This is a genomic window from Mesorhizobium sp. WSM3859 (assembly GCF_002295065.1).
Lineage (GTDB): Bacteria > Pseudomonadota > Alphaproteobacteria > Rhizobiales > Rhizobiaceae > Mesorhizobium.
The window spans coordinates 1-53,857 of record NZ_NSGG01000026.1; the positions used below are offsets into that span (position 1 = coordinate 1).

The window sequence follows — 53,857 nt, forward strand, 5'->3', positions numbered from 1 at the left end:
GTCTTGCCATGATCGACGTGGCCGATCGTGCCAATGTTCACATGCGGCTTGGTGCGCTCGAATTTACCTTTTGCCATAGTCTCTTTCCTTGGACGGCCTTGACCTTCAGTTCAGTCGAATGCGGGGCGATTAGCGACAACGGCCGAAAAACACAAGTGCCTTGTGGCTGAGCGGATTCCCGCTCGACCCGAACCAATGGTCGATTTCAGGGGGATGTGGGCGGATATAGGGCTGCCGCGCGTAAAATCAAAGGCGCCGGGCTGGCCCATTGCCGCCGCGACGACGCTCTGATCTTGTCCGCCGCATGCAGTTCATTCCATCCAATATCCGCGGTCCGCTGTTCATGGTCGTCTCGACGGGGTCATACCTGGTCAACGACACGATGATGAAGCTCGCGACCACGGGTCTGCCGCCCTATGAAGTGCTCCTGCTGCGGGGCGCTGCCGCAACGCTGTGGGGCGTGCCGCTGCTCCTGATGCTGGGTTATGCCCGGCAGATCCCGCTGCTCTTCGACCGCAAGGTGCTGCGCCGCAACCTGTTCGAGCTCTTGGCGATCCTCTGCTATGTCGTCGCCCTGGCCAACATGCAGATCGCGGATTCCACCGCGCTCGGGCAGGTCACGCCGCTCATCGTGCTGGTCGGCTCCTCGATGCTGTTCGGTGAAAAGATCGGCGCCACGCGCATGGCGCTGATCGGCCTTGGCTTTGTCGGGGCCCTCATGGTGGCGCAGCCGACCATGCAGGGTATTTCGGTCTATGCGCTGCTAGCGCTCGGCAATGCGGCCTTCGCGGCGGTGCGCGATATAGCCGGCCGCAAGGTGGGCGCCGAGGTGCCCGGCATGATCGTCGCCATCTCCGCGGTCCTGGTGGTGCTGGTCGGCTCAGGCGCGGCGCATCTCGTCTCCGAGCAATGGGTGATGCCCGAAGGACGCCATCTGCTGCTGATTGCGGGTGCCGGCCTGTTCCTGATCTTCGGCCATTTCTTCATCTTCATGGCCTACCGCGTCGGGCCGACAAGCGCGGTCGCGCCCTTTTATTACTGCTTCACCGTCTGGGCAGTCATTTCGGGCCTGCTGGTGTTCGGGCAGTTTCCCAACGCGCTCGCCGTCTGCGGCATCCTACTGGTCATGGCCAGCGGCCTGGCCATCGTCTCGCTGGACGAAAGAAAGCGTCGCCTGGCGATGGTCGCCTGAAAACGTGAATCCAGCGCGGGCCGACCGAATGAGGTCGACCATCGGCAGCCCGGCCGGCTGCGACCTTCCTTACAGTGTGCGCTTGCCCGAAATCTGGTGATAGGCCCAGAGCACCACGACCGAACCGATAACGGCAACGATCAGGCTCCAGATGTTGAGGCCGGTGACGCCGGCCGACCCAAAGGCGCTGAAGATCACACCGCCGACGACAGCGCCGACAATGCCGAGCACGATATCCATGATCATGCCCTGACCGGTCTTGTTGACGATCTTGCTGCCGATGAAACCGGCGATGAGGCCCAGGATAATCCAGCTGATGATGCCCATAATTCCCTCCAAATCCCCCCGCCACCCATCATGTTCATATGATTGTCAAAAGCTCAAGACAGCTTGAAATTCCGTCCGTTTGCGCCATGCTGGAGCCGGCGGACTTGGCTGAACAAGGAGATCCACGATGGGCCTTTTCGACAATGCCGTTCCGGGCGGCAACATCACCAAACCCCTTATGATCGCGCTCGGCGCGCTTTTGGTCGGCAAGATGCTGAGCGGCAGAAGCGAGGAACCGGCCGCGCCGCAAGCGCCTGCGCCGTCTCCTGCCAACACCGGCGCTTCGGCCGATGGCGGCCTGCTCGGCGGTCTCGGCGGCCTGCTCGGCAAGCTCAGGGACGCCGGCCATGGCAATGTCGCCGACTCCTGGGTCGGCACCGGCCAGAACCAGCCGATCAATCCGGGTGATCTCGGCTCGGCGCTCGGTCCGGCGGTAATCCGTGAGATCGCCCAGCGCACAGGCATGAACGAGCAGGAGTTGCTGCAGCAACTCTCCACGGCGCTGCCCGGCATCGTCGACAAGCTGACGCCGAACGGCCAGATCCCGCAGAACCATCAGGTCGCCTCGGCCTTCAACAGCTGATCGGCAGCCAATTCGAACACGCCGCGCGACGGTGCGCGGCGTTTTGAATACGATCTAGTCAGGCTTTGAAACCCTCAACGTCGATCAATTCGATGACATTCTGAGGATCAGCACGTAGCGCCTTGATAACCGCCAACCAAATATTGTGGGCTGTTTCGTACCATCTACGAGTGGCTTCGAAGTCCAGCGACTCTAATCTGGCATGGCCGAGGCCATCGGGTGATACGCCGAAGTGTCGACAGGCGTTGTAGATATCAATGAACTTGTCGAATTCGTCGGCACTGACATCTGTCACGCCATATTGCGCAACAAAACGCTTCCAGATGATTTTAGGGCTGGCAACCTGCGCTGTCAGCGGCGCCGGATCATTCTGACCGAGCAACTGAGATACGCTTAGCCCCAAGGTCGCAACGATGAAAACGCATCGTTCAACCAGATCCTCAGTAGCTTCTTTATCCTGCAGATAATTTGCCGTGAGTTCATTCCAATACCGGCGGGCCTGGCGCAGAGCGTACAGCTGTAGGTTGGTGCTGGCGGTACCGTCTGTGTTTATTGAATAATACGGTCTCATCGTTCAGCGATCCCTCAGTCAGCGGTGCCGAATAGGGCAAGCGGGACGGCATCTCCGACCGGTAACTTTCGGGGATTCAGAGGCCTGATTGGAGCGGGTAGCGGGAATCGAACCCGCATATTCAGCTTGGAAGGCTGCTGCTCTACCACTGAGCTATACCCGCGCCTTGCACTGAGGTACCGGATTCACCCAAAAAGCGCCATGCACTTTTCGGTCCGAGACTTTTCGTTTCAGGGCTTCCGGGCCGGCAGTGGTGGAGAGGGTTGGATTCGAACCAACGTAGGCTAAGCCAACGGATTTACAGTCCGTCCCCTTTAACCACTCGGGCACCTCTCCAGTCTGCCGCCGGAGCCATGCAACGAGGCATTTTCGCCGATCCGGAGCCCGAGTAGTTCTTCTCCGAAATCAGCGAAGCGCCTTATGGCGGCAAGGCCGGTGGGTGTCAACCGGCGCGGCCAGGGTTTTTCGAGGATGTTTCGCATCAATTGTCGCGGCCCATATCCTTAGCCGGACGGGGCGGCTATAGAAGCCCGCATGAGCGACGATAAAAGCAACAAGCCGGGCACGCGCAAGGACTCCCATTACGCCAAGCTGCGGCGCGCGCATCGCGACCAGAAGGCGGGCGGCGCGCCAACGTTCCGGCCGCGCCAGCCAGTGCCAGCGGGCGAAGGGCCTGGCGACGGGCTGGTGCGGCTTTATGGCCTGCATACGGTGCGGGCCGCGCTCGACAATCCTCGCCGCAAGATCAAAAAGATGCTGGTGACCCGCAACGCCGCCGAGAGGCTTTCGATCGGCGAGCTTGCCGCCCTGCCCTTCAAGGCCGAGCTGGTCGAGCCGAAGGACATCGACAGGATCACCGGGTCGGACGCCGTGCATCAGGGCGTGCTGGTCGAGGCCGAGCCGCTCAAGCCGAAGCGTCTCGACGCGCTCGGCGACGCAAGGCTGGTGCTGGTGCTCGACCAGGTGACCGACCCGCACAATGTCGGCGCGATCCTGCGCTCGGCGGTCGCCTTCGGCGCCGGCGCGCTGATCACCACGGCCCGCCACAGCCCGCAGGAATCCGGCGTGCTGGCGAAGTCGGCGTCGGGCGCGCTGGAGCATATCGACCAGATCGAGGTGAAGAACCTCGCCGAAGCGCTTGGGCAGTTGCACGAGGCCGGCTTCCAGACCATCGGGCTCGATTCCGAAGGGCCGGCCGAGCTGGAGAAGACCTTCGGCGGCGAGAAAATCGCGCTGGTGCTGGGCGCGGAAGGCAAGGGCCTGCGCCAGAAGACCCGCGAGACGGTAACCGCGCTTGCCCGCCTCGACATGCCGGGCGCCATCCATTCGCTCAACGTGTCGAATGCGGCGGCGGTCAGCCTCTACGCGGCGAGGAAATTCTTAGCGAATAGCGAATAGCGAATAGCGAATAGCGAATAGCGGAACACGGCGCCGGCAGGCCTGCAACCCCCATTCGCTACTCCCTATTCGCTATTCGCTGCTAGCCACTTCGTGTCCCGCCATCCGTTCCAGCGCCCTCACCAGCGCCGAATGATCCTCCTTCGCGCCGCCATTGGCGACGCAGGAATTGAACAGCTGCTGCGTCGTCGAGGTGTTGGGCAGCGAGACGCCAAGCGCCTTAGCGCCTTCAAGCGCCAGGTTAAGATCCTTCTGGTGCAATTCGATGCGGAAGCCCGGCGCGAAGGTGCGCTTGATCATGCGCTCGCCATGCACTTCGAGGATGCGCGAGGCGGCAAGCCCGCCCATCAGCGCCTGCCTGACTTTTGCGGGATCAGCGCCGGCCTTCGAGGCAAAGACGAGGGCTTCGCCGACGGCTTCAATGGTCAGCGCGACCACGATCTGGTTGGCGACCTTGGTGGTCTGGCCGACGCCGTTCGGGCCGACCAAAGTGATGTTCTTGCCCACCTTCTCGAAGACCGGCCGGGCGCGCTCGAAGGCTTTTTCCTCGCCGCCGACCATGATCGTCAGCGACGCCGCCTTGGCGCCGACCTCGCCGCCCGACACCGGCGCGTCGAGATAGTCGCAGCCGAGATCGTTGATCTTTTTGGCGAATTCCTTGGTGGCGATCGGCGAGATCGAGCTCATGTCGATGACGAGCTTGCCCTTGGTCAGGCCCGAGGCGATGCCGTTCTCGCCGAACAGGACATCGGCAACCTGCGGCGTGTCCGGCACCATGGTGATGATGATGTCGGCAGCCTTGGCCACCGCATTGTGGCCAGTGACTGACTTCAGCCCCTTGGCGGTAAGATCGGCCGGCGGCTTGGAGCGGTGGTCGCTGGCGACGACCTTGTAGCCGGCGTCGAGGAGGTGCCCCGCCATCGGCGCGCCCATGATGCCGAGGCCGATGAAACCGATGGTTTCCATTGTTCTGCTCCCTAGACGTCTTTCTTCAAATACATCGAAAGGTTGGCGCCGCCCCTCATCCGCCTGCCGGCACCTTCTCCCCGTAAAGTGACGGGGAGAAGGGAAGCGCTCCAGCGCCAGCGCCCCCTCTCCCCGTTCTTCACGGGGAGAGGGCAAGGGTGAGGGGCAAACGCCGAGGCTTCACAATTCCTGGCACCTAAGCCGCCGCGCTCCCCTGCCCGGCGAATTGCCTGAACCAGCCGAGCCCTGCTTCCGTGCCGGCTTTCGGCTTGTATTCGGCCCCCACCCAGCCCGCATAACCAATCCGGTCTATGTGGTTGTACAGGAAGGGATAATTGATCTCGCCCGTCCCCGGCTCGTAACGGCCGGGATTGTCCGCAAGCTGGATATGCGCGATGCGGCCGAGGTTCGCCTCAATCGTACGGGCGAGATCCCCCTCCATGATCTGCATGTGGTAGATGTCATATTGCAAATAGAGGTTCTTGGAGCCGATGCGGTCGATCAGCGCCAGCGCCTGGTCGGAATAGTTCAGGAAGAAGCTCGGTATGTCGCGGGTGTTGATCGGCTCGATCAGCAGCCTGATCCCGGCCTGCTCCAGCTTCTCGGCCGCGAAGGCGAGGTTTTCGGCAAAGACGTTTTCCAGCACAGTGCGATCGGCGCCCCGCGGCGCGATGCCGGCTAGGCAGTTGACCTGCTCGCAACCTAGCGCATGGGCATAGGTGATCGCCTTGGCGACGCCCTGGCGGAATTCCGGCACCCGGTCCGGCAGCACGGCGATGCCGCGCTCGCCCTTCGCCCAATCGCCGGCCGGCAGGTTGAAGAGAACCTGCGTCAGGCCGTTCTTCTTCAAACGCGCCGCGACGACATCCGGCGCGTGATCATAGGGACCGATATATTCAACGCCCTTGAAGCGCGCGCGGGCGGCGGCATCGAAGCGGTCGAGGAAATCATGCTCGCTGAAGAGCATGGAAAGATTGGCTGAAAAACGCGGCATTCTTTTTCTCCTTCTCTCCGCAGACTCTTAGTCGAGCATCACGATGGCCGTCGGCGCATCCTTATGGCTCTCGGCAAGGTCCTCGAATTCAGTGATCTTGTCGATTTCCGTGCCCATGGAGATGTTGGTGACGCGCTCGAGGATAAATTCGAGAACGACCGGAACCTGGTGCTCCTTCATCAGCCGCTGCGCCTCCTTGAAGGCGCCGGCGAACTCTTCCGGCTTGCGCACGCGGACCGCCTTGCAGCCCATCGCCTCGGCGACCGCGACATGGTCGACGCCGTAGCCGGCGTCCGGATCGCCTGCGCGGTTGACGTTCTCGAAGGCCAGGCTCACCTCGTAGTCCATAGAAAAACCGCGTTGCGCCTGGCGGATCAGGCCGAGATAGGCGTTGTTCACGACGACGTGGATGTAGGGCAGCTTATGCTGCGCGCCGACCGCCAGCTCCTCGATCATGAACTGGAAGTCGTAGTCGCCGGAGAGCGCGACGATGTCGCGATCCGGATCGGCTGCGCGCACGCCGAGCGCCGCCGGCAGCGTCCAGCCAAGCGGGCCGGCCTGGCCGCAATTGATCCAGTTGCGCGGCTTGTAGACATGCAGGAACTGCGCGCCGGCGATCTGCGACAGGCCGATGGTGGTGACATAGGTGGTGTCGCGGCCAAAGGCCTTGTTCATCTCCTCATAGACGCGCTGCGGCTTCAGCGGCACCTGCTCGAAATGCGTCTTGCGCTTCATCGTCTTCTTGCGCTGCTGGCATTCCTTGGCCCAGCCCGACCAGTCGCGCAGCTTGCCGGCCGTGCGCCATTCCGTGGCGACGTCGAGCAGGATCTTCAGCGCGGCAGCAGCATCCGAGACGATGCCGAGATCCGGCGCGAAGACGCGACCGATCTGAGTGGGCTCGATGTCGACATGGATGAATTTCTTGCCCTTGGTATAGACGTCGACGGAACCGGTGTGGCGATTGGCCCAGCGGTTGCCGATGCCGAAGACGAAGTCGGCTTCCAGCATCGTCGCGTTCCCGTAGCGGTGCGAGGTCTGCAGGCCGCACATGCCGGCCATCAGCCGGTGGTCGTCGGGGATCGACCCCCAGCCCATCAGCGTCGGGATGACGGGCACGCCGGTGACCTCGGCAAACTCGATCAGCAAGTCGGAAGCGTCGGCGTTGATGATGCCGCCGCCGGCGACGATCAGCGGCTTTTCCGCTTGGTTGAGCATCGAAAGCGCCTTCTCGGCCTGGGCGCGCGTCATCGCCGGCTTGAACGGAGCGAGCGGCTCATAGGCGTCAATGTCGAACTCGATCTCGGCGAGCTGGACGTCGAGCGGCAGGTCGATCAGCACAGGACCGGGGCGCGAGGAGCGCATCAAGAGGAACGCCTTCTGCAGCGCCATCGGCACCAGGTAAGGCTCCATGACGGTGACCGCCCATTTGGCAACCGGTGCTGCGATCGAAGCGATGTCGACGGCCTGGAAATCCTCCTTGTTCAGCCGGGCGCGCGGCGCCTGGCCGGTGATGCAGAGGATCGGGATGGAGTCCGCCGAGGCCGAATAAAGGCCGGTGATCATGTCGGTGCCGGCCGGACCGGATGTGCCGATGCAGAGGCCGATATTTCCGGCCTTGGCGCGCGTATAGCCTTCGGCCATATGCGAGGCGCCCTCGACATGGCGGGCAAGCACATGGCGGATGGTGCCGCGCGCCTTCAGCGCCGAATAGAGCGGGTTGATCGCCGCGCCCGGCACGCCGAAGGCATTGGTGATGCCTTCCCTTTCGAGAACGAGAACCGCCGCATCGACAGCGCGCATTCTGGCCATGACAAGCCTCCATTTCTTTGGTTGGCTTGATAGTGACAGCACGTCTTCTATTTTTCAATTTTTTCAGAATATTTTTTCATTTCTAGAAAGCGGCTTTTAACCGTTGAATTTACGTCATTTTCGGTTTTCCAGAAATTCACGTTGCCAAATCGATGAAAAACTTTTTCATTGCACCTCGCGCGAATTCAGCGACAATGCCGCCTATGGAAACGACGGAAAAACGCCAGCGCGGCCGGCCCCGCGCCTTCAATGGCCCTTCCGAAGCGGCGTCGGTGCAGTCGCTCGACCGCGCGCTCCGGATCCTCGCGATCGTCGCCGAGGCGAGCGGCTTGTCGCTCAGCGAAATCGCCGCGCAAAGCGGCATTGCCGCCTCCACCGCCTATCGCATGCTGACGACGCTGGAGAACCACGGCATGGTCGAGTTCGACACGACCGACCAGCTGTGGTCGGTCGGCGTCGAGACCTACCGCATGGGCGCCGCCTTCCTGCGCCGGCGCAAGCTCGTCGACCGCGCCCGCATCGTCATGCAGGAACTGATGGAGAAGACCGGCGAGACCGCCAATCTGGGTGTCGCCGAGGACGATTGCGTGGTCTTCGTCAGCCAGGTCGAGACGCATCAGGCGATCCGCGCCTTCTTCCGGCCGGGCACGCGCAGCCCCTTCCATGCCTCCGGCATCGGCAAGGCGGTGCTGGCGCATCTCGAGCCGGAGCGGGTCGCCGCCATCCTTCGCAAAGCGGGTTTGCAGCGCTACACCGACAAGACGCTTTCCGACATCTCGGCGCTTGCCCACGACCTCGCCACCATCAAGCATCGCGGCTGGTCGGTGGACGACGAGGAGCGCCATCCGGGCATGCGCTGCGTGGCGGCCGCCATCTTCAACGAATATGGCGAGCCGATCGGCGGCGTTTCGGTCTCCGGGCCGACGGTGCGGGTCACGCCCGAGCGGCTGGCCGAGATCGGCCCGCTGGTGCGCGACGCCGCAGTCGAGGTGACGAAGATGATCGGCGGCGTGAAAGCGTATTAGGACGCCCCCGGCAAGGCGCTCTTGGCCGCTACCTCGAAGAAATCGAGCAGGATCGCCAGCCCGACGCCACAGGCCGCCAAGATGAGGCCGGCGATGAATATCCGACTGGCGCGGTCATGGATGCTTCGCTGCAGGGATTTGATATCGAGCAGGATGGCAAGCGCCCGGATCTGCAGCGCGATGCCGACCAGGATCGGCAGGACGGCAAGCAAATGGTAGGTCTGCCATGGGATCGGGTTGGCCGCCCAATGCGTGATGAAGCCTAGCGAAAACGCAAGCAGGATGCCGACGATGGTGATGGTGCCGTTGCGGAAAACCGGTTCGACCCGTTCTTCCTTGGAATCCTGCTCGTTCATGCCACCCTTCCCTCGATTAGCGTGAAAGCCAGATTAAACGCTCGCAAAATCGCTGTACATCGCTGGTTGCCTGGCAGGAGCCGACCGGGGATTGGCCAGGCCGGAGGCGGACTTGACCGTCTTGCCGGGGCGTCGGGGTGCATGCGAAAGGGCACGGATGCGGAAAACAGTTTTCCTTCTATCCGTCGCTTCCCTTTGCGGATGCGTGGCGACAGCACCGCCGCCCCCGCTCGGCGGCAACCCGAGCAGCGACCCGCTGGTCGATCCCGTTCCGATCTCGTTGGCCCTGGAGGAGATCATCACGGCCGGCGTCCGCCAGCATTTGAAAAACCCCATCGCCGCAAAGTTTGGAGCGATGCGCGCCGGCGAGCGCAGCTTGAACGGCCGCCACGAGATCGTGGTGTGCGGCTATGTCGACGACAAGGGCTCTGCCGGTGGCAATGAGCCTTTCATCGGCAAGATCCATCCCGATGCCGGAAACAGCTTCGAGCTCGTCGCGATAAACGACGCCTCGGTCAGCGGCGCCTGCAAGGCAGCCGGATTGGCGATGCCGGAACTGAAGCCCAATTCCTAAATCGGTCGGGGCAGGAAAGTTGTCGGCTTCAAATCAAGCCAATCAGGCCGGTGGCACCGCACAGGGAGTTTGCAAGGTTGCCGTTTGTCGACAGGCACGATTCTCACCGTTCCTTTCCGTGAAACCAGTGCAAACGCCGGGGATTGGCCGAAGCCTTCCAACCTCGTCATCCCTGGGCGGAGCAAGGAGCGGAAGCGGCGTCGCGGAGACCCTGGAATCCATTCCGCGACCGTGGTCGAAGAGTGCAGCGGAGCAGATTTTGCACCGTAGCAGCGCTTATACGTCACGGAATGGATCCTCGGGTCTGCGCGCGTCGCTTCGCTCCTTGCTCCGCCCGTGGATGACGACTGGGTGAGGCGTTTCGGCCAGTCTCCAAGGCGTGCCACCTGCCCAACACAAACATAGCCGACCAGTCAAAATCCCTGTGCTGGGGAACGCTCAAAGGAAAGAAAAGGGGGCCGCGTGCAGCCCCTCTTTCCTGGTCAGCCTTCTCTTACAGATGGCAATAGTGCGGGTAACCGTCGTAGCCGATATAGGTGTTCGTATCCGGGTCATAGCTGCCGTAGCGGGCCATGCAGCGGCGGACATGCCAGGAACCTTCGTAGCCGCCTTCCTCGACATAGACGGTGCGGGGCTGCTGCTGGGCAAGCAGGCTGCCGAGGACGAAGCCGCCGACGCCGGCGGCGATGCCGATGCCGAGCTCGCGGCGATGATGATGATGGTCGTGGGCGGCCGAAGGCTGGACGGTGCCGACGAGCGAGCCGGCGGCGACGGTGGTGGCGATGAGGCCGGAAACGATGGTGCGCTTGAACATGACGATCTCCTGGTTTCGTTGGAGAGGCGAACCATCCGCCTCTTGACCATGGGTCGCGGCGGCGCCGAAAAAGGTTCGAAGATTTTTTGAGATTTTTTTCGCCAGCCGTTCTGTCGGGCGGTGGCACCGACCAGTTCATTCTTTTGGAATGCAAAAAAGGGCGGCCGGTGGACCGCCCTTCGAAGGCAGTTTGTCTCTCGCTAAAGATTGAGTGAGTAGTGGGTAGTCAAGCAAGGCAGCCGTCCCGAACGGGCACCCTCTACTCACTACTGCCTACTGCCTACTGCCTACGCCTACTGCCTACTCACTCTTTTCACCCCATCCCCGTGATGTGCCTCAGCCAAAACGCGAGCACGATGAAGCCGACGAAGGTGGCGACGCCGGTCCAGTCGATATTGGCTTTCTTCAGGTCGCTGATGACCTTCACCAGGAGAAGCCAGGTCACGACGATGAGCGGCAGGATGATGACGAATCTGATCATGCGGCACCCCGTTCGATGCGATTGCGCCTGACAAGGATGTAGGAAGCAGCGCACCGGTTTTCAGCATGCCGGCCAAGCTACGCGGTCCATTAGCAACCCAAAACGGAGTTTTGTCTTTACTGGCGCCCGAAATATGCTACCGGAGCGCCGTGCCCTTGTAGCTCAGCTGGTAGAGCAGCGGTGTGTAATTCACTGGGTCAACCGCTAAGTCGTTGTTTTTCAACGATCCGGCCTCTCAGGGGGAATGCAGGGGGGAAATTTTCCCCGATAGATGCCGCGTTAGCTCAGTTGGTAGAGCATCCGCCTTGTAAGCGGGAGGTCGGGGGTTCAAGTCCCTCACGCGGCACCAGCGCCTGTCCCTTGCCATCTTGTTCGCACGCCTAGCGTGACGCATTCTCTCATTTTTGCTGAGGGGACAAAACAATGCGCTGGCTTTGGGTGTTCATGGGGCTGGTCCTCGCCGGTTGCAACAGCACGTCGTCCGATCAATGGCGGCCGGTCACATCTACCTCATATGAAGGGCGATTTGAGCAAGCCAAGGCGATCTGTAATGGGCGTGCTGCACAGACGGCAGTGGCTGCCGGAAGGGCCTGGATTGCTGGCGCTATCGCCTCCAACAGCGTGTTTCGAGCCTGCATGGCTGAACAGGGCTTTGCCCCAAAGACCTCCTAGGACATCAGAAGGCCGCGGGCATCTAGTACAAGTATTCTGCCGTTGATGGTCTGATTTATCCGCTTGAGGGCTGGGATATGGGCGACGACGACTACGACGAAAGAGCGCGGTTCTTTAATCGCAGAACGGACAAGACAATAGTTGACAAGGAGTTCGTAGATGGACTGACTCGCCGGAAAATGCGCATAGCTTCCCATGTGCTGGAGGGCTCAACAGGACTGGCCGAAGCGACTGTTGTTGGGGAAACCGTGCTTAGGGAAACCCGGGCCGCGCGGCAGGAAATAAAGGCCACGTTCTACGTGGATGATCGTTCCGTTCAAACATTGACCATCCAGCGCTTCAACAGGTCGGGGCCATCCGAAAAGCAACGGTTCTCGTTCGTCGGGTCAGAGATAAACACACTGCTAGAGTTCATTGCTGGCATCCGCACGGCTTCGCTGGATGGCGGCGGCACGGTCCATTTGTCCGACGAAGAAGTCCGCAACATCATCTTGAACCAGGGCCAGGCACATCAACTTTTTAGGAGAAATCCAGCCCTCTTTCTGGAACTGGCAGAGCAAGATGAGGCCGTAACGCGTGACCTCCATGCCCTTGGCTATCGGCGGAAGGAGTTGCGCCAGTTCGAAAGGTTGCTGCATGACGGGAATTATTTCGCGAGCGAGCAAAGCCGTCTGAACTGCCGGCCGGAGGATGTGTGGCAGAAGTTCTTTGAGGCCAACACTTGGATTTTTGGCTACGGCTTGTCCTACCAGTTTCTGTCGAAACTCGATGAGCGGAAACTAGAGCAGGTAGTGCTTGGAAACAGTGTAGTCGGACCAGGCAAACGCGTGGACGGACTGATGAAAACGCGCGGCCGCATCAATTCACTGTGCTTTGTGGAGATCAAGCGCCATGACACTCCATTGCTAGGGCAAGCAATGTACCGCCCAGGCGCCTTCGCGCCGTCGTCAGAAGTCTCGGGCGGTGTTGCGCAGGTGCAAGCGACGGTGCACGCAGCGATACATAACCTGGGCGAGAAGTTCGCCACCGCCGATGCAAGCGGCGACCCTACCGGCGAGACGCTATTCAACATTCAGCCGCGCTCCTGTCTTGTCGTCGGAACGCTTGCTGAGTTCGAGACGCAATACGGCATCAATGAGCAAAAATTCCGATCGTTCGAGCTTTACCGGCGCAATATCTGGCGCCCGGAAATCGTGACCTTCGACGAGCTTCTAGAACGGGCGCGGTTTATAGTCGAACCTGCATAGCGTACGCGGCTACGGCGAAACCTCCGACCGTATGATCGGATTGCTTCGGCCCTTTTTCCCGACCTTTATGACGTCCTTGGCGAATAGGCGCTGTGAGCGCTCGCCGCCAGCGGGAGCTGCGCAAGCCACCAACGACAGTCGCCGAGGTAGATCAGGCGGTGGTGACACGACATTCATAGCGGGTTGTGTCTAAAACATTGATAGCGGGTTGTGTCTAAAACATTGATAGCGGGTTGTGTCCAAAAATTGAGTGCTATCAGCGTGACACCCGGCTTCTCGCAGCATAGAGTATGGAGCCTTTATGTGGAGGAGGAGCCTTTCCATGCGTCGAATGATGCTTGCTGCATTCACACTATCGTGCGCAATCTCGATTGCCCACGCTGCGAATTGTCCCCCATATCCGAAGATAGGCGGCGACTGGATATGTACAGACCACTGCTCTCCCATTGGTGGTATCGCAAAGATCACGCAAAATGGCGGCAAGCTGGCCCTCATTAACGAGCACAACGAAGGCGGAGATGGTTTTTTTGAGAATTGTACTACTATTCGTGTAACGAATTGGCAGGGCGGTCTTCGAGGAAATCTTAGTGAAGACAAGAACGTTATTGGGTGGGCCAATGGAACAGTTTGGCGTAGGCAAGAATAGGTGCTTGTGGTTCGTCTCCCATGCGCAGTATGGATAGTTAACGCTGGCAGGAGCAAAGAAGTGCCGCCATGGGTGATGCGGCCCGCCCACCGTTGCCGATGAGCGGACCGGGATCGAGCAACCCGAGCCTGCCCGACCTGGGAACGCTGTTCAAGCCGCCGCAGCGGCACTAGGCCCGTTTAAACGGCGTCACGTTGTGTCCTGGTAGTCATAGAGGTCATAGATAGCCCGCAGTCCGCCCCTAAAGCCGCCCTTGTGATTGAGATGGTTTCCGCGACCTCCAGCTTGATGCCGAGCCTTGCCAGCCCGCTTGTGAAGGTGCGCCGCAGATCGTGCAACGTCCACTCGGGCAGCGGCGGCTCCCCGACGTGCTTGTCCAGCGCTTTCTTGCCATTGGAGAAGCCGCTGAACGGCGTTGTCGCCGTAGTGGTGAAAACGTACTCGGATGGCCGTAACCGTCAGCGCCGTTCTCGTAGATCCATGTCGTGATCCGAGAATCATTGATGGCCTTCGGAACGACCTTCTTGCCCTCGGCATACCTGACGGGTGAAGTCGCAATGCTCGACCCGGTTCCCGCCCGCAACGGCCATTCGTCAATCGACGAAAGCTCTTAGACTAGTACGCGAAAGGAATGGCTCCCTGCGCGGAGGACGTATCAGTGAGGACCAGCGTTGCCTACTCCTGACATCCTCACACCCCGATCGCCGCCACCAGCACCCGGTTCTGCCGTCGTATCGCCGCCCTTAGCTCCGGTATCCTCGCCTCATCTTGCTTCACGAACTCGATGAACATCATGTTCATGTTGTTGAAGATCAGCTCGCCCACCGCTGGCCCGTCTATGTCCGGACGCACAAGGCCGATCTGCTGCAGGCGCGTGATCAGCGCGCTGATCTGCCTGGTCAGTTCCCGGTCCAGCGCGGTGTAGGCCTGGCCGAAGGGGCTGTCGGGCAATTGCGTCGAGATCGCCATCGCCTGGCGCCACATTTCCTTGCTCAGATAATTCAGCGAGTGCTCGATATAGATGCCGATCAGCGTGTCGAGCGCGTCGCCGACATTGGCCGGCGGGCTGGCGACTACCCCTCGCCCGGCATTCAGCACCTCATTGACCTCCATCGACACGATGGCGCCGAGGATGTCGCCCTTGTTCTGGTAGTAATTGTAGATGGTGCCGATCGAGACTTCGGCCTGCGCGGCGATCGCCTCGATCTTGGCGCCTTCGTAGCCGGCCTCGCGAAACAGCGCGGTGGCCGCATCGATGATGCGGCGGTGCCGGTCCGCCTTCTGCCGTTCGCGCAATCCGCTCATATCGGCCTCTCTGCCACAAAATCATAATTGACTCAATTTTAGAATTGGTTCAACTTTTCTTCCAACAAGCCAGCAAGGCAGGGAGAACACTCGATGACCGTCAATGCCCGGACTCCGCTTTCCACCCTGAAGTCCCATCTCGCAGCCGCCTGCGCGGCTACCGCGTTGCTCGTCGCGGCGAGCGGCGCCCAGGCAGCCGATCTCAACGCGCTGATCTGGTGCGACCATTCCGATCCGGCGCTGCTCGAGCCATTCGAGAAGGCCAACGACGTCAAGGTCAACGTCAAGGAATTCGAGGGCACCGGCGCGGGGCTGGCCATCGTCGACCAGTCGCAGCCAGGCGACTGGGACGTGATGGTGATCGATTCCATCGATGTGCCGCGCGGCGTCGAAAAGGGCCTGTTCGAGCCGCTGCCCGAGGACAAACTGCCCTTCGCCGATCTCTTCCCCGAAGTGAAGATGGACAAGTCGACCATCGTCGACGGCAAGCGCTACGGCATCACCGAAAAGTTCGGCTACAACACGATCGGTTTCAACAAGACCAAGATCGACCCGGCCGACATGCAGTCGCTGGCCTCGCTCACCAGCGACAAATACAAGGGCAAGGTCGCGATCTACGATTACTACCTGCCTGTGATCGGCATGGCCGCTCTCGCCATCGGCAAGAAGACCGCCGATCTCACCGAGGCCGACCTGCCGGCGCTGAAGGCCGAACTGCTCAAGATGAAGGCCAATGCCAAGCTGGTCGGCGAGGTTACCGCCAGCCAGACGGCTCTCGCCACCGGCGAGGTCGACATCCTGGTCGGCGGTGGCGAGTGGGTGACGGCCGGCCTTGCCAAGGAGAACCCGGCGCTCGACTTCTCGATCCCGAAGGAGGGCGCTGTGCTGTGGTCGCAGTCGCTCGCCATGTTCAAGGATTCCAAGAACAAGGACATGGCGCTGAAATTCATCCAGTACATCATGAGCCCGGAGGGCCAGGCACGCCTTGCCACCTCCTCCTGCTACTGGGGCATGCCGGCGAACAAGACCGCGGCGCTGACCGACGAGCAGAAGAAGATCCTGCGCTTCGACGAGCAGCCCGGCTTCCTCGCCCGCGCCCAGGCCTATCCGGCGCCGAATGCCGATCTCGACAAGAAGATGCAGGACATGTGGACCGAAATGCTGCAGGCGCAGTAAATCGGCCGATGAGCGTTTGTGGACGCAACTCGCGTGCCCTGCCCTGGGCGCTGGTCACGCCGGCGCTGGTGTGGACGCTTCTGTTCTTCGTGCTGCCCTTCATCGCCATGGGGCTTTCCAGCCTCACGGCGCATGAAGGCGGCGGCTTCACTCTAGCCAATTACAGCCAGTTCTTCACCGATCCGTCCTATTGGTGGGCGATGGTGAACTCGCTGGAGGTGACGGCGATCGTCACCGTGATCTCGATCCTGCTCGCCTACCCCTTCGCCTGGATCCTCGCCGAGATGGTTCCGGAACGCCGGCAGCGGCTGGCGCTGATGCTGGCCGTGCTGCCGTTCTGGACATCCTATGTCGTGCGCTCCTATTCCTGGCTGCTGGTGCTGGCGCAGAACGGCGTCATCAACCGGACGCTCACAGGTATCGGCCTCATCGGCGAACCGCTGCAGCTTGCCAACACGCGCTTCGCCACCGTCACCGGCTTCGTGCACTTCTTCGTCATGCTTTTGACGCTGACGATCTTCGCCAATCTCAAGCAGCTCAGCCCGAGCTACCGCAAGGCTGCCGCCGATCTCGGCGCCGGGCCGGTCCGCACCTTCCTGCATGTCGTGCTGCCGCTGACCTTGCCCGGCATCATGGTCGGCGCCTTCCTCACCTTCGTGCTCTGCATCGGCGACTACATCACGCCGCAGATCCTCGGCGGCAACAACGAGCTGGTCATGCCGCAACTGGTCATGATGCAGATCGGCCGGCGCGGCGATTTCCCGCTCGCCTCGGCGCTGTCGATCATCCTGATGGCGGTGGTGACCATCGCCTATCTCGCCTGCGCGCGCTGGCTGAAGATCGAGCGGGCCTGACGATGCGCGCCGCCGTCCGCCTCGCTGCCTGGGTCTACGCGATCGCCGTCTACGGCTTCATCTTCCTTCCCGTGGTCGTGCTGGTGCTGTTTTCGCTGCAGGCGACCTCCTTCCCGATCCCGCCCTTCACCGGCCCGTCGCTGCGCTGGTACCAGGCGGTGCTGTCCGATGCGCGGCTGACCTCGGCGCTGGTCAATTCGCTGCTGGTGGCGGTGCTTTCTTCGCTTGCCTCGATCGCGCTTGGCTTCCTGTCGGCCTGGGGTTTCGCGCGCTTCGTGCTGCCGGGCTCGGCCTTGCTGCGCGGGCTGATCACGCTGCCGCTCACCGTCAGCTATCTCATCATCGGCATGGGGCTTTTGGTGCTGTTCAACTGGGCCGGCGTGCCGAAATCGCTTCTAGCCGCCGGCATCGGCCATGTGGTGATCAACCTGCCGCTCTGCTTCGCCATCATCTACAGCCAGATGGGCGACCACCAGATCAACATCGAGCGCGCCGCGCGCGACCTCGGCGCCGCCGAATGGAAGGTGCTCTTGATGATCACCGTGCCGGTGATGGCGCCGGCGATCTTCGCCGGCTTCTTCCTGTCGATGACGTTTTCCTGGGACGAGTTCGTCATCTCCTTCCTGCTCACCCGTTTCGAGACGACGCTGCCGGTGGAAATCTGGAATCTCCTGCGCTCCGGCCTCAATCCCAAGACCAATGCCGTCGGCTCGCTGGTCTTTGCGGTCTCCATTGTGCTGGTTGTGTTTTTCGAACTGACGCTGTTGCGGAGAAAGCCGGCATGAGCGCGCCCCTGGTGGACATCCGCAACGTCTCGCACCGCTTCGGCCAGCTTGCCGTGCTGAAGGACGTCTCGCTCGCCATCGAGCCCGGCAGCTACACGATCCTGCTCGGGCCGTCGGGCTCCGGCAAAACGACGCTGCTTTCGATCCTTGGCGGCTTCGTCACGCCGAGCGAAGGCAAGGTCTTCATTCGTGGCCAGGATTGCACCGCCGTGCCGCCGGCCAGGCGCCCGACGACCACCGTGTTCCAGGACTATGCGCTGTTTCCGCATATGAGCGTCGGCTCCAATGTCGGCTTCGGGCTGCGCATGCAGGGCGTTGACGGTGCGACCCGGGCGGCGAAGGCGCGCGATGCGCTGGCGCTTGTCGGGCTGGCGGCTGCCTTCGACAAAAAGCCGCATCAGCTCTCCGGCGGCCAGCGGCAGCGCGTGGCGCTGGCCCGCGCGCTGGTCATCGAGCCGGCGGTGCTGCTGCTCGACGAGCCGCTCGGCGCGCTGGATCTCAAGCTGCGCCGGCAGATGCAGGACGAACTGAAGGCGATCCAGAAGCGCGTCGGCACCGCCTTTGTCCATGTCACGCATGACCAGGAAGAAGCGATGGCGCTGGCGGACCATTGCGTGGTGATGAATGACGGCCGCATCGAGGATGAAGGCCCGCCCGAGCGCGTCTATGCGCGGCCGAAAACACGCTTCTCCGCCACCTTCATGGGCGAAAGCACCATCCTTGCCGGCACCGTGACCGAGGCGAGGAACGGGATCGTCACGGTCTCGACGGCGGTCGGGCCGATTTCGGTGCACGGCACGTCGCCTGCCGGCGGCAAGATCGCGCTCGCGATCCGGCCCGAGCACCTGGTTCTCGACGAGGCGAAAGGCGATATCGCGCTGGGCAAGGCGAAGGTCGGTGACGTCGTCTTCCAGGGCAGCTTCAAGCGCGTGCTGGCCGCCTCGGCGCAGGATCCCGCTCTGCAATTCATCGCCAAGGCGCCCGCTTCGGCTGCCGTTCAGGCAGGCGACACGATCGCGGTTTCATGCAACGCTCAGGACATCATCCTGCTGGCGGACTGAGCCATGAGCATGCTTCCGGTCATCGAGGCTCCCGACTGGTACGAAACCATCCGCATGGGCGACGACATCACGCTCATCCATGAGCCGTGGATAAAGCCGTTCTTCCGCTGCAACATCTGGCATGTGCGCGGGCGCGACCGCGACCTGTTGTTCGACACCGGCCTTGGCCATTTCAGCCTGAGCAGCCATGTGCCGCTGGTGAGCGAACGCAAGCTTACCTGCGTCGCCAGCCACACGCATTTCGACCATATCGGCTGCCACCACGAGTTCCCGGACCGCTGCGTGCATGCGGCGGAAGCGGCAATCCTCGCCGATCCGCGCAACGAATGGACGGTCGCGGACCGTTACGCCAATGAAGAGATGTTCGATCGCCAGCCGCAAGGCTGGGACACGGCGGGCTATCGCATCCCGCCCGCTCCCGCCGGCAGGCTGCTCGGACATGGCGACGTCATCGACCTAGGCGACCGCGCCTTCGAGGTCATCCACACGCCTGGACATTCGCCTGGCGGCATCGCGCTCTACGAAAAGAAAACCGGCATCCTGCTGTCGGGCGACATCGTCTATGATGGGCCGCTGATCGACGACGTCTATCACTCAGATATTGAGGACTATGTCGGGACGCTGCTCGCCATGCGCGATCTCGAGGTGTCGATCGTCCATGGCGGCCATTTCCCAAGCTTCGGCAAGGTGCGCTACCGGCAACTCATCGATGAATATGTCGCGGGCAAACGCAAAGCCGGCTGCCACCTGCGGGGCGGCTGAGCGATAAGGCGAAGCGAAGCCTACAGCGCTCGTTGCGGGCAAGGCGTTCCCGTGGCGTCACCGCAACGGGAAACTGTCGGCTGCGGCCGCTGGCTCATCTCTTCCGAGTGGCGCACGAGTTCTGCGAACATCAGCGCGAAACTTCCCATCATCAGGAAGACTATGATCAAACGCGTTACCGGCAATAGACAGGTCTCTCGACTGGCCAGCCCCCGCCAACCCATCCACTGTCGGCTAACATGATCGATATGGCTTTACGAGTGTTTAAGCTTCCTCTTAACCATTGTGGCCATCACATTCATGTCGCTCCTGTCACGAAGCGCGATTGCCCGGTGTGATCCGCCGGCCAGTGCTGCACCCTTCACAGATATGGGCCACGCATGCTACGCCGTCGCCGGCGCGGCCCCGCAGACGGTCGCCCTCCGGGAGCCATGAGCAAAGCCGCCAGCCGTTTCGCCTTCGTCTCGTCCGACACCGACGACGCCCTCGCCGCGCGGGAAAGTCTGTCGGCGCGCTATGGGCAGGTGCCTGTCGCCGAGGCGGAGATCATCATCGCGCTCGGCGGCGACGGTTTTCTTCTGCAGACGCTGCGCGAGACGATGAGCACAGGCAAGAAGGTCTACGGCATGAACCGTGGCACCATCGGCTTCCTGATGAACGAATATCGCGCCGGCGGTCTTGAGGAACGCATCGCCAACGCCGTTGCCGAGACGATCCGGCCGCTGGAAATGGTCGCCGTGACGCATGACGGCGAATCCGTTTCGGCGCCGGCCATCAACGAGGTGGCGCTGTGGCGCCAATCCTACCAGACGGCGAAGATCCGCATCACCATCGACGGCCAGGTGCGGCTGGAAGAACTGAATTGCGACGGCGTCATGATCGCCACCCCCGCCGGCTCCACGGCCTATAATCTGTCGGCGCACGGGCCGATCCTGCCGCTCGACGCACCGCTCCTGGCATTGACGCCGGTCAGCCCTTTCCGGCCGCGCCGCTGGCGCGGGGCGCTGCTGTCCAACAAGGCGACCGTGCGTTTCGACATACTGGAAGCCGAAAAGCGCCCAGTGAATGCCGCCGCGGACCATACCGAGGTCAAGGCGGTTGCCTCCGTCACCGTGCGGGAATCGCCGACGGCGACGGCAACTTTGCTGTTCGATCCGAACCATTCCTGGAACGAACGCATCCTTGCCGAGCAGTTCCGCTACTGAGCCGGCGCGGCGATATTGTTTCGATTAAGCATCGCGATTAAGGTTACGTCTTCACAATCACCGGGATTTCCGGCTGTTTCTGTTGACAAATCGCGGACTTGCGCCTAACTGCAACCGCGATCTTGCAAGCGCGCGGCGCCTGCCGCAACACGTGTTGCGATTTTCCCGAACCAGCCAAAGACATCAAAAACTTGTCCTCAGACACCACGACCGCTCAAGAAGCGTTGACCTTTTCGGACCTTGGCCTTTCGCCGAAGGTCCTCTCCGCAGTCTCAGATGCCGGCTACACCAAGCCGACTCCGATCCAGGGCGGCGCCATCCCGCATGCGCTGCTCGGCAAGGACGTGCTGGGCATCGCCCAGACCGGCACCGGCAAGACCGCTTCCTTCGTGCTGCCGATGCTGACGCGATTGGAAAAGGGCCGGGCGCGCGCCCGCATGCCGCGCACGCTGATCCTCGAGCCGACGCGCGAGCTCGCCGCGCAGGTCGAGGAAAACTTCATCAAATACGGCAAGAACCACAAGCTCAACATCGCGCTTCTGATCGGCGGCGTCTCCTTCGACGAGCAGGACAAGAAGCTCGAACGCGGCGCCGATGTGCTGATCGCGACACCGGGCCGCCTGCTCGATCACCGCGAGCGCGGCAAGCTTCTGCTCAATGGCGTCGAGATCCTTGTCATCGACGAAGCCGACCGCATGCTCGACATGGGTTTCATTCCCGATATCGAGCGCATCTGCGAGATGATCCCGTTCACGCGCCAGACACTGTTCTTCTCGGCCACGATGCCGCCGGAGATCACCAAGCTGACCGAGAAATTCCTGCACGCCCCGGTTCGCGTCGAGGTCTCCAAGGCCGCCTCCACCGCAACCAGCATCACGCAGCGCCTGGTGAAGTCCGGCAACAAGCCCTGGGAAAAGCGCGAGACGCTGCGCAATCTGATCAAGGCCGAAGACGCCGACCTGAAGAACGCCATCATCTTCTGCAACCGCAAGGTCGAGGTGTCGGAGCTGTTCCGCTCGCTGTTGAAGCATGATTTCGACGCCGGCGCCCTGCATGGCGACATGGACCAGCGCGCCCGCATGCAGATGCTTGCCAATTTCCGCGACGGCAAGCTGCGCTATCTCGTTGCCTCGGACGTCGCCGCGCGCGGCCTCGACATTCCCGATGTCAGCCACGTCTTCAACTACGACGTGCCGATCCATGCCGAGGACTATGTCCATCGCATCGGCCGCACCGGCCGCGCCGGACGCGCGGGCAAGTCCTTCACCATCGCCACGCGCTCCGACACCAAATATGTCGACGCCATCGAGAGGCTGATCGGCACCAAGATCGAATGGCATGACGGCGACCTGTCGACCGTGACCGAGAGCGAAGGCGAAGAGCAGCCGCGCCGTGGCCGTGGCGCCCCACGCCGGGCCGGCCGCAAGGACGAGGACCGCAAGGACCGCGGCGAGCGCAAGAAGGACCGTCACGCCAAGCGCGACGAAGCGCCCGAGGTCGCGCGCGAGGAACAGCCCATCGCCGAAGTGGCCGACATCGCCGAACGCCGCGCTCGCAAGGACGCGATCCGTTCCGAGAACGAGCGCAAGGGTTCGGGCAACCGTCACGAGCAGCGCAGCGACGCTCGTCCGCAGCGCGACCGCCCTGGCCGCCATCGCGAGGAAGACGACGCGACCGTCGGCTTCGGCGACGACGTGCCGGCCTTCATGCGGATCGTCGCCAAAGTCTGAGCCTCCACCTGTAGAAGCAGACGTGAAAACGGCCCGGTTCGGGCCGTTTCTTTTTTTGCGCTGTTTTGCTCGCCCTGCCCTACATCGGTCCAGGCATCATCTTGGTCGGCTTCTCCAGCATCGGGAACTCGGCCCTGGTGCATTTCACGTTCGGGTTCGTCGGCGTGAACATGCCGTTCGGATTGTCCCTGAACAGCCAGGCATGCAGGTCGTAGTGAACGAACTCCCTCGGGATGAGCGGGTAGTGTCCTTCCATCGGCCCCATGAATTTCTGGCCGAACAGCTTTGGAGCTTCCTTCACGTCCGGCGTCAAAGGCACCAGCCATTCCACGCCGACCAGTTTAAGACCTTTCCTGGTCGGCTCGTAGATCAGGACGTTGGGCTTCATCGGATCGAGCGGCTTGCCGATGCTCGGGACGTTGACGAAATGGACGCCCATGGCGCCCTTGGGATAGTACATCGCGCCGTCTATCTTTTCTCCGTTGTAGTAGACGCAGCCTTCGGTCGACAGATAGAGGTCGCGGATGGCGGCCGTGTAATCCTCATACTTGGCCAGGGATTTCTTCAGGGCTTCGATATCGGCCTTATTGGCATCCTCTGCCCGAGCCGTGGCGGCTCCGAGCCATGCGCCCAAAAGGCCAGTCAAAACGAGGGCGCCGCAGCGCCCGAGGCGAGTTGTTCTTGTCATGCATTCCTCCCAGATTCCCTTGATCTGGCCGTGCAAGACCGGGGCGGCAGTGGTGGTTGCGCGGCCGGTTTGACCGCCCCATCCCCTCTGGAACAGCCAAATGGTAGTCCTTTCCCTGGATTTGGAAAGTATCAATTAGAACAAGCTAATGTCCTAAGACCTTCGCCCCATCTTCGGACAGAGCCAACGAAAAACGGCCCCACTCGGGGCCGTTCTGCTTGGTGGCAATTCGCTTCTGGCGCGTTTTCTCAGGTGAGCGGCGACAGCTGGATTTCGACGCGCCGGTTCTGCTCGCGGCCGGCGGCCGTCGCATTGGATGCGATCGGGCGCGTCTTGCCGAAGCCGGTGACGGCGAAGCGGCGCTCATCGACGCCCTGGCCGGCCAGGTAATTGCCGACGGCGAGCGCGCGGCGCTGCGACAGGTCGAAATTGTGCTGGTCGCCGCCGGTCGAATCGGTGTGGCCGAAAACGTCCACCGTGGTCTGGCGGAATTTTTTCAGCACCAGCGCGACCGAATTCAGCACCGGATAGAAGCCCGGCTTCACCGCGTCCTGGTCGACGTTGAAGGTGATGTCGGACGGCATGTTGAGGATGATCTGGTCGCCGCTGCGGGTGACGCTGACGCCAGTGCCCTGCAGCTGGCGGCGAAGCTCGGCCTCGTTCTGGTCCATGGTCGCGCCGATCGCGCCGCCGGCGAGCGCGCCGATGCCGGCGCCGATCAACGCGTTGCGGCGGTCATTGCCGCCGGCGAGCAGACCAAGGCTGGCGCCTGCCAGCGCGCCAAGGCCGGCTCCGGCCGCCGTGTTGGAAATCTTCTGGTCGCCGGTATACGGATCGGTGGTGGTGCAGGCGCTCACCAGCACAGCCGTCGCCACGACGACGAGCACGGTCTTCTTCATGAGATTGGTCCCTCTCCAATTCGCGGCCCTTGCGGCCACGCCAAATCAGCCCTTCCGCAGCCTTGTAGCATGAAATGCGGCGAAAAACGGAACGGGAATGCGGCCGCAAACCGGCTGGCCGCTCCCGCTTCGCCTCTACCACAGATTCTTGCCGTCGATGACCACCACCTCGACCTTGTCCAGGTCGAAATCGTCAAACAGGCGCGAATTGACACTGATCTTCGGATTGTCGAAATCCGGCTTCCCGGTCGACCAGTCCGGCGTCTCGGTGAAGGTGCCGCAACCGCAAATGGCGCAGAAACCATGCTTCACGGTCTTCGAGCCCCAGCGATAGAAAGCGACGTTCTCCGGTGGGCTCGTAAGCTTGAATTGCGATGGCACATAGTAGGCCCATAGCGACCCGCGCTTCGAGCAGAACGAGCATGTGCATTGCGTCACCGTCTGCGGCGCCTCGGCAACCTCGAAGGTTGTCGCCTTGCAGTGGCAGCCGCCTTTGATGGTCATGAACTCACCTCTCCGTTGTCCGCCGCGCCCATATTGCACGCAATTCCGAACCGAAAACCGCTACGCAATTTTCCTGGAATTGCTCGGTGGCAAGGCAGCATAAAGAAGCAGTCCTGACAACCGTCTGTCGGCAGCTTCGGCAGAGATGCTGGCGTGCTCGAAGGCTAATAAGAGGGCGGCGGCACGAACAGGCAGATGGTCTTGCCGGCGTCGAGCCCGGCCTGATGCGCGCACCAGTGATATTCGCCGTCGGGCGAATTCTTGACCCGCTTGTCGCTATAGGCCACCACCTCGCCCGTGCCTTCTATGACATAGCCTTCGGGCCGCTCGCTGATCGATGACTGCGGCACTTCCTTGCAATCGAAGTTGGCACAACAGGCAAAGGGGTATTTCCAGCCTTGCGGCGTGGCCGCCGTCGGCTGGGCGTCGTGCGCGATAGCCGGCGGCGCCAGCACCGAGATGGCCCCAACTGCGAACAGCGAGCACAAAAGTCGGCCAGCCGGTCGAACGGCTTGGGCCGATCTTGATATGGCAGCAGACATCGAAGCGTTCCTTTCGAGCATCAAGCGTTGTCGCTTGCCCGTTCCCGGAACGTATCTTCCCAGTGGCCGGATCGTCGGTCGCAGATATGCCGCAGCCGGCCATAAATGCTTTTAACCCCAGCACAGAAGCTGGGCTGATTCCTCGACTGACGCAAGCAACCGGCGATGCGGCGTTTTGCACCAGCCTCTGCCATCCAGAACCGTGTGCCGGCCTGGCTAACGACCAGTTAGCCGCACGGTACCAGTGCCCGACAACGGGAAACGGCTCAAGCTGGTTCCGGACGTTCAGCCGGGAACATGCCCATCATACTGCGGCAAGTCGTCGGCGATTGTGAACCACTTCGCCTTGGAGCCGACAAAGATGTGCGCGGTCGGCCGTATGCTCGGATCGTCGACCAAGGTTCCCATAGCGACGTGGACATAGGCACCGCCGCGGACCAGCGAATAGAGCAGCGAGCCGCATCTGCCGCAATGCGCGTCATGGCCGCTCTCGTCGCCGAAAATCAGCAGCCTGTCGTCGCCCGCGGTGAGACGGAACTTGCCACGTTCGATGCCGGCGAAGGGCTTGAACGCCGACCCCGTCGTGCGCCGGCAGTTGGAGCAGTGGCAGTTCGCGGCATAGACGAATTCGTCCGCCACTTCATAGTGAACGGCGCCGCAGAAGCATTTCCCGGTAAGTTTGCGCGTCACCGGATCTTCCTTTGTGCAACGGCGGATATGCCCAGGTCCATGTCAGGCTGACCCGAGAATGGCAGTTTCCGAGAGCCGGAGCGGAGCGTACTTAAAGTACGTGAGCAGCGGAAGCGCAGGAAACCGTCATTCGCAGGCCGGCCTCACCTGGATATGGGCATATCCTAATCCAGGTCCGCCACCGCTTCGCCCGCACCGCCCTCGATGCGATGCGAGAGCGAGGCTTCCATGAACTCGTCGAGGTCGCCGTCGAGCACGCTCGACGGCGAGGTGCTTTCGACGCCGGTGCGCAGATCCTTCACGAGCTGATAGGGCTGCAGCACGTAGGAGCGGATCTGGTGGCCCCAGCCGATGTCGCTCTTCGAGGCTTCCGTGGCGTTGGCGACCGCCTCGCGCTTCTTCAGCTCTTCCTCGTAGAGGCGCGAGCGCAGCATTTCCCAGGCCTTGGCGCGGTTCTTGTGCTGCGAGCGCTCGGCCTGACAGGCAACCGCGATGCCGGTCGCGAGATGGGTGATGCGGACCGCCGAGTCGGTGGTGTTGACGTGCTGGCCGCCGGAACCGGAGGAGCGATAAGTATCGATGCGCACGTCAGATTCCGAGACATCGATCTCTATCTTGTCGTCGACGACAGGATAGACCCAGACACTAGAGAAGGAGGTGTGGCGCCGCGCATTGCTGTCGTAGGGCGAGATGCGTACCAGGCGGTGGACGCCGGATTCCGTCTTCAGCCAGCCATAAGCGTTGTGGCCCTTGATCAGCACTGTGGCAGACTTGATGCCCGCCTCTTCGCCGTCATGGACTTCCAGCACCTCGACCTTGAAACGGCGGCGCTCAGCCCAGCGCGTGTACATGCGCAGCAGCATCGAGGCCCAGTCCTGGCTTTCGGTACCGCCCGCGCCGGCATGGATTTCAAGATAGGTGTCGTTGGCGTCGGCTTCGCCGGAAAGCAGCGTCTCGACCTGCCGGGCCTTCGCCTCGCCCTGCATCGAGCGCAGCGCAGCCTCCGCTTCCGCGATGATGCCGTCGTCGCCCTCTTCCTCGCCGAGCTCGATCAGGCCGATATTGTCGTCCAGCGCCTGTGTCATTCCCTTGACGGCGGCAATGCCGTCCTCCAGCTCCTGGCGCTCCCGCATCAGCTTCTGCGCTTCGATCGGATCATTCCAGAGGCTGGAATCCTCGGCGCGCGAATTCAGGTATTCAAGCCGCTTTACAGCCTGATCCCAGTCAAAGATGCCTCCTCAGCAGGGTTATCGCCTGCCTGATCTCGTCGACAATGTTGAGCGTTTCCGCGCGCATGGCTCTTCGTTCGGTCCTGTTCTTTCGGTCTTTTCGGAATAGGCGCGATACATAGGCACGGCATCGCCGCCTGTAAAGCGAAATGGGCCGGCGGTCCCGCCAGCCCATTCGAGAACTATCGAGACGTCAGTAGAGCCCGCCGCCGCCGTCCTGGATGGCCTGGTTGGCTTGTGGCGACAGCGCGCCACCCGAACCGTTGGAGCCATCCGCGCCCATGCCGATCACCCAGTAGCTGTCGGCCGGGCCGGTGCCTGGCTTGAACGCCTCGACGATGGTGTTGGGATCGCCTTCGGCGGCGCGCATGCCGGTCTTGCGGTTGATGGCGATGAGCTTCATGCCGTCCGGAACCTGGAAGTCGGTGTTCGGCTTGCCGTCGAGCGCCACGCGCATGAAGTCCTTGAAGATCGGCGCGGCGAGACCGCCGCCCGTGGCACCCTTGCCGAGCCCGCGCGGCGTGTCGTAGCCCATGTAGAGACCGACGACGAGGTTTGGCGTGAAGCCGATGAACCAGGCGTCCTTTTCGTCATTGGTGGTGCCGGTCTTGCCGGCGATGTGGCGGCCGAGCTCGCCGATGGTGGCGCCGGTGCCGCGCTGCACGACACCTTCCATCATCGAGGTGATCTGGTAGGCCGTCATCGGGTCGAGCACCTGCTCGGAATTGTCGACCAGCTCCGGCTCGGGCTGGTTCTTCCATTCGGTGGCGTTGCAGCCCTCGCAGCCGCGCTCGTCCTGCTTGAACACCGTCTTGCCGTAGCGGTCCTGGATGCGGTCGATGAGCGAGGGTTTGATCGATTTGCCGCCATTGGCCATGATCGAATAGGCCGAGACCATGCGCATGACGGTCGTCTCGCCGGAGCCCAGCGCCATCGGCAGATAGGGCGCCAGGTGGTCGTAGACGCCGAAGCGCTCGGCATATTCCACGACCAGCTTCATGCCCATGTCGTTGGCAAGCCGCACCGTCATCAGGTTGCGCGACTTCTCGATGCCGGAGCGCAAGGTGGCCGGGCCGGCGACCGTGCCGTCATAGTTCTTCGGCGTCCAGGTGGTGTTGCCGCTCTGGATGGTGATCGGGCCGTCCATGATCACGGAGGCAGGCGTGTAGCCATTGTCGAGCGCGGCCGAATAGACAATCGGCTTGAACGAGGAGCCGGGCTGGCGCATCGCCTGGGTCGCGCGGTTGAACTCGGACTGCGCGTAGGAGAATCCGCCGACCATGGCGAGCACGCGGCCGGTATGCGGATCCATGGCGACGAGACCGCCCTCGACCTCGGGCACCTGGCGCAGCATATAGGTGTTGTCGGAGCCTTCGTTCTTCTGCACGAAGACGACGTCGCCGGGCTCCAGCACTTCCGCCGGAGACTTCGCCCTGACGGACTTGCCGTTGACGACGTGACGCATGGCGAAGCCCATATCGTCCTTGCTGACGGTGCCCTCGACGCGGTCCTTGACCAGCTCGCCGGAGACCTGGCGCGTCGGCTGGATGCCGATGGTCAGGCCGTCCGCCGAACTATCGAGCACAACGGCAAGCTTCCATTCCGGCACGTCCTCTAGGCCCTTCGCGTTACCCAGCGGCACGCCCCAGTCGCCGGAAATGTCGATATGCGTGACCGGACCGCGGTAACCGCGCAGCATGTCGTATTTGAGCAGGCCGTTCTGCAGCGACTTGCGGGCGATAAGCTGGATGTTCGGATCAAGCGTGGTGCGCACCGACAGGCCGCCTTCATAGAGCGCGTTCTCGCCGTAGCGGGCGATGATCTGGCGGCGAACTTCCTCCGTGAAATACTCGCCGGCAAACAGATAGGAGCCGTTGCGGCGCGGCGTCACGCCAAGCGGCTCTGCCTTGGCCTTGGCGCCCTCCTCTCGGGTGACGTAGCCATTCTCGACCATCTGGTCGATGACCCAGTTGCGGCGCTCGATCGCGCGGTCCGCGTGCTTGAAGGGATGATAATTGTTCGGGCCCTTGGGCAGCGAGGCGAGATAGGCGGCTTCCGCGACCGTCAGTTCGTTGACCGACTTGTCGAAATAGGTGAGCGCCGCACCCGCGACGCCATAAGCGCCGAAGCCGAAGAAGATTTCATTGAGGTAGAGTTCAAGGATGCGGTCCTTGGAATAGGCCTGCTCGATGCGGAAGGCCAGGATCATCTCCTTGATCTTGCGCTCGTAGGTCTGATCCGAGGTGAGCAGGAAGTTTTTCGCCACCTGCTGGGTGATGGTCGAAGCGCCGACCTGGCGCCGGCCCGAGCCGAGGTTCTGCAGGTTGACGATGATGGCGCGGCCGAGGCCGGTGACGTCGATGCCGGGGTGGTTGTAGAAATTCTTGTCCTCGGCCGACATGAAGGCGGCCTTGACGCGGTCCGGGATGGCCTGGATCGGCAGATAGAGCCGCCGCTCGCGCGCATATTCCGCCATGAGCGAGCCGTCGGAGGCATGAATGCGCGTCGTCACCGGCGGTTCGTATTTGGCCAGAACCTCGTAGTCGGGCAGATCCTTCGCGACATGGCTGATATAGATGGCAAGGCCGGCTGCCACCAGCAACGCCAGCGTCGTGCCGATGCCAAAGAAATAGCCGATGAGACGAATCATACCCGCTCCAGTCCGAGGTTCGGGAATTTCCTAAACGAAGCCGACAGTCGCGCAAGCTTCCCGGGGCGGTCCCAATCCGCAATCAAAAACCCATGTCGCCACCATGTGGACAAAATACGGCAGCGCGAAATTTGAGGACTCGGCCACTCAATAATAACGCCGGGTGTTGTCGTCATGCAACGGCTGCTTGTGGTTGTAGACGCCCGGTGATTGTGAGCGGGCCGGCCGGTCAACCGCCCGTCGCCGTTCCGGCCTTGGCTGCGGCAAACAGGGCGACCGCGTTGGTTATGCTTTGCGCCGCCTTGCCGCGCCAGTCGGCGTTGAGCAGCTGCGCCTCGTCCTTGCTGTTGGACAGGTAGCCAAGCTCGACCAGAACGGACGGCACGTCCGGAGCCTTGAGCACCTTGAAGCCGGCCGAGCGTTGCGGATTGTTGATGAGGCCGACACTGGTCGACAATTGGCCGACCAGCGTATGGGCGAAGCTCATCGAGAAGCCATGCGTTTCCCGGCGGATCAGGTCGATGAGGATGTCGGTGACTTCCTTGTTGTCGTCCTCGATCTTCATTCCCGCGAACTGATCGGACAGGTTCTCGCGATCGGCAAGCGCCTGGGCCTCGGGATCGGAGGCTTTGTCCGAGAGCGTGTAGACCGTGGCGCCGCGAAGACCTTTAACGGCGATCGTATCGGCGTGGATCGAGATCAAGAGGTCCGCCTCATGCTGGCGTGCGATGCGCACACGCTCGTCAAGCGCCAGATAGACGTCGTCGTCGCGTGTCATGAAGACATCGTATTTGCCGACCGCGGCCAGCTTGTCGCGCAATTCCTTGGCAAAAGCGAGCGTGACGTCCTTCTCGACCGTGCCGGCTGAGCTTTCGGCGCCGCCGTCGACGCCGCCATGGCCGGGGTCGATCACCACCGTGAAGCGATGACCGGGCGCCGAGACCGGCCCGGTGCCGACCCGCTCGCCTTTTTCGGTGGAGACCGTCGAACCGGTGGTCAGCGACTGGTTGGCGAGGGCCTCGTCGAACTCCCGTTCGGAGGCGGCCGACATATCGATGGCGATGCGGTAGCCGGTGCCGTCGTCATTCTTGAGCACGTCGAGCTTGTCGACGGCGAAAGGACCCTTGCCGGTCAGGATCAGTCGCGAACCATGTCCCTGATCGCCGTAGCGGACGGCCCGCACAAGGCCACGCGGCTTCACATCCTTGGCGTCGAGAGCGAATCGCGTGCGCGGGAGGTCGACGACCAGGCGATTGGGGCCGCGCAGCAGGAACCATTTGACGTCCGGCTCGCGATCGAAATTAACGACGATGCGCATCTTGGTGGCGTCGCCGGCCATCTTATAGCCGGTCGCGCCAAGCACAGCGTCGGCGTGCGCGGCGGCCGCGAAACAAAGCAGCAGCGCCAGCAGCAGGGCGGCCCGGGCCATGCGCGTGAAATGCGCCGCGGCCCCACCCCTCTTGTCCGCGCTGCCCGCCAGTCCCATCTCTTATCCGTCGCTCCCGGTTTGACGCATTGCGCCCGATCTTCTCGCAGAGTGCCAGTCAGGCCGCCAATTCGATTAACGATTGGTATTCAGAGAAGGTTAACCAAGCCTTTCAGAGGTGAGACGTACGGCGCCTTCCCTAACGGAAGCGCTTTTTGCCGGCATCCGAAATCGGGGTTGCCTTCCACCTCGCCAAATCATAAAAGCGACGTTGGATCACTGCAATCCTGGAACCGCTCGCCTCAGCAGTTTCCCGCCGAAGGTCGGATGCAAAGGCGGCTCCGTTATCCTTCCAGGCTCAGGTGGTCGCGACGATTTTCGCAGGCGTGCTCCCGTGGCGGGGGAATCGCTTGCGTGAGGAAAACGGCCGGGTTTGCCCCGCGCCGGCTCTTCGTGAGCAAACAAGCTGGTCCGGCTCAGCCCGGGCTTTGGTTCAAAAGGTCTGCTGGGTGCCGATGGCTTCAAGCGCAATCATGGAAAGGTCCGCATCAAACCGCGCCATAGTGGCTGCGGGCGGCACCGCCATTGCGCTCAAGCGGCGGCTAGCGGACATTCAATTATCCGGCATGCACACAGATACAGGCGCACAGCGGCGGGCATTGCCACGCCAGCTGCGGCCGTCGGCTGCCGGCAGGAAACAAGATAATGCCCAACAAGATGCTGATAGACGCCTCCCACCCGGAGGAAACACGCGTTGTCGTCGTTCGCGGTAACCGCATCGAAGAATTCGACTTTGAATCCCAGGACAAAAAGCAGCTCAAAGGAAACATCTACCTCGCCCGCGTAACCCGCGTCGAACCTTCCCTCCAGGCAGCCTTTGTCGAGTATGGCGGCAACCGTCACGGTTTCCTCGCCTTCAGTGAAATTCATCCCGACTATTACCAGATCCCGGTCGCCGACCGTCAGGCTCTGCTGCGCGCCGAAGCGCAGGAGGCCGAGGACGAAGACGACGAGGAAGCGGAGAACGGCGAAGAGCAGCAGGCTCGCGATCGCGGCGGCCGGCGCAACCGCCGGCGCGGCGGCAAGAACCGCGACCGCGGCGAGCACAGACACGCTTCCTCGGAAAGCGAGGAAAGCCCGGCTGAGGCCGTAGCGGCTGATGAAACCGTCGAGGCTTCTGCCGAGAATCTCGAAACCTCCGCTGAGACCGTCGAAGTCGAAGCGGTGTCGGAGACGGCCGAGCAATCCGATACGGAGGCTGGCGACGCCGCCACGGGCGAAGAGGACGGCAAGCCGTCCGAAGGTGGCCCGACCTCGATTGCCGCGAGCGTCGAGGCCGACGTGATTTCCGAGGCGGTCCCGCAGGCGGATCAGCCCGAGCAGGCTCCCCCCGAACAGGTCGGCGAAGCCGCCGCCAGCGACGATGATCGCGGCATGCTGGAAGAAGTCTCGTCCGCGCATTCGGACGAGCATGAAGTGGAATCGGTCGGCGCCGAGGATGCGCTCGAGGAAATCCGCAACCGCCGCAAGCCGGTGCGCCGCCAGTACAAGATCCAGGAAGTCATCAAGCGCCGCCAGATCCTTTTGGTGCAGGTTGTCAAGGAAGAGCGCGGCAACAAGGGCGCGGCGCTCACCACCTATCTTTCGCTTGCCGGCCGCTATTCGGTGCTGATGCCGAATACCGCGCGCGGCGGCGGCATCTCGCGCAAGATCACCAACGCCCAGGACCGCAAGCGCCTGAAGGAGGTGGTTGCCGACCTCGAAGTGCCGCAGGGCATGGGCGTCATCCTGCGCACCGCCGGCGAAAGCCGCACCAAGGCCGAAATCAAGCGCGACTACGAATATCTGATGCGGCTTTGGGAAAACGTCCGCAACCTGACGCTGCAGTCGTCGGCCCCTGCCCTCGTCTATGAGGAAGGCAGCCTGATCAAGCGCTCGGTGCGCGACCTCTACAACAAGGATATCGACGAGATCCTGGTCTCCGGCGAGGATGGTTACCGCGAGGCCAAGGACTTCATGCGCATGCTGATGCCCAGCCATGCCAAGGTGGTTCAGCCGTACCGCGACACTACGCCGATCTTCGTGCGCAACGGCATCGAGGCGCAGCTCGACCGCATGCTGCAGCCGCAGGTGACGCTGAAGAGCGGCGGCTACATCATCATCAACCAGACCGAGGCGCTGGTCTCGATCGACGTCAACTCCGGCCGCTCCACCAAGGAGCATTCGATCGAGGAGACCGCGCTCCACACCAATCTGGAAGCGGCCGAGGAGGTCGCGCGCCAGTTGAGACTGCGCGACCTTGCCGGTCTCATCGTCATCGACTTCATCGACATGGAGGAGAACCGCAACAACCGGTCCGTCGAGAAGCGGCTGAAGGATCACCTCAAGAACGACCGCGCTCGCATCCAGGTCGGCCGCATCTCGCATTTCGGCCTGATGGAAATGTCGCGCCAGCGCATCCGCGCCAGCGTGCTGGAATCGACGATGAAGCCCTGCCCGCATTGCGGCGGCACCGGCCATGTGCGCTCCGATTCTTCCGTCGCGCTGATGGTGGTGCGGGCGATCGAGGAATTCCTGCTCAAGGATTCGCGCAGCCACATCATCGTGCGTACGCCGGCCGCGACGGCGCTTTATGTGCTGAACCACAAACGCGCCAACCTGGTTGAGCTCGAGGCCCGTTTCGGCCTGACGATCACGATCGAGGCCGATGAAACGCTTGGCACCCAGCATTACGCGATCTTCCGCGGCGCCATCGCCGAGAAGCCGGAAGGCTTCGTCGAGGTGCGCAGCCTGCCGGCCTATGTCGAGCCGGAAGAGCCCGAGGACGAGATCGTCATCGAGGAAGAAGAAGAGGTCGCGGTGCAGGCCGAACAGCCGCGCCACCCGCAGCCGCAGGGCCAGCACCAGCAGCGGTCCGAGGACGGCGAAGGCCGTGATCGCAAGCGTCGCAAGCGCCGGCGGCGGCGTGGAGGCAGGGACCGCGACCGCGAGCATAATGGGGATGCCCAGGCTGCGCCGGCGGAAGCTGGCGAAACCAGCGACGATGCCGCGGATGCACCGGAGGAAGCAGCCCAGGAGGCGACCGCCGGTGGCGAGGCCGTGGCGGCCGCAGCCGAGGATGCTTCCGGCAAGAAGCGCCGGCGCGGCAAGCGCGGCGGCAAGCGCAACCGCCGTGACGACGAGGCTTCGGAGGCCGTCGCCGGCGACGTCGAGGTCGAAGCGGCGGAAGATGAAGACGCCGCAGCCGAGCCGGCGGTAGCAGCCGCGCCCGAGCAGCCTGCTGCTCCCACGGCGGCCAATGACGATGCCGAGGCGGTCGAAAAGCCGAAGAAGCCCCGCCGTTCGCGCGCGAAGAAAGCGGCCGAGGAAGCCGTGGCCGAGACGGTGTCCGAACCTGTGGCGGAAGCTCAGGTCGCGCCCGTGGCGGTCGAGCCGGAGCCGGCCCCTGCCGCTCCTGAGCCGGCACCCGCGGCGGCCGAGGCGGAGCCCGCCGCCAATGCCCATCCGACGCGGCGCAAGCCGCAGTCGACCGACGCGCCGGTTGTTCCCGTCGTCTCCTCGAACGTCTCCGAAGAGGCCAAGGCCGAGGACAAGCCGAAGCGCGCCGGCTGGTGGCAGCGCAAGGGTTTTTTCTAAACCTTTCAGGTCGTTAGACTGATCTTTTGAGAGAATCCCGCGCCGAACCTGGCGCGGGATTTTTCATTTCCGCGAACGGGCATCGTTTTAAGGCGCGAAAATCGACCAGTTCATCATCCGGGCGAGCTTCTCCAGCGCGATGGAGCCGAGCTTGGAGTTGCCGTTCTCGTTAAGGCCGGGCGACCACACCGCCAGCGAAGCCACCCCGGGCACGATGCCGAGAATACCGCCGCCGACGCCGCTTTTGCCGGGAATGCCGACATGGAAGGCGAAATCGCCGGACCCGTCATAATGGCCGCAGGTCAGCATCAGCGCGCCGATGCGGCGCGCCCGCTCGGCCGACACGACCGAATGCCCGGTCGCCGGATTCCTGCCGCCATTAGCCAGAAAGCGCCCCGCCATGGCGAGCTGACGGCAGCTCATGGCAATGGCGCAATGGTGGAAATAGACACCCAGCGCCAGCTCCGGCTCATGATGGAGATTGCCAAAGGATTTCATGTAGTTGGCCAGAGCGAAGTTGCGGTAGCCGGTGGCCCGCTCGGATGCCGCCACTTCGCGGTCGATGATGATCGTCTCGTCATCGGCGAGGAACTGGATGAAGCGCAGGATCTCTCCGATCGCCTCGCGCGGCTGATGGCCGGCGAGCAGCACGTCGGAGACGACGATGGCGCCGGCATTGATGAACGGATTGCGCGGGATGCCGTTCTCATGCTCGAGCTGGACAATCGAGTTGAACGGATTGCCGGACGGCTCGCGGCCGACGCGCTGCCAGAGCGCATCGCCGATTTTGCCCAGCGCCAGCGTGAGGGTGAAGACCTTCGAGACGCTCTGGATGGAAAAGGGCTGATCGGCATCGCCGGCAAGGATGACGCGGCCATCATTGGTCACGGCGGCGATGCCGAATCTCTTCGGATCGACCTTGCCCAGCTGCGGGATGTAGGTCGCCACCCTGCCGCGACCGGTGCGCTCAGCCATTTCGGCGGCGACTTCCGCCAATGCTTGCTCGAGTTCCGGCATGGCTTCTATTTCAGCCAGCGTTCGATGCGGGCCAGCGCCTCGACCATGTCGTCATGGCTGCCGGCATAGGAAAAGCGCATGGTACGATGCCCCTGCTGCGGATCGAAATCGCGGCCCGGCGTCGCCGCGACATGCGCCTCGGCCAGCATCTTGCGGGCGAAGGCCATGCTGTCATTGGTGTGGCGGGTGACATCGCAGAAGGCGTAGAAGGCGCCGTCCATGGGCGCGGCCAGCGCGAAACCGAGCTCCGGCAGGCGTTTCATCAGAAGGTCGCGATTCCAGGCATAGCGCGCCTTAACTCTCTCCAGTTCCTCCGTCGCCTTGAAGGCCTCGATCGCGGCGATCTGCGACAATTCCGGAGGTGAGATATAGAGGCTTTGGGCGATGCGCTCGACCGGCCGCACCAGTTCCTCGGGCAGCACCATCCAGCCGATGCGCCAGCCGGTCATGCAATAGTATTTCGAGAAGGAGTTGATCACAGTCACGCCGGCGCCATGCGCCAGCGCGGTCACATCGGGCGCCGCATAGGCCAGCCGATGGTAGATTTCGTCGGAGATGACGGCGATGCCGAGTTCCTCGGCCGTCTTCACCAGGGCTGCAAGTTCGTCCGCCGGGATCACCGCACCCGTCGGATTGGCGGGGCTGGCGAACAGCACGCCTTTCAACGGCTTCTCGCGATGCGCGGCCTTCAGGTGCTCGGCATGCAGATAGGCATCGACGCCGAGCTCGATTTCGACGATTTCGATGCCGAGCGCCGACATGATATTGCGGTAGGCAGGATAGCCGGGCGCGGCGATGGCGACGCGGTCGCCGGGATCGAACATGGCCAGGAAAGCGAGATTGAAGGCGGCCGACGAGCCGGTCGTGACGGCAATGCGCGACGGCGCGACGTCGATCCCGTAATGCTCGCCATAGTGCTCGGCGATCGCCTTGCGCAGCTCGGCCAGGCCCAAGGCATCGGTGTAGCCAATGCGGCCGTGCCTGAGGGCCGCGGCCGCCGCCTCGCGGACTCCGGCCGGCGCGGGATCCGATGGCTGGCCGACGGCCATCGACACCATGGACACGCCGGTGGCCTTCAGCCGGTTGGCTTCGGCCAGGATGTCCATAGCGTGGAAGGGCTCGACTTCCCCCCGGCGCGAAAGCGAAACGACCATTTGACCTCTTTCAACTGCCCTGTTTCGGTGAATTCCGCACGCAGCAGCGCAGACTTGCCTTGAACTGCCCTGGTTAAAGGAGCAGCGCCGCACAAATGCCCGATTGATGTGGGGATCACAAGCGCGCAGGAAGTTGCCGGCGCCGACTTTTCATCTTTCGCCCGCTCGTCTACCAGTGGACCTATGTTGAGCCGACTCCGACCATCGATTGGCAGATCGACCTCCCTCAGCCGAACCGCGCGCGGCTTCGCGACGCTTGTGCTTGCCGCCGCCGTCGCCGTGTCGAGCTCGGTCAGCGCCTTCGCGCAAGGCGTGCCGGTGGTGCGCGACGCCGAGATCGAGGCGCTGGTGCGCGATTATGCGCGGCCGATCTTCAAGGCCGCGGGGCTTGCCAATGACGGCATCGACATCGTTTTGGTCAATGATCCGAGTTTCAACGCTTTCGTCACCGGGCGGCGCCTGTTCATCAATACCGGCGCGCTGGTGACTGCCGAAACGCCGAACGAGATCATCGGCGTCATCGCGCACGAAGCCGGCCATATAGCGGGCGGGCATCAGCAGAAATTGCGCGATCAGCTCGACCGCGCCAAAACCATGGCGATCATCGCCACGCTGCTCGGCGCCGGGGCCATAGTTGCCGGCGCCACCACCAGCAGCAAGGGCCTGGCGGGCGCCGGCATGGGCGTCGCCGCCGGGGGCGGCGAGATGGCGCAGCGGTCGATCCTCGCCTATCAGCGTACCGAAGAGATCACCGCCGACCGTTCGGCGATCACCTATCTCAACGCCACCGGCCAGTCCGGCATGGGCATGTTGAAGACCTTCGGCCGCTTCCAGAGCGCGCTGTCGCTGGCCGGCACCCAGGTCGACCCTTACCGGATCAGCCATCCGATGCCGCAGGAGCGCATCGCCAACCTTGAAGTGCTCGTCAAGCAGAGCCCCTTCGTCAATGTTGTCGACCCGCCGGCGCTGCAGCAGCGGCACGACATGATGCGCATCAAGATCGCCGCTTACATGCAGGGCCAGGCGGCCGTCGCGCGGCTGATGCGCAAGAATCCGACCAGCCTCGCCTCGCGCTATGGCGACGCGCAGCAGACCTATCTCTACGGCAATCCGGGCGCCGCGCTGACCAAGACGGCAGCGCTGATCAAGGAACAGCCGAAGAACCCCTATTTCCAGGAACTGCGCGGCGATATCCTGATGAAGGCCAACAAGCCGAAGGACGCGGCGGACGCCTACGCCAAGGCGGTGAGCCTCGATCCCGTGCACTCCGGACTGCTGCTGGTCTCGCTCGGCCAGGCGCAGATGGCGGTGGGCACGCCCGATTCGCTGAAAAAGGCCGTGGTCCAGCTCAACAACGGCGTCGGGCGGGACAAGGAGAATGCCGACGCCTATCGCTTCCTGGCGCAGGCCTATGGAGAACAGGGCGACATTCCGGCCGCCGATCTCGCCACCGCAGAGGGCCATTACTATGCCGGCGACTACAAGAATGCGAAGATCTTCGCCATGCGCGCTCAACAGAAATTGAAGCGCGGCGAACCCCGCTGGGTGCGCGCTCAGGATATTATAAACTACACACCGTCTAATAAACTCAAATGAACCTCCCGGACGTCAGCGACGACGAAGGCGGACCAGAACAGGCAAAAGGACGACGATTATGAACAAGGCAATCCTGCTTGGCAGTGCCGGCGGTCTGGCGGTGGCGCTCGGCATGCTGGCCTTCGGTTTCGTGGCGGGAAATCCGCAAGCCGCGAAGGCCGACACCGTGCAGGTGGCTCAGGTAACGTCTTCCACCGACACCAAGGCGGCCGGCGACACCAAGATCGACCGCAAGGAGGTCGAGGGCATCATCCGCGATTATCTCTTGAAGAACCCGGAAGTGCTGCTCGAGGTGCAGGACGCGCTCGAGGCCAAGCAGAAGGAAGAGCAGCGGCTCGCCGCGCTCGGCGTCATCAAGAATTCCAAGGACGAGATCTTCAACTCGACCTTCGACGGCGTCGTCGGCAACCCGAAGGGCAAGGTCACGATCGTCGAGTTCTACGACTACAATTGCGGTTTCTGCAAACGCGCCATCGAGGACATGCAGGCTCTGACCAAGGCCGACCCTGACCTGCGCTTCGTGCTCAAGGAGTTCCCGATCCTCAGCCCGGATTCGCAGAAGGCCAGCGTCGTCTCCATGGCGTTCCACCTGATGCATCCGGAGAAATACGGCGAGTTCCATACCGCGCTGCTCGGCGGTCAGGGCCGCGCCACCGAATCCACCGCCATCAAGGTGGCGCTTTCGCTCGGCGCCGACGAGGCGGCGCTGCGCCAGAAGATGAAGGATCCGCGCATCGCCGAAACGCTGTCGCGCACCTACGATCTTGCAACGAAACTGTCGATCACCGGCACGCCGTCCTATGTGGTCGGCAACGAGGTGATCTTCGGAGCGCTCGGCCAGCAGGTTCTGACGGAAAAGATCGAAGAGGCCAAGAGCGCGCTGTAAGCGCTTGTGGATGCAAAAGCCGGCCGCTGTGGACAGCGTAAGAACGCACTTGCGCTCTTTTCGCGGGCGGCTATGCCCATTATAGAGGCCCAGTGCGCCGGCTTGGGCTCGGCGTGAAACAAGGTCGGCATATTGAAAACGATTTTCGTCCTCAATGGTCCCAATCTCAATGCGCTCGGCAAACGCGAGCCGGGGATCTATGGCGGCAAGACGCTTGCGGCCATCGAAGAGGACTGCAAGGCGGCGGGCGCCGCGCTCGGCCTTGAGATCGATTTTCGCCAGTCCAATCATGAGGGCGATCTGGTCGACTGGATCCAGGAAGCCGGCGACAAGGCTGCAGGCATAGTCATCAATCCCGGCGCCTACAGCCACACCTCGATCGCCATCCATGACGCCATCCGCTCTGTTGCGCCGCTGCCCGTCGCGGAAGTCCATCTTTCCAACATCCACGCGCGGGAGCCCTTCCGCCACGTCTCCATGGTCGCGCCGGTCGCTGTCGGTATGATCTGCGGGTTCGGGCCGCTCGGCTACACGCTCGCGCTGCAGGCACTGGCGGCACGCCTGTGACCGGCCCCCAAACAGAAGGCTCGAAAATGTCGATAAAAAAGACCGGTGTTGACCAGCAGTTGATCCGCGATCTGGCGGGCATCCTGAACGACACCAATCTGACCGAGATCGAGGTCGAGCTCGGCGACCTCAAGGTGCGCGTGTCGCGCCAGTCGCAGGCTGTCCATGCGGTTGCCGCGCCCCTGCCCGCGATCGCCGCTCCCGTCGCCGCCGCGGCTCAGCCGGCCGCGGCCGCCGCCGCGGCGCCTGCCGATCCGTCCAAGAACGCCGTGCCATCGCCGATGGTCGGCACTGTCTATCTGGCGCCCTCGCCCGACGCCAAGCCGTTCGTCGAGATCGGCCAGAAGGTGAAGGAAGGCCAGACGTTGCTCATCATCGAGGCGATGAAGACGATGAACCAGATCCCTTCGCCGCGCGCCGGCACGGTGACGGCGATCCTCATCGAGGATGCCCAGCCGGTCGAGTACGGAATGCCGCTGGTGGTCCTCGAGTAGGAACAGCCAAGAGATGTTCCAGAAGATCCTCATCGCCAATCGCGGCGAAATCGCGCTCCGGGTGCTGCGCGCCTGCAAGGAGCTCGGCATTCAGACGGTGGTGGTCCACTCGACCGCGGATTCCGACGCCATGCATGTGCGGCTCGCCGACGAGAGCGTGTGCATCGGCCCGCCGCCGTCGCGCGAAAGCTACCTCAACATCCACCAGATCGTCGCCGCCTGCGAGATCACCGGCGCCGATGCCGTGCATCCGGGCTATGGCTTCCTGTCGGAGAACGCCAAGTTCGCCGACATCCTCGCCGCGCACAACATCACCTTCATCGGCCCGTCGGGCGACCATATCCGCATCATGGGCGACAAGATCGAGGCCAAGCGCACGGCAAAGCGTCTCGGTATTCCTGTCGTGCCCGGCTCCGACGGCGCGATCACCGACGACAAGGAAGCCAAGCGTGTTGCGGCCGAGATCGGCTATCCGGTGATCATCAAAGCCTCCGCCGGCGGCGGCGGCCGCGGCATGAAGGTGGCTCACACCGAAGCAGATCTCGAAGTCGCGTTGCAGACGGCAAAGTCGGAAGCGGGCGCGGCCTTCGGCGACGACGCCGTCTATATCGAGAAATATCTGGAGAAGCCGCGCCATATCGAGGTGCAGGTGTTCGGCGACGGCGCCGGCCGAGGCGTGCATTTCGGCGAACGCGACTGCTCGCTGCAGCGTCGTCACCAGAAAGTCTGGGAAGAAGCCAACTCCCCCGCGCTCAACACCGAAGAGCGCTCGCGCATCGGCGGCATCTGCGCCAAGGCCATCGCCGATCTCGGCTATTCGGGCGCAGGCACGATCGAGTTCCTCTATGAGAATGGCGAGTTCTATTTCATCGAGATGAACACCCGCCTGCAGGTCGAGCATCCGGTCACGGAAGCGATCACCGGCATCGACCTCGTGCATGAGCAGATCCGTGTCGCATCGGGCGGCGGGCTGTCGGTCAGGCAGGAGGACATCAAGTTCAACGGCCATGCCATCGAGTGCCGCATCAACGCGGAGGACCCGCGCACCTTCACGCCCTCGCCCGGCACGATCACGCATTTCCATACGCCGGGCGGCCTTGGCATCCGCGTCGATTCCGGCGTCTATTCCGGCTATAAAATCCCGCCCTATTACGACAGCCTGATCGGCAAGCTGATCGTGCATGGCCGCAACCGCGTCGAATGCATGATGCGGCTGCGCCGCGCGCTCGACGAATTCGTCGTCGACGGCATCAAGACAACGCTGCCGCTGTTCCGCGACCTTGTCGGCAATCCGGACATCGCCAATGGCGACTACGATATCCACTGGCTGGAAAAATACCTGGCCAAGGGTGAATAGCACGGGGATGCGATGACCCGCCCCTACGCGCCAGGCTATCGCATCCCGACCGACCTGCTGCTCAGGGCTTACGCCTCGGGCGTCTTCCCGATGGCCGAGAGCGCCAACGACCCGGAAGTGTTCTGGGTGCGGCCGGAAACGCGCGGCATCATTCCGCTGAACGGGTTCCATATACCGCGCAGCCTCAAAAAGACGATCCGCAAGCATCCGTTCGAGATTCGCTACGATTTCGATTTCGAGGCGACGATCGACGGCTGCGCCGAGAAGCGCGAAGAGCGCCGCTCGACGTGGATCAATGCGCCGATCCGCGAAGCCTATGTCGAACTCTATCGCCTCGGCCACTGCCATTCGGTCGAAGCCTGGCGCGAGGACCGCCTGGTCGGCGGCCTTTACGGTGTCTCGCTCGGGCGCGTGTTCTTCGGCGAGAGCATGTTCGCCAGGGAGACCGACGCCTCGAAGACCTGCCTCTATTATCTCGTCGAGCGACTGAAGGCGCGCGGCTTCGCGCTGCTCGACACGCAGTTCACGACCGAGCATCTGAAGCGCTTCGGCGCCATCGACGTGCCGCGCGGACAGTATGAGAAGCTGCTGGCCGAAGCGCTGAAGGGCGAGGCCGTCTTCTATCCTTGAGGTCAGCCCTGCGAAGTATCCAGCGGCGTCTGCGCGTGAAACATCATCTTCCAGCCGTCGGCGCGGTGAACATAGCCGGTGCTGACCAGCGCGGCATGGGATTCGCCGTTCTCACGCGTCGCGCGCGCTTCGTAAGTCAGCATGACGATATCGCTGCCCGGCTCCACCATGCCCTTCACCTTGATGTCGAGGTCGCGCCAACGCTTGGGTTTGCTGGCCGTTGCAGCCAATTCGGCATTCGTCATGGCCTTGGCCATTCCCGGGAACGCCACCAGGCACTCCACATCGGCATTGGCTTCATAATAGGCGGAATCGCCGGTCCAGAAACCCCTCTCGATGTCGAGAAGCTCCTGCTTGTTGGCCATGAACGGCTTCGTGGGGGTCATCGCGGAATCCTCCTCGCCTTGCCGAATTGGAACGGCTCAAAGGCAGGCAGGTTCCGAGATCAGTTCGCGTTGGTCGCGTCGTCCGGCTCCGGCGTCGCATCAGCCGGTTCTGGCGCGGCGTCGGCCGGCTCCGCCGAAGCCTTGGGTTTGGCGGCCTGGGTCTTCGACTTGCCTGTCTCGGCCTTTGCCGCGGTCGGCGGCGGCACGTCCGACTTCTGCTTGCAGCCCTTGAGCCAGACGTCATAGACGGCGTGCTCGACGGCGTTGAGACCAGGGCTTTCGGCAAACATCCAGCCGGTGAAGATCCGGCGAATCTTGCGGTCGAGCGTGATTTCGTCGACTTCCACGAAGGAATCGGTCTTCGGCTGCTCCGTATCCGGCCGCGAATAGCAGACGCGGGGCGTGACCTGCAAAGCACCGAACTGCACGGTCTCGTCGACATAGACGTCGAAGGTGATGATGCGGCCGGTGATCTTGTCGATGCCGGCAAACTCGGCCACCGGATTGGTGATGCGGTCGGCGGCCGCGGGCGCGGGGGCCGGCGCCTGCGCGGCGGCGAAGACTGTCGTCGAGACCACCAGAACGGACGTCGCAGCGATCAGCGCCTTAGAGATATGGCCGAAAGAACTCATGCAAAATACCGGTGGTTGTGCCCGGGTGATTCTTCAATGCCCAAGGCTAGTCATGGCTGCGCAGTCAGCAAGCAGCTAAACGCCAATTGTGGCGATAAAGGATCGAAGCAGCGCCTTGGATTGCGATCCGGAGGATTACGATCCCGGCGTCCAGGCATCGTAGTCGCCGGTCACTTGCGGGCGATGCTGGTTGGTCAGGATCGAACCTTGCGGCCGATAGGCGCCGGGCGTTCCCGTGAGGTTCGCCCGATGCGGCTTCTGCCATTCGCGCGGCTTGTAGCTCTCGCTCGAGGGAGGCGTGTCGACGCGGTGATGAATCCAGCCATGCCAACCCGGCGGGATCTTCGAGGCCTCCGAATAGTCGCGATAGATCACCCAACGGCGGGTGCGGCCTTCCGAATCGACTCCGCCCTCATAATAGACGTTGCCGACTTCGTCCTCGCCGATCTTCTTGCCGAAGCGCCAGGTGTGGAAGCGGGTGCCGAGCGTCTGGCTGTTCCACCAGGTGAAAAACTGCAGCAGGAAAGTTTTCATCCAGATCCTCGCGGCGGCAGCGGCTCCTGCCTTTCCCCTGCTTATGGCGTCACGCCAACGCGAAGGCAAGGGTTTTGCCATGCCCGAATGGAAATGCTCGATGCGCTAAATCGATGCAGTTGTTCTGCCGGCGATACCGCGGCTTGCCAAGCGCTGCCCGGCTTTCTAAAGCTCGGCCTGCCCCTTCCGGACGCGCCTTGAGCCGGATGATTTCAGGTCGAATCGACCTGAAATCATCCGGCTCAAAATCAAAGAGATAGAGCATGATGTCGTCCGAAAACCGCTACACACTTTTCGGCATCATGCTCCTAGGGAGGTGACGATTGACCCGTGATCCGTCCGCCGACAGCCGGATCGGCGCCGAAGACATTCGTCGCCGCAAGGGCGGCGTGCCGATCGTCTGCCTCACCGCCTATACGTATCCCGTCGCCCGCCTGCTCGATCCGCATGTCGACCTGCTGCTGGTCGGCGACAGCGTCGCGATGGTCCTGCACGGCCACGCAACCACGCTCGGCGCCTCGCTGGAGATGATGATCGCCCATGGCCAGGCCGTGATGCGCGGCTCGGCCAAGGCCTGCATTGTGGTCGACATGCCGGCCGGCAGCTATGAGGACTCGCCGGCACAGGCCGCAAAGTCCGCGGGGCGTATCTTCGAGGAAACTGGCTGCCAGGCCGTGAAGCTCGAAGGGGGCGTCTCCATGGTCGCCCAGATCGCGGCGATCGTCGCCGAAGGAATACCGGTGATGGGTCATATCGGCCTGCAGCCACAGTCGGTGGAGAAGGACGGCGGCTACAAGATCAAGGGCCGGACGGAGGAAAATATCGCGGCACTGTTCCGCGATGCCGAAGCGGTGGAAGAAGCCGGCGCCTTCTCGGTCGTCATCGAAGGGACGATGGAGGCCGTGGCCGCGAAGTTGACCCGTCATATTTCCATACCGAGCATCGGTATCGGCGCCAGCGCCGACTGCGACGGCCAGATCCTGGTGATCGACGACATGGTCGGCATGACGGTCGACCGCGTGCCTAAATTCGTCAAGGAATACGCGGATTTGCGCAGCGTGGTCGCCGATGCGGCGGCGCGCTACGCGGCCGAGGTGCGCAGCCGCGCCTTTCCCGGCCCCGACCACGTCTTCACGATGGCATCCGGCAAGGACGAGACATGAACGCTCCAATCGTCGTCGACAGCGTCGCCGCCCTTCGCGCACAGGTCCGGGACTGGCGCCGGGCCGGACTCAGGGTCGCCATGGTGCCGACCATGGGCGCGCTGCATGACGGCCATATTTCGCTGGTCAGGATCGCGCTTGAACGGGCCGAGCGCTGCGTCGTCTCGATCTTCGTCAATCCGGCGCAGTTCGCGCCGACGGAGGATCTCGACAAATATCCGCGCCAGCTGGCCCGCGATCTCGACCGGTTGCGGGAGGCGGGCGCGCATCTCGCCTTCACGCCGGGCGTTAGCGAAATGTACCCGGCCGGTTTCGCCACCAAGATCTCGGTGGGCGGCCCCTCTTCCGGCCTCGAGACGGACTTCAGGCCGAATTTCTTCGATGGTGTCGCGACCGTGGTGGCGAAGCTCTTCCTGCAGGCTGAGCCCGATTGCGCCGTGTTCGGCGAGAAGGACTACCAGCAGCTTTGCGTCGTCAGGCAGCTCTGCCGCGATCTCGATCTGCCCGTCGAGATAGTCGGCGCGCCGACCGTGCGCGACGCTCACGGCCTCGCTATGTCGTCGCGCAATGCCTATCTCGGCGAGGCCGAGCTCGGCGTCGCGCGCCAGCTCAACGTGATCCTGCGCCGCACGGCTGCCGCACTTTCGGACGGCGCGGATGAGGCGGCCGCCACCGAAGATGCGGCAAAGGCCCTTGTCTCAGCAGGCTTCCGGAAGGTCGACTATGTCGCCGCCCGCGCGGGCGTCACGCTTGCACCCTGGCAGCGGAACCGCAACGGCCGTCTGCTTGCGGCAGCCTGGCTCGGCACGACGCGGCTGATCGACAATGTGGAGATTCCCTCCGCCTGAGCGCCCGCGGCCCGATCGGCTGCCGATCCGCAGGCTGTCGCCGCTGCGCCCCGTGACGCCTACTCTTCCGATGGCATATGCAGATACATCGACTGGATGCCGACGCGCCCGGGACCGGTGAAGCGATTGACGACGAAATTCATGGCGGCGCCGAAGAAGCCGCTGGAAAGCTTGTCGATCCTCGTATCCATCCTCACCGAAGCGTCCTTGAACAGCCAGCCGCCCGGTTCGACATCGATGGTTTCGCCGGGCGCCAGCACCTTTTCGAAGACGTTGCCGTAGCCGTGCAGCCAGACGATGCCGTCGCCTGTCTCGCCACGGAAACGGTCGATGAAGAAGCCGCTCTGGCCGAACAGCATCGTTCCCAGCCCGCGTACGCGCTCGAAGCTATAATCGACGCTGGCGGTGGCGGCGAGGAACTGATGCTCGCGCACCTGGATTTCTTCGCCGCGCCGGAGACGGATCGGCACGATATGGCCCGGCCCGTCACGGCTGAAGGCGATGACGCCGGACCCGGACGCCTCGGTGACGAAGATCTGCATGCCGGCGATCATGCGCTTCAGCGCGCCCTTCAGCGACTTCAGGCCGATGGTGATGGTGGTGTTCTTCCAGAGCAGGATATGGTGCTCGAAATAGACCGGCATGTTGGTCACATCGATCGACAGCACCGGGACCAGTTTCGCCGGCGACGTGATAGGTCACGCCGCCAAAAGTGGCGTCCGACACTTCGGTCGGCATCAGTTCCGGCAGGCCCGGCATGGTTATCCCCCATTGCGGCGACGCTTCTACCTTGTGGAGTTTGCGACGCCGGCAACGACCAGCCTTGGTCGCGCGGATCGGCGCGATCAAATCAAAACCGCGCGATGAACAGGCGTGCCCGATTTAGCCCAGCCGTTTTTCCATGATGAGCGCGGGCAATGCCGAATTGCCACCGCAATTGGCGGTCCTGCCCGCCGGCCGGAAGCCATTGGCCTCGTAGAAGGCGATCGCCACGGCATTCGCTTCCTCGACTTCGAGGCGCAGCGTATCCATCTCCGGAAAACTGGCTTCGACTTCGTCGAGTAGCGACTGGCCAACCCCCTGCCGCTGAAGGGCCGGATGCACGTAGAGCTGGTTCAGAAGGACGATCTTCGGGTCGGTGGTAGCGGCGGCGAATGCCATGCCGCCGAGCCGCTTGCCGTCGTCAGCCACAAGGAACTCGGAATTCGGCCGTGTCAACCGCGCCTTGAGCGAGGCGATCGAATGCCAGTCGTCGGTGATCGCCGTAACCCGCTCGGCGCCGTAGATGGCGTCATAGGTCGCATGCCAGGCCTCGACCAGCAGCGCGCGGACCGCAACAAGATCGCGCTCGCTGGCGGTGCGAACGAACATCGCCCTATTCGATGCCCAGCTTGGCCTTGACGAGGTCGTTGACAGCCTGCGGGTTGGCCTTGCCGCCGGTGGCCTTCATGACCTGGCCGACGAACCAGCCGGCCATGGTCGGCTTGGCGCGCGCCTGCTCGGCCTTGTCCGGGTTGGCGGCGATCACCTCGTCGACGGCCTTCTCGATTGCGCCGGTGTCGGTGACCTGCTTCATGCCGCGGCTTTCGACGAGCTGGCGCGGATCGCCACCCTCGTTCCAGACGATCTCGAACAGGTCCTTGGCGATCTTGCCGGAAATGGTGCCTTCCTTGATCAGGTCGAGAACAGCGCCGAGCTGCTCGGGCGAAACCGGAGCATTTTCAATATCCTTGCCGGCTTTGTTCAGCTGCCCCAGGAGATCGTTGATGACCCAGTTGGCAGCGAGCTTGCCGTCGCGCCCGGCGGCAACCTTCTCGAAATAGTCGGCGATCGGCTTTTCCGAGACCAGCACCGAGGCGTCATAGGCGGACAGCCCAAGCACATCGACCAGCCGCGCCTTCTTGTCGTCAGGTAGTTCCGGCAGGTCCTTGGCGAGCGCGTCGACATAGGCCTGGTCGAATTCCAGCGGCAAAAGGTCGGGATCGGGGAAATAGCGATAGTCATGCGCTTCTTCCTTGGAGCGCATCGAGCGCGTCTCGCCCTTGTTCGGGTCGAACAGGCGCGTCTCCTGGTCGATCTTGCCGCCGTCCTCGAGAATGGCGATCTGCCGGCGCGCCTCGTATTCGATCGCCTGGCCGATGAAGCGGATCGAATTCATGTTCTTGATCTCGCAGCGCGTGCCGAACGCGCCGCCCGGACGGCGCACCGAGACGTTGACGTCGGCACGCAGCGAGCCCTCGTCCATGTTGCCGTCGCAGGTGCCGAGATAGCGCATGATCGAGCGCAGCTTGGTGACATAGGCCTTGGCCTCGTCGGCCGAGCGGATGTCGGGCTTGGAGACGATCTCCATAAGCGCCACGCCGGAGCGGTTGAGGTCGACATAGGACATGGTCGGGTGCTGGTCGTGCATCGACTTGCCGGCATCCTGTTCCAGGTGCAGGCGCTCGATGCCGACCTCGATATCCTCGAACTCGCCCTGGCGGTCAGGGCCGACGGAGACGATCACCTTTCCCTCGCCGACGATCGGCTGCTTGAACTGCGAGATCTGATAGCCCTGCGGCAGGTCCGGATAGAAATAGTTCTTCCGGTCGAAGACCGACTTGTGGTTGATCGCGGCCTTGAGGCCCAGCCCGGTGCGGATCGCCTGCTTGACGCATTCCTCGTTGATGACGGGCAGCATGCCGGGCATTGCCGCGTCGACCAGGCTGACATTGGCGTTGGGCGCGGCGCCGAACGACGTCGAGGCACCGGAGAAAAGCTTGGCCTGCGAGATCACCTGCGCATGCACTTCGAGCCCGATGATGATCTCCCAGTCGCCGGTGGCGCCGGGGATCAGACGTTTTGCGTCGGGGGTGCGGGTGTCGATGATGCTCATGATCTGCCGTCAGTTCCAGAATGAGTGCGCAGAATGTCCGCGCGTCGAAGGGTATAAATCGTACCGCTTCGCTAGTGCAAACAGCCCGTCGAGACAAGCGCAAAGCCCGCCCATTGGCCTTTTCCGCCACGTTCGCCTATAGGACATCCATCCCAATGGAGAGTGGATGTCCACTTACGCTCAGTCCCGGTGAAGCCCTGACCTCTTAGGCGAGGCAGGGCAGAAAAACCTGAAACCCCGTGCCGCGACGTCTCGCGGCGGCGGCTTTTGTTGTTTTTCCCGGGGACTTTATCCAATGGACATTTCGCGCAGCGCATGAACCCGAAAATCGGAACCGATTTTCGGAAAGGATCATGCGCCAACCAAGAGTGCCACAGCGTCCTTTTGCGCGTCCAAGAGGACGCGCGGCGCTGTGGGGAACAGCGCATCCTGCACCTGCTCGCGCAGGGCGGGCGTATCGAAATCGAAAAGAACGAGAGCAGGAAGATCGCCTCGGTCCAGTGCCTGACCCGCGACGGCTGGCGCTACCGGGCTTCGACCTGGAGCTCTTTCGAAAACTGAGACGCAAGAAAGCGGTTTCCTCGTCGGACGGCGGCCCTCACCGCATCACCCGGCGCGGGCTCCAACTCGTCCGCGCCGAACTCGACAACCGATAAAACCCGCTCCCGCCGGCTGACAACAGCCAGCGTTTTCACTCAAGATCAAGCGGTGGCGATGTATTGCTTGATCTCCTCGGCCTCGCGCTCGACATCCTCGATGCGGCGCTTGACCACGTCGCCGATGGAGACGATGCCGTCGAGCAGGCCGTTTTTCTCCACCGGCAGATGGCGGAAGCGGCCTTTCGTCATGATCTCCATGACCTCGTTGACCGTATGGTTTTCGTTGCAGATCTTCACCTTCGGCGTCATCGCCGAACGCACGGCGATATCGAGCGCGGCGGCGCCCTCCCTGGCCAAGACCTTGACGATGTCGCGCTCCGAGAGGATGCCGACGATCTTTCGGTCGCCATTGGTGATGACGAGCGCGCCGATCCTGTACTCGGCCAGAATGCGAATGGCCTCGCTGAGTTTCTCATTGGGCCCGAGCGTGAACACGTCATGGCCCTTGCTTTCAAGAATTGCCTTAACCGTCATGGCGTCCTCCACTGCCTTTGACGCCGGCTCCCCACCTCAACCGGCTTTTGAGCCCCTGCGCCCCTAGGAAGACACCGGGTGGCTCTAAGCGCGCCGAGGCGCGCTTGTGTTTTTGATGCATGTCGTTTTCCCAAAACCGCTGCGCACTTTTAGGCGACATGCATGGCAACATCGTGCGCCGTGATTGGTTGCTTTTCAAGTGCGCCTAAGGATTAGGCGGCAGCCAGCCGCGATCGAAGAAACGCAGTCCGAAGAAGCCGGCGATGAAGCCGCCGATATGGGCTTCCCAGGCGATCTGGCCATCGACGCCCGGCGCGAAGCCGAGCAGGCCGGTGGCCAGATTGATCACCATCCAGACGCCAAGAAAGGTCATGACGCCGCGCGAGCGCAACACGGCCGCTATCGGCAGGGGCTCGCCGGCAAAGGCCGCCCTGCCTGACGACCGGTCGATGCGGAAGCCGTAGCGCGCGGCCGCGCCCATCATGCCGGAAATCGCGCCCGATGCACCGACGAGCGGCACCTCGCCATAGGGATGCAGCACCCAGAACAGAACAACAGAAGCCAGCCCGGTCACCGCGAAGAATATGGCGAAGCGTAGCGCGCCGAGACGATTGGCGAGCGGCGAGCCGAAGGCCGCAAGCCAGATCATGTTGATGGCGATGTGGGCAATGCCACCATGCATGAACGCATAGGTGAATGGACGGGTGAACAGGAACCAGTCGAAGCCATATTGGCCGGTGTAGAGCACCGGAATAAAGGCGCCGTCATAGAGCAGCGTCATCTGCTGGGTCTCGTTCAGCGCATATTGCTGCAGCAGATAGACCACGGCGCAAATGGCGATCACCGCAAGCACGACCGGCGGCAGGTTGAACACCGGTTCGCGGCGCCGCGGCTCGGGCGCCTCATCCGGCTGCGGTTCGGCTTCGATAGGGCTTGCCGGTTCGTTCATGCGCCTTCGCAGGTCTGGGACTCGAGGTTCGGCGAGCATGTAGATCACGCCCGTTCGAATCACAAACGGCTAATCGCCACGGCGTCCCATCCGAAAAGTGGCGAATCAGAACAGGGTCGAATCAAAAAAGAGGCCGTCCAGGTGTCCCCCTGAACGGCCGGTCGAGTCCCCTGCTCCCCGTAAACCCGTGACTGAAGTGCTGCCGATCGCTGCTAGAACGACCATTTGGAGTGGTTTTGATGTGCCACGGGCCTCGGCGGCACGCAATGTAAACCACTTGTTAACCTTAACGACCCCGAGGCGTGAACAAACGTTAACGATACTGGCACGCATCCTGCTCCGCACCGCATGAAGGTCATCGGAGGGCGCCCTGTCTGTTCGCCGATGGGACATCAAAAGACAGATTGTGCGGAGCGGAATGGACATGAAAGAAAAAGGATCAATCGCGCTGTTCCAATATTGGAACCAGCTGCGTGATGGCCGCCTCGCTCCGAAACGATCGGAAGTGGAGCCGGCCGACATCAAGTCGCTTCTGGCCGACACCTTCATCCTCGAGCGCGACACGCGCGGCGAAGCGGTGTTCCGGCTGGCCGGCACGAGGCTCTGCGCCTATTACGGACGCGAGCTCAAGGGCTTCTCCTTTCCCTCGCTCTGGCGCGAGAAAGACCAGCGGCTGGTGTCGCGGCTCATGCAGGGCGTTTTCGATCAGAAATCGGTGCTGTTCATGACTTACGAGGGATTCAGCCGCAACGGCCGCTCCAACAAATTCGAGCTCCTGGCGCTGCCATTGGATGGCGGCCACGAGAACCCGCGCTGCCTCGGCATTATCAGCGCCGCCGAAAAGCCGTTCTGGCTGGGCGCGGACCCGCTCGGCGACGCGCTTATCGACACGATCCGGGTGATAGATCCCGAGAAGGAACCGATGTTCCTGAAGAACCGGCCGGCGATCGAGGTTCCCTCACTCGTTCCGTCCGAATTCGATCCTCCGGAAACCATTTCGGCGCTCGGCCGCGTGCGCCGCATCCGCCACCTCGTCGTCCTCGACGGCGGACGTCACGAATGAGCTTGGCCGCGCCGGATTTTTCTCTCGCCCGCGGTTAATATTCTGCGTCGTACAAGCCTACAGGCCCGGGCTTTCGCGGCCGATTTTTCCCGTTTGTTAACCTGCTTTGCTGTAGTTTTTCGGGCGAAATTCCACGCATCGTCGCGCGGAATGCCAACGAGGTGCAGGCGGTCATGAGGTCAGCGGCGGTAGAATTTGCACCGTCACGAGCTGAGCGGCGCAACTTTCAGCGTGTCCGGGTCAAGATTTACGGGCGCTTCATGCTGGAAGACCGCACCGAGCATCCATGCCAGGTGATCGATATGTCACCCGGCAACGTCGCGTTGCGCACCGACCGTATCGGCATGCCGGGCGAGAAGGTTATCGCCTATATCGACCATATCGGCCGCGTCGAGGGGATCGTGACGCGCACGTCGCAGGACGGTTTTGCCATGACCGTCATCGCCTCGGACCGCAAGAAGGACAAGCTTGCCGCACAGCTCACCTGGCTTGCCAACAAGCATGAGCTGGACCTGCCCGAGGATCGTCGCCACGAGCGCGTGGCGCCGCGCAATCCGATGAGCGTCCTGCAGCTCACCGACGGGCGCCAGTATCAGTGCCGCATCATCGACCTGTCGCTCTCGGGCGCCGCGATCGAGATCGACGTCAAGCCGGCGATCGGCATCCAGGTCATGCTTGGAACCATGCGCGGCCAGGTTGTGCGCCATTTCGAGGATGGCGTCGCTATCGAATTCGCGGTCATCCAGCGCCCGGAAACGCTCGACCAGGAATTCAACGCGCCGCGGTCATAAAGGGCGAAGCCGCCGAGCTCGCACTTCACCTGGAATTGCTTAAGCGCGGGCTTGCCCACAAGCGAAGCGGACCGGCCCCTGGCGGCCGGTTTTTTGTTGCCGGTTTGGCCGGCCTGCTGACCGGCGGAACGTCGCAAACCTGAATAATTCAAGATAGCGATAGTTCAAATTTTATGCTTGTTCTACTGGCGTTTTACTCAATGTCTACTTCGCGTTTTTGCGTCAAATAAATCCCAACGTGGCACAGTCTCCTCAAACGGGGAGACTACAAGAATGAAAATGACGAGGGGCAAGCTGTTGCTCTTGGCAATGGCGATGCAGCTTTCCGCGTGGGGCACGGCAAGCGCAGGACCGGTTTACATGCATACGGGTGGCCGCACCACCCAGCCGGTCGGTCACTATGATTTCTGTCAGCGCATTCCGGGCGAATGCAACGAGCGGACGTCGAAGGGGTCGCCGGTCGAACTGACGCGCAAGCTGTGGGCGACGATCGTCAACGTCAACAATTCGGTCAACACCCGCGTCAAGCCGCGCACCGACATGGAAATCTACGGTGTCGAGGAATACTGGGCCTATCCCGACAATGGCGTTGGCGATTGCGAGGACTACGCGCTGGAGAAGCGTCGCGCGCTGATGGCCGCGGGTGTCCCGGCCGGCAATCTGTTGATGACGGTGGTGCGCCAGCCGAATGGCGACGGCCATGCCGTGCTCACCGTGCGCACCGGCCTCGGCGAGTTCATCCTCGACAATCTCGAGCCGAAAGTGCTCGCCTGGAACGATACGGTCTACACCTATCTCAAGCGTCAATCGACTGAGAATTCGGGCGTTTGGGTGACCATCAACGACGGCCGCGAGGACGCGGTCGCCAGCGTCCGCTAAGGCGGCAAAGCGATCGGGCACGTCGCGGTGACGCGGCGCGCCCAGAGAGAAAGCCCGGTCGAGTCCCCACCCAACCCGTCCCCCACGCCCCGGGTTTAGGCGCCCG

Annotated in this window: 53 protein-coding genes, 3 tRNA genes and 2 pseudogenes; 27 read left to right on the forward strand and 31 right to left on the reverse strand. The window is 62.7% G+C overall.

Annotated features, from left to right (window positions below; all coding sequences use genetic code 11):
* A pseudogene (locus tag CK230_RS31415) lies at positions 1-77 on the reverse strand (elongation factor Tu); the annotation flags it as partial.
* Between the two features lie 227 nt (positions 78-304).
* Here CK230_RS31415 and CK230_RS31420 point away from each other — a divergent pair.
* Complete coding sequence (locus CK230_RS31420) at positions 305-1,192, forward strand: DMT family transporter (protein ID WP_095820665.1); 888 nt, start codon at positions 305-307, stop codon at positions 1,190-1,192.
* 69 nt (positions 1,193-1,261) lie between these two features.
* Here the strand turns inward: CK230_RS31420 and CK230_RS31425 are convergent, their stop codons facing one another.
* Positions 1,262-1,519 (reverse strand): GlsB/YeaQ/YmgE family stress response membrane protein, encoded by a 258-nt coding sequence (locus tag CK230_RS31425; RefSeq protein WP_095820666.1) that lies wholly within the window; start codon positions 1,517-1,519, stop codon positions 1,262-1,264.
* A 127-nt stretch (positions 1,520-1,646) separates the two neighbouring features.
* Here CK230_RS31425 and CK230_RS31430 point away from each other — a divergent pair, with 127 nt between their 5' ends.
* Positions 1,647-2,102: a YidB family protein gene (locus tag CK230_RS31430; protein WP_095820667.1), complete on the forward strand. Its 456-nt coding sequence runs from the start codon at positions 1,647-1,649 to the stop codon at positions 2,100-2,102.
* 58 nt (positions 2,103-2,160) lie between these two features.
* Here the strand turns inward: CK230_RS31430 and CK230_RS31435 are convergent, their stop codons facing one another.
* From CK230_RS31435 to CK230_RS31445, 3 genes are all read right to left on the reverse strand, one after another.
* On the reverse strand, positions 2,161-2,673 hold the full coding sequence (locus CK230_RS31435; RefSeq protein WP_095820668.1) for a hypothetical protein: 513 nt from the start codon (positions 2,671-2,673) through the stop codon (positions 2,161-2,163).
* A gap of 89 nt (positions 2,674-2,762) precedes the next feature.
* Positions 2,763-2,836 (reverse strand) — tRNA-Gly (locus CK230_RS31440).
* An 88-nt stretch (positions 2,837-2,924) separates the two neighbouring features.
* Positions 2,925-3,009, reverse strand: a tRNA-Tyr gene (locus tag CK230_RS31445).
* A gap of 198 nt (positions 3,010-3,207) precedes the next feature.
* Between CK230_RS31445 and CK230_RS31450 the strand changes: the two genes are divergently transcribed.
* Entirely contained in the window at positions 3,208-4,071 is an 864-nt protein-coding gene (locus CK230_RS31450; protein WP_095820669.1) for an RNA methyltransferase, read from the forward strand.
* 72 nt (positions 4,072-4,143) lie between these two features.
* Here the strand turns inward: CK230_RS31450 and CK230_RS31455 are convergent, their stop codons facing one another.
* From CK230_RS31455 to gcl, 3 genes are all read right to left on the reverse strand, one after another.
* Entirely contained in the window at positions 4,144-5,037 is an 894-nt protein-coding gene (locus tag CK230_RS31455) for a 2-hydroxy-3-oxopropionate reductase (RefSeq protein ID WP_095820670.1), read from the reverse strand.
* Between the two features lie 196 nt (positions 5,038-5,233).
* Positions 5,234-6,031: a 2-oxo-tetronate isomerase gene (gene otnI, locus CK230_RS31460; RefSeq protein WP_095820671.1), complete on the reverse strand. Its 798-nt coding sequence runs from the start codon at positions 6,029-6,031 to the stop codon at positions 5,234-5,236.
* 27 nt (positions 6,032-6,058) lie between these two features.
* Positions 6,059-7,840 (reverse strand): glyoxylate carboligase, encoded by a 1,782-nt coding sequence (gcl, locus tag CK230_RS31465; RefSeq protein WP_095820672.1) that lies wholly within the window; start codon positions 7,838-7,840, stop codon positions 6,059-6,061.
* A 203-nt stretch (positions 7,841-8,043) separates the two neighbouring features.
* On the opposite strand from gcl, the gene bhcR reads away from it, so the two are divergent.
* Positions 8,044-8,865, forward strand: coding sequence for an HTH-type transcriptional regulator BhcR (gene bhcR / locus CK230_RS31470; protein ID WP_041006435.1), 822 nt, complete (start codon positions 8,044-8,046; stop codon positions 8,863-8,865).
* Here the strand turns inward: bhcR and CK230_RS31475 are convergent.
* Entirely contained in the window at positions 8,862-9,221 is a 360-nt protein-coding gene (locus CK230_RS31475; RefSeq protein ID WP_095820673.1) for a hypothetical protein, read from the reverse strand. The two genes, bhcR and CK230_RS31475, sit on opposite strands and share 4 nt — an antisense overlap.
* A 205-nt stretch (positions 9,222-9,426) precedes the next feature.
* Here CK230_RS31475 and CK230_RS31480 point away from each other — a divergent pair, with 205 nt between their 5' ends.
* Positions 9,427-9,795, forward strand: a complete 369-nt coding sequence (locus CK230_RS31480; RefSeq protein WP_245430129.1) for a hypothetical protein — start codon at positions 9,427-9,429, stop codon at positions 9,793-9,795.
* A gap of 493 nt (positions 9,796-10,288) precedes the next feature.
* On the opposite strand, the gene CK230_RS31485 is transcribed toward CK230_RS31480, so the two are convergent.
* On the reverse strand, positions 10,289-10,609 hold the full coding sequence (locus CK230_RS31485) for a BA14K family protein (RefSeq protein ID WP_095820675.1): 321 nt from the start codon (positions 10,607-10,609) through the stop codon (positions 10,289-10,291).
* Positions 10,610-10,922: 313 nt separating this feature from the next.
* A complete protein-coding gene (locus CK230_RS31490; RefSeq protein ID WP_095820676.1) occupies positions 10,923-11,090 on the reverse strand; it encodes a hypothetical protein in 168 nt (55 codons plus the stop codon).
* Between the two features lie 273 nt (positions 11,091-11,363).
* Here CK230_RS31490 and CK230_RS31495 point away from each other — a divergent pair.
* Positions 11,364-11,439 (forward strand) — tRNA-Thr (locus CK230_RS31495).
* Between the two features lie 400 nt (positions 11,440-11,839).
* Complete coding sequence (locus CK230_RS31505; RefSeq protein ID WP_095820678.1) at positions 11,840-13,009, forward strand: Shedu immune nuclease family protein; 1,170 nt, start codon at positions 11,840-11,842, stop codon at positions 13,007-13,009.
* A 1,336-nt stretch (positions 13,010-14,345) separates the two neighbouring features.
* Here CK230_RS31505 and CK230_RS31510 read toward each other — a convergent pair.
* Positions 14,346-14,960, reverse strand: coding sequence for a TetR/AcrR family transcriptional regulator (locus CK230_RS31510; RefSeq protein ID WP_095820679.1), 615 nt, complete (start codon positions 14,958-14,960; stop codon positions 14,346-14,348).
* 93 nt (positions 14,961-15,053) lie between these two features.
* Here CK230_RS31510 and CK230_RS31515 point away from each other — a divergent pair, with 93 nt between their 5' ends.
* The 7 genes from CK230_RS31515 to CK230_RS31550 all read left to right on the forward strand — a co-directional run bounded on the left by CK230_RS31515 (position 15,054) and on the right by CK230_RS31550 (position 22,533).
* Positions 15,054-16,136, forward strand: a complete 1,083-nt coding sequence (locus tag CK230_RS31515; protein ID WP_095820680.1) for a spermidine/putrescine ABC transporter substrate-binding protein — start codon at positions 15,054-15,056, stop codon at positions 16,134-16,136.
* A gap of 8 nt (positions 16,137-16,144) precedes the next feature.
* The gene (locus CK230_RS31520; protein ID WP_095820681.1) at positions 16,145-16,990 is read left to right on the forward strand and encodes an ABC transporter permease; all 846 of its coding nucleotides are present in this window, start codon (positions 16,145-16,147) and stop codon (positions 16,988-16,990) included.
* Between the two features lie 2 nt (positions 16,991-16,992).
* Complete coding sequence (locus tag CK230_RS31525) at positions 16,993-17,775, forward strand: ABC transporter permease (protein ID WP_095820682.1); 783 nt, start codon at positions 16,993-16,995, stop codon at positions 17,773-17,775.
* Positions 17,772-18,836, forward strand: a complete 1,065-nt coding sequence (locus tag CK230_RS31530; RefSeq protein WP_095820683.1) for an ABC transporter ATP-binding protein — start codon at positions 17,772-17,774, stop codon at positions 18,834-18,836. Before CK230_RS31525 ends, CK230_RS31530 begins: the two co-directional genes overlap by 4 nt.
* Before the next feature lie 3 nt (positions 18,837-18,839).
* Entirely contained in the window at positions 18,840-19,598 is a 759-nt protein-coding gene (locus tag CK230_RS31535) for an MBL fold metallo-hydrolase (protein ID WP_095820684.1), read from the forward strand.
* 431 nt (positions 19,599-20,029) lie between these two features.
* Positions 20,030-20,803, forward strand: a complete 774-nt coding sequence (locus CK230_RS31545) for an NAD kinase (RefSeq protein WP_095820686.1) — start codon at positions 20,030-20,032, stop codon at positions 20,801-20,803.
* Between the two features lie 191 nt (positions 20,804-20,994).
* Positions 20,995-22,533 (forward strand): DEAD/DEAH box helicase, encoded by a 1,539-nt coding sequence (locus CK230_RS31550; protein ID WP_176480295.1) that lies wholly within the window; start codon positions 20,995-20,997, stop codon positions 22,531-22,533.
* A 79-nt stretch (positions 22,534-22,612) separates the two neighbouring features.
* On the opposite strand, the gene CK230_RS31555 is transcribed toward CK230_RS31550, so the two are convergent.
* The 8 genes from CK230_RS31555 to CK230_RS31590 form a co-directional block, all read right to left on the reverse strand.
* Complete coding sequence (locus CK230_RS31555) at positions 22,613-23,221, reverse strand: hypothetical protein (RefSeq protein ID WP_095820688.1); 609 nt, start codon at positions 23,219-23,221, stop codon at positions 22,613-22,615.
* 248 nt (positions 23,222-23,469) lie between these two features.
* Positions 23,470-24,120, reverse strand: coding sequence for an OmpA family protein (locus CK230_RS31560; protein ID WP_095820689.1), 651 nt, complete (start codon positions 24,118-24,120; stop codon positions 23,470-23,472).
* Positions 24,121-24,255: 135 nt separating this feature from the next.
* Entirely contained in the window at positions 24,256-24,624 is a 369-nt protein-coding gene (locus CK230_RS31565) for a GFA family protein (RefSeq protein WP_095820690.1), read from the reverse strand.
* 164 nt (positions 24,625-24,788) lie between these two features.
* A complete protein-coding gene (locus CK230_RS31570) occupies positions 24,789-25,166 on the reverse strand; it encodes a hypothetical protein (RefSeq protein ID WP_095820713.1) in 378 nt (125 codons plus the stop codon).
* Positions 25,167-25,451: 285 nt separating this feature from the next.
* On the reverse strand, positions 25,452-25,856 hold the full coding sequence (locus CK230_RS31575) for a GFA family protein (RefSeq protein ID WP_095820691.1): 405 nt from the start codon (positions 25,854-25,856) through the stop codon (positions 25,452-25,454).
* 164 nt (positions 25,857-26,020) lie between these two features.
* A protein-coding gene (prfB, locus tag CK230_RS31580) for a peptide chain release factor 2 (protein WP_141246169.1) occupies positions 26,021-27,152 on the reverse strand; the annotation gives its coding sequence in 2 pieces (ribosomal slippage) (positions 26,021-27,085 and positions 27,087-27,152; 1,131 coding nt in all).
* Between the two features lie 126 nt (positions 27,153-27,278).
* Entirely contained in the window at positions 27,279-29,735 is a 2,457-nt protein-coding gene (locus tag CK230_RS31585) for a penicillin-binding protein 1A (RefSeq protein ID WP_095820693.1), read from the reverse strand.
* Positions 29,736-29,964: 229 nt separating this feature from the next.
* Positions 29,965-31,164 carry an N-acetylmuramoyl-L-alanine amidase gene (locus CK230_RS31590; RefSeq protein ID WP_245430131.1) on the reverse strand — a complete coding sequence of 400 codons (1,200 nt, stop codon included), beginning with the start codon at positions 31,162-31,164 and terminating at the stop codon, positions 29,965-29,967.
* Between the two features lie 702 nt (positions 31,165-31,866).
* Between CK230_RS31590 and CK230_RS31595 the strand changes: the two genes are divergently transcribed.
* Positions 31,867-34,797: a ribonuclease E/G gene (locus CK230_RS31595; RefSeq protein WP_095820695.1), complete on the forward strand. Its 2,931-nt coding sequence runs from the start codon at positions 31,867-31,869 to the stop codon at positions 34,795-34,797.
* A gap of 87 nt (positions 34,798-34,884) precedes the next feature.
* Here CK230_RS31595 and CK230_RS31600 read toward each other — a convergent pair whose 3' ends face one another.
* Both CK230_RS31600 and CK230_RS31605 read right to left on the reverse strand, forming a co-directional pair.
* Positions 34,885-35,814 (reverse strand): glutaminase, encoded by a 930-nt coding sequence (locus CK230_RS31600; RefSeq protein ID WP_176480296.1) that lies wholly within the window; start codon positions 35,812-35,814, stop codon positions 34,885-34,887.
* 5 nt (positions 35,815-35,819) lie between these two features.
* The gene (locus tag CK230_RS31605) at positions 35,820-36,968 is read right to left on the reverse strand and encodes an aminotransferase class I/II-fold pyridoxal phosphate-dependent enzyme (RefSeq protein ID WP_095820697.1); all 1,149 of its coding nucleotides are present in this window, start codon (positions 36,966-36,968) and stop codon (positions 35,820-35,822) included.
* A gap of 183 nt (positions 36,969-37,151) precedes the next feature.
* Between CK230_RS31605 and CK230_RS31610 the strand changes: the two genes are divergently transcribed.
* From CK230_RS31610 to aat, 6 genes are all read left to right on the forward strand, one after another.
* On the forward strand, positions 37,152-38,564 hold the full coding sequence (locus CK230_RS31610) for a M48 family metalloprotease (protein ID WP_095820698.1): 1,413 nt from the start codon (positions 37,152-37,154) through the stop codon (positions 38,562-38,564).
* 58 nt (positions 38,565-38,622) lie between these two features.
* Entirely contained in the window at positions 38,623-39,450 is an 828-nt protein-coding gene (locus CK230_RS31615; protein WP_095820699.1) for a DsbA family protein, read from the forward strand.
* 132 nt (positions 39,451-39,582) lie between these two features.
* Positions 39,583-40,017, forward strand: coding sequence for a type II 3-dehydroquinate dehydratase (gene aroQ / locus CK230_RS31620; RefSeq protein WP_095820700.1), 435 nt, complete (start codon positions 39,583-39,585; stop codon positions 40,015-40,017).
* Between the two features lie 26 nt (positions 40,018-40,043).
* Positions 40,044-40,511 (forward strand): acetyl-CoA carboxylase biotin carboxyl carrier protein, encoded by a 468-nt coding sequence (gene accB / locus CK230_RS31625; protein ID WP_095820701.1) that lies wholly within the window; start codon positions 40,044-40,046, stop codon positions 40,509-40,511.
* Positions 40,512-40,524: 13 nt separating this feature from the next.
* Positions 40,525-41,868 carry an acetyl-CoA carboxylase biotin carboxylase subunit gene (accC, locus tag CK230_RS31630; protein ID WP_095820702.1) on the forward strand — a complete coding sequence of 448 codons (1,344 nt, stop codon included), beginning with the start codon at positions 40,525-40,527 and terminating at the stop codon, positions 41,866-41,868.
* A 12-nt stretch (positions 41,869-41,880) separates the two neighbouring features.
* Positions 41,881-42,498: a leucyl/phenylalanyl-tRNA--protein transferase gene (gene aat, locus CK230_RS31635; RefSeq protein WP_095820703.1), complete on the forward strand. Its 618-nt coding sequence runs from the start codon at positions 41,881-41,883 to the stop codon at positions 42,496-42,498.
* A 2-nt stretch (positions 42,499-42,500) separates the two neighbouring features.
* Here aat and CK230_RS31640 read toward each other — a convergent pair whose 3' ends face one another.
* The 4 genes from CK230_RS31640 to CK230_RS33405 form a co-directional block, all read right to left on the reverse strand.
* Positions 42,501-42,884 carry a hypothetical protein gene (locus CK230_RS31640; protein ID WP_095820704.1) on the reverse strand — a complete coding sequence of 128 codons (384 nt, stop codon included), beginning with the start codon at positions 42,882-42,884 and terminating at the stop codon, positions 42,501-42,503.
* Between the two features lie 59 nt (positions 42,885-42,943).
* Positions 42,944-43,516, reverse strand: a complete 573-nt coding sequence (locus tag CK230_RS31645; protein WP_095820705.1) for a DUF2155 domain-containing protein — start codon at positions 43,514-43,516, stop codon at positions 42,944-42,946.
* Between the two features lie 135 nt (positions 43,517-43,651).
* Entirely contained in the window at positions 43,652-44,050 is a 399-nt protein-coding gene (locus CK230_RS31650; RefSeq protein WP_095820706.1) for an NADH:ubiquinone oxidoreductase subunit NDUFA12, read from the reverse strand.
* A 49-nt stretch (positions 44,051-44,099) separates the two neighbouring features.
* A complete protein-coding gene (locus tag CK230_RS33405; RefSeq protein ID WP_176480294.1) occupies positions 44,100-44,315 on the reverse strand; it encodes a hypothetical protein in 216 nt (71 codons plus the stop codon).
* A 58-nt stretch (positions 44,316-44,373) separates the two neighbouring features.
* On the opposite strand from CK230_RS33405, the gene panB reads away from it, so the two are divergent.
* Positions 44,374-45,213, forward strand: a complete 840-nt coding sequence (gene panB, locus CK230_RS31660; RefSeq protein ID WP_095820707.1) for a 3-methyl-2-oxobutanoate hydroxymethyltransferase — start codon at positions 44,374-44,376, stop codon at positions 45,211-45,213.
* Complete coding sequence (gene panC, locus CK230_RS31665; protein ID WP_095820708.1) at positions 45,210-46,061, forward strand: pantoate--beta-alanine ligase; 852 nt, start codon at positions 45,210-45,212, stop codon at positions 46,059-46,061. The genes panB and panC overlap by 4 nt, the downstream gene beginning before the upstream one ends.
* Before the next feature lie 59 nt (positions 46,062-46,120).
* On the opposite strand, the gene CK230_RS31670 is transcribed toward panC, so the two are convergent.
* The 3 genes from CK230_RS31670 to gatB form a co-directional block, all read right to left on the reverse strand.
* A complete protein-coding gene (locus CK230_RS31670) occupies positions 46,121-46,729 on the reverse strand; it encodes an AIM24 family protein (protein WP_245430130.1) in 609 nt (202 codons plus the stop codon).
* Between the two features lie 214 nt (positions 46,730-46,943).
* A complete protein-coding gene (locus tag CK230_RS31675; protein ID WP_095820709.1) occupies positions 46,944-47,432 on the reverse strand; it encodes a GNAT family N-acetyltransferase in 489 nt (162 codons plus the stop codon).
* Between the two features lie 4 nt (positions 47,433-47,436).
* Complete coding sequence (gatB, locus tag CK230_RS31680) at positions 47,437-48,936, reverse strand: Asp-tRNA(Asn)/Glu-tRNA(Gln) amidotransferase subunit GatB (protein WP_095820710.1); 1,500 nt, start codon at positions 48,934-48,936, stop codon at positions 47,437-47,439.
* A gap of 384 nt (positions 48,937-49,320) precedes the next feature.
* On the opposite strand from gatB, the pseudogene CK230_RS31690 reads away from it, so the two are divergent.
* Positions 49,321-49,592, forward strand: a pseudogene (locus CK230_RS31690) (YjhX family toxin).
* Positions 49,593-49,637: 45 nt separating this feature from the next.
* Here the strand turns inward: CK230_RS31690 and CK230_RS31695 are convergent.
* Together CK230_RS31695 and CK230_RS31700 are read right to left on the reverse strand one after the other, a co-directional pair.
* Positions 49,638-50,069, reverse strand: coding sequence for a CBS domain-containing protein (locus CK230_RS31695; RefSeq protein WP_095820714.1), 432 nt, complete (start codon positions 50,067-50,069; stop codon positions 49,638-49,640).
* A gap of 205 nt (positions 50,070-50,274) precedes the next feature.
* Positions 50,275-51,018: a rhomboid family intramembrane serine protease gene (locus CK230_RS31700; protein WP_095820711.1), complete on the reverse strand. Its 744-nt coding sequence runs from the start codon at positions 51,016-51,018 to the stop codon at positions 50,275-50,277.
* A gap of 424 nt (positions 51,019-51,442) precedes the next feature.
* On the opposite strand from CK230_RS31700, the gene CK230_RS31705 reads away from it, so the two are divergent.
* The 3 genes from CK230_RS31705 to CK230_RS31715 all read left to right on the forward strand — a co-directional run bounded on the left by CK230_RS31705 (position 51,443) and on the right by CK230_RS31715 (position 53,751).
* Positions 51,443-52,081, forward strand: coding sequence for a PAS domain-containing protein (locus CK230_RS31705; protein WP_095820715.1), 639 nt, complete (start codon positions 51,443-51,445; stop codon positions 52,079-52,081).
* A gap of 173 nt (positions 52,082-52,254) precedes the next feature.
* Complete coding sequence (locus CK230_RS31710; protein ID WP_095820716.1) at positions 52,255-52,872, forward strand: PilZ domain-containing protein; 618 nt, start codon at positions 52,255-52,257, stop codon at positions 52,870-52,872.
* A gap of 273 nt (positions 52,873-53,145) precedes the next feature.
* Positions 53,146-53,751 (forward strand): transglutaminase-like cysteine peptidase, encoded by a 606-nt coding sequence (locus CK230_RS31715; RefSeq protein WP_095820712.1) that lies wholly within the window; start codon positions 53,146-53,148, stop codon positions 53,749-53,751.
* The last annotated feature ends 106 nt before the right edge of the window (positions 53,752-53,857 follow it).

What these genes read in the sequence shown, in the direction of transcription:
- bhcR (WP_041006435.1), top strand. Translation starts at nt 8,044, where the DNA reads ATGGAAACGACGGAAAAACGCCAGCGCGGCCGGCCCCGCGCCTTCAAT.
- CK230_RS31535 (WP_095820684.1), top strand. Translation starts at nt 18,840, where the DNA reads ATGAGCATGCTTCCGGTCATCGAGGCTCCCGACTGGTACGAAACCATC.
- CK230_RS31490 (WP_095820676.1), bottom strand. Translation starts at nt 11,090, where the DNA reads ATGATCAGATTCGTCATCATCCTGCCGCTCATCGTCGTGACCTGGCTT.
- CK230_RS31595 (WP_095820695.1), top strand. Translation starts at nt 31,867, where the DNA reads ATGCCCAACAAGATGCTGATAGACGCCTCCCACCCGGAGGAAACACGC.
- CK230_RS31560 (WP_095820689.1), bottom strand. Translation starts at nt 24,120, where the DNA reads ATGAAGAAGACCGTGCTCGTCGTCGTGGCGACGGCTGTGCTGGTGAGC.
- CK230_RS31585 (WP_095820693.1), bottom strand. Translation starts at nt 29,735, where the DNA reads ATGATTCGTCTCATCGGCTATTTCTTTGGCATCGGCACGACGCTGGCG.
- CK230_RS33405 (WP_176480294.1), bottom strand. Translation starts at nt 44,315, where the DNA reads ATGCTCTATCTCTTTGATTTTGAGCCGGATGATTTCAGGTCGATTCGA.
- gcl (WP_095820672.1), bottom strand. Translation starts at nt 7,840, where the DNA reads ATGGCCAGAATGCGCGCTGTCGATGCGGCGGTTCTCGTTCTCGAAAGG.
- CK230_RS31650 (WP_095820706.1), bottom strand. Translation starts at nt 44,050, where the DNA reads ATGAAAACTTTCCTGCTGCAGTTTTTCACCTGGTGGAACAGCCAGACG.
- CK230_RS31645 (WP_095820705.1), bottom strand. Translation starts at nt 43,516, where the DNA reads ATGAGTTCTTTCGGCCATATCTCTAAGGCGCTGATCGCTGCGACGTCC.
- CK230_RS31545 (WP_095820686.1), top strand. Translation starts at nt 20,030, where the DNA reads ATGAGCAAAGCCGCCAGCCGTTTCGCCTTCGTCTCGTCCGACACCGAC.
- CK230_RS31455 (WP_095820670.1), bottom strand. Translation starts at nt 5,037, where the DNA reads ATGGAAACCATCGGTTTCATCGGCCTCGGCATCATGGGCGCGCCGATG.
- CK230_RS31435 (WP_095820668.1), bottom strand. Translation starts at nt 2,673, where the DNA reads ATGAGACCGTATTATTCAATAAACACAGACGGTACCGCCAGCACCAAC.
- CK230_RS31425 (WP_095820666.1), bottom strand. Translation starts at nt 1,519, where the DNA reads ATGGGCATCATCAGCTGGATTATCCTGGGCCTCATCGCCGGTTTCATC.
- otnI (WP_095820671.1), bottom strand. Translation starts at nt 6,031, where the DNA reads ATGCCGCGTTTTTCAGCCAATCTTTCCATGCTCTTCAGCGAGCATGAT.
- CK230_RS31675 (WP_095820709.1), bottom strand. Translation starts at nt 47,432, where the DNA reads ATGTTCGTTCGCACCGCCAGCGAGCGCGATCTTGTTGCGGTCCGCGCG.
- CK230_RS31510 (WP_095820679.1), bottom strand. Translation starts at nt 14,960, where the DNA reads ATGAGCGGATTGCGCGAACGGCAGAAGGCGGACCGGCACCGCCGCATC.
- CK230_RS31590 (WP_245430131.1), bottom strand. Translation starts at nt 31,164, where the DNA reads ATGGCCCGGGCCGCCCTGCTGCTGGCGCTGCTGCTTTGTTTCGCGGCC.
- CK230_RS31450 (WP_095820669.1), top strand. Translation starts at nt 3,208, where the DNA reads ATGAGCGACGATAAAAGCAACAAGCCGGGCACGCGCAAGGACTCCCAT.
- CK230_RS31640 (WP_095820704.1), bottom strand. Translation starts at nt 42,884, where the DNA reads ATGACCCCCACGAAGCCGTTCATGGCCAACAAGCAGGAGCTTCTCGAC.
- CK230_RS31710 (WP_095820716.1), top strand. Translation starts at nt 52,255, where the DNA reads ATGAGGTCAGCGGCGGTAGAATTTGCACCGTCACGAGCTGAGCGGCGC.
- CK230_RS31600 (WP_176480296.1), bottom strand. Translation starts at nt 35,814, where the DNA reads ATGCCGGAACTCGAGCAAGCATTGGCGGAAGTCGCCGCCGAAATGGCT.
- CK230_RS31570 (WP_095820713.1), bottom strand. Translation starts at nt 25,166, where the DNA reads ATGTCTGCTGCCATATCAAGATCGGCCCAAGCCGTTCGACCGGCTGGC.
- panC (WP_095820708.1), top strand. Translation starts at nt 45,210, where the DNA reads ATGAACGCTCCAATCGTCGTCGACAGCGTCGCCGCCCTTCGCGCACAG.
- CK230_RS31475 (WP_095820673.1), bottom strand. Translation starts at nt 9,221, where the DNA reads ATGAACGAGCAGGATTCCAAGGAAGAACGGGTCGAACCGGTTTTCCGC.
- accC (WP_095820702.1), top strand. Translation starts at nt 40,525, where the DNA reads ATGTTCCAGAAGATCCTCATCGCCAATCGCGGCGAAATCGCGCTCCGG.
- CK230_RS31525 (WP_095820682.1), top strand. Translation starts at nt 16,993, where the DNA reads ATGCGCGCCGCCGTCCGCCTCGCTGCCTGGGTCTACGCGATCGCCGTC.
- CK230_RS31430 (WP_095820667.1), top strand. Translation starts at nt 1,647, where the DNA reads ATGGGCCTTTTCGACAATGCCGTTCCGGGCGGCAACATCACCAAACCC.
- CK230_RS31565 (WP_095820690.1), bottom strand. Translation starts at nt 24,624, where the DNA reads ATGACCATCAAAGGCGGCTGCCACTGCAAGGCGACAACCTTCGAGGTT.
- CK230_RS31605 (WP_095820697.1), bottom strand. Translation starts at nt 36,968, where the DNA reads ATGGTCGTTTCGCTTTCGCGCCGGGGGGAAGTCGAGCCCTTCCACGCT.
- CK230_RS31530 (WP_095820683.1), top strand. Translation starts at nt 17,772, where the DNA reads ATGAGCGCGCCCCTGGTGGACATCCGCAACGTCTCGCACCGCTTCGGC.
- CK230_RS31705 (WP_095820715.1), top strand. Translation starts at nt 51,443, where the DNA reads ATGAAAGAAAAAGGATCAATCGCGCTGTTCCAATATTGGAACCAGCTG.
- CK230_RS31610 (WP_095820698.1), top strand. Translation starts at nt 37,152, where the DNA reads ATGTTGAGCCGACTCCGACCATCGATTGGCAGATCGACCTCCCTCAGC.
- CK230_RS31695 (WP_095820714.1), bottom strand. Translation starts at nt 50,069, where the DNA reads ATGACGGTTAAGGCAATTCTTGAAAGCAAGGGCCATGACGTGTTCACG.
- CK230_RS31420 (WP_095820665.1), top strand. Translation starts at nt 305, where the DNA reads ATGCAGTTCATTCCATCCAATATCCGCGGTCCGCTGTTCATGGTCGTC.
- accB (WP_095820701.1), top strand. Translation starts at nt 40,044, where the DNA reads ATGTCGATAAAAAAGACCGGTGTTGACCAGCAGTTGATCCGCGATCTG.
- CK230_RS31515 (WP_095820680.1), top strand. Translation starts at nt 15,054, where the DNA reads ATGACCGTCAATGCCCGGACTCCGCTTTCCACCCTGAAGTCCCATCTC.
- aat (WP_095820703.1), top strand. Translation starts at nt 41,881, where the DNA reads ATGACCCGCCCCTACGCGCCAGGCTATCGCATCCCGACCGACCTGCTG.
- CK230_RS31485 (WP_095820675.1), bottom strand. Translation starts at nt 10,609, where the DNA reads ATGTTCAAGCGCACCATCGTTTCCGGCCTCATCGCCACCACCGTCGCC.
- CK230_RS31700 (WP_095820711.1), bottom strand. Translation starts at nt 51,018, where the DNA reads ATGAACGAACCGGCAAGCCCTATCGAAGCCGAACCGCAGCCGGATGAG.
- CK230_RS31555 (WP_095820688.1), bottom strand. Translation starts at nt 23,221, where the DNA reads ATGACAAGAACAACTCGCCTCGGGCGCTGCGGCGCCCTCGTTTTGACT.
- CK230_RS31615 (WP_095820699.1), top strand. Translation starts at nt 38,623, where the DNA reads ATGAACAAGGCAATCCTGCTTGGCAGTGCCGGCGGTCTGGCGGTGGCG.
- CK230_RS31505 (WP_095820678.1), top strand. Translation starts at nt 11,840, where the DNA reads ATGGGCGACGACGACTACGACGAAAGAGCGCGGTTCTTTAATCGCAGA.
- CK230_RS31520 (WP_095820681.1), top strand. Translation starts at nt 16,145, where the DNA reads ATGAGCGTTTGTGGACGCAACTCGCGTGCCCTGCCCTGGGCGCTGGTC.
- gatB (WP_095820710.1), bottom strand. Translation starts at nt 48,936, where the DNA reads ATGAGCATCATCGACACCCGCACCCCCGACGCAAAACGTCTGATCCCC.
- CK230_RS31715 (WP_095820712.1), top strand. Translation starts at nt 53,146, where the DNA reads ATGAAAATGACGAGGGGCAAGCTGTTGCTCTTGGCAATGGCGATGCAG.